Origin of the sequence: Streptomyces sp. NPDC049915, assembly GCF_040656475.1 — a bacterium.
Classification (GTDB): Bacteria; Actinomycetota; Actinomycetes; order Streptomycetales; family Streptomycetaceae; genus Streptomyces.
The window spans coordinates 1-54,621 of sequence record NZ_JBFAMH010000005.1 but is presented as its reverse complement, the minus strand read 5'-3'; the positions used below and the strand labels follow the sequence as shown (position 1 = coordinate 54,621).

At 73.5% G+C, this 54,621-nt stretch carries 54 protein-coding genes and 5 pseudogenes (1 of these 59 only partly in view); 32 read left to right on the top strand and 27 right to left on the bottom strand.

The window, feature by feature from the left end; translation table 11 throughout:
* From AB0J12_RS10040 to AB0J12_RS10030, 3 genes are all read left to right on the top strand, one after another.
* Positions 1-973, top strand: the 3' portion of a protein-coding gene (locus AB0J12_RS10040) for an alpha/beta fold hydrolase (RefSeq protein ID WP_363263777.1). 329 nt of this gene lie to the left of the window's left edge; only the last 973 of its 1,302 coding nucleotides appear in the window; its start codon lies off the left edge, out of view; the stop codon is at positions 971-973.
* 91 nt (positions 974-1,064) lie between these two features.
* Entirely contained in the window at positions 1,065-1,808 is a 744-nt protein-coding gene (locus AB0J12_RS10035; protein WP_363263776.1) for a PIG-L deacetylase family protein, read from the top strand.
* Between the two features lie 35 nt (positions 1,809-1,843).
* The gene (locus AB0J12_RS10030) at positions 1,844-2,746 is read left to right on the top strand and encodes a sigma-70 family RNA polymerase sigma factor (RefSeq protein ID WP_363263775.1); all 903 of its coding nucleotides are present in this window, start codon (positions 1,844-1,846) and stop codon (positions 2,744-2,746) included.
* Between the two features lie 6 nt (positions 2,747-2,752).
* Here AB0J12_RS10030 and AB0J12_RS10025 read toward each other — a convergent pair whose 3' ends face one another.
* Positions 2,753-4,288, bottom strand: a complete 1,536-nt coding sequence (locus AB0J12_RS10025; protein ID WP_363263774.1) for a cytochrome P450 — start codon at positions 4,286-4,288, stop codon at positions 2,753-2,755.
* Between the two features lie 108 nt (positions 4,289-4,396).
* On the opposite strand from AB0J12_RS10025, the gene AB0J12_RS10020 reads away from it, so the two are divergent.
* Entirely contained in the window at positions 4,397-5,005 is a 609-nt protein-coding gene (locus tag AB0J12_RS10020) for a TetR/AcrR family transcriptional regulator (RefSeq protein WP_363263773.1), read from the top strand.
* Between the two features lie 23 nt (positions 5,006-5,028).
* Positions 5,029-5,322, top strand: a pseudogene (locus tag AB0J12_RS10015) (DUF2470 domain-containing protein); the annotation flags it as partial.
* Here AB0J12_RS10015 and AB0J12_RS10010 read toward each other — a convergent pair.
* The 5 genes and pseudogenes from AB0J12_RS10010 to AB0J12_RS09990 all read right to left on the bottom strand — a co-directional run.
* Positions 5,290-6,501 (bottom strand): lactonase family protein, encoded by a 1,212-nt coding sequence (locus AB0J12_RS10010; RefSeq protein ID WP_363263772.1) that lies wholly within the window; start codon positions 6,499-6,501, stop codon positions 5,290-5,292. The pseudogene AB0J12_RS10015 and the gene AB0J12_RS10010 overlap by 33 nt on opposite strands.
* Positions 6,502-6,659: 158 nt before the next feature.
* Positions 6,660-7,709: a hypothetical protein gene (locus tag AB0J12_RS10005; RefSeq protein WP_363263771.1), complete on the bottom strand. Its 1,050-nt coding sequence runs from the start codon at positions 7,707-7,709 to the stop codon at positions 6,660-6,662.
* 51 nt (positions 7,710-7,760) lie between these two features.
* A complete protein-coding gene (locus tag AB0J12_RS10000) occupies positions 7,761-9,080 on the bottom strand; it encodes an FUSC family protein (protein WP_363263770.1) in 1,320 nt (439 codons plus the stop codon).
* A 220-nt stretch (positions 9,081-9,300) separates the two neighbouring features.
* On the bottom strand, positions 9,301-9,795 hold the full coding sequence (locus AB0J12_RS09995; protein WP_363263769.1) for an FBP domain-containing protein: 495 nt from the start codon (positions 9,793-9,795) through the stop codon (positions 9,301-9,303).
* 226 nt (positions 9,796-10,021) lie between these two features.
* A pseudogene (locus AB0J12_RS09990) lies at positions 10,022-10,582 on the bottom strand (LuxR C-terminal-related transcriptional regulator); the annotation flags it as partial.
* 303 nt (positions 10,583-10,885) lie between these two features.
* On the opposite strand from AB0J12_RS09990, the pseudogene AB0J12_RS09985 reads away from it, so the two are divergent.
* The 3 genes and pseudogenes from AB0J12_RS09985 to AB0J12_RS09975 form a co-directional block, all read left to right on the top strand.
* Positions 10,886-11,396, top strand: a pseudogene (locus AB0J12_RS09985) (reductase); the annotation flags it as partial.
* A 115-nt stretch (positions 11,397-11,511) separates the two neighbouring features.
* Entirely contained in the window at positions 11,512-12,801 is a 1,290-nt protein-coding gene (locus AB0J12_RS09980; RefSeq protein WP_363263768.1) for an ROK family transcriptional regulator, read from the top strand.
* Between the two features lie 104 nt (positions 12,802-12,905).
* A complete protein-coding gene (locus AB0J12_RS09975; RefSeq protein ID WP_363263767.1) occupies positions 12,906-13,166 on the top strand; it encodes a hypothetical protein in 261 nt (86 codons plus the stop codon).
* A gap of 126 nt (positions 13,167-13,292) precedes the next feature.
* Here the strand turns inward: AB0J12_RS09975 and AB0J12_RS09970 are convergent, their stop codons facing one another.
* Positions 13,293-14,321, bottom strand: coding sequence for an SDR family oxidoreductase (locus tag AB0J12_RS09970; RefSeq protein ID WP_363263766.1), 1,029 nt, complete (start codon positions 14,319-14,321; stop codon positions 13,293-13,295).
* Positions 14,322-14,482: 161 nt separating this feature from the next.
* On the opposite strand from AB0J12_RS09970, the gene AB0J12_RS09965 reads away from it, so the two are divergent.
* On the top strand, positions 14,483-15,316 hold the full coding sequence (locus tag AB0J12_RS09965) for an alpha/beta hydrolase (protein ID WP_363263765.1): 834 nt from the start codon (positions 14,483-14,485) through the stop codon (positions 15,314-15,316).
* Between the two features lie 6 nt (positions 15,317-15,322).
* Here AB0J12_RS09965 and AB0J12_RS09960 read toward each other — a convergent pair whose 3' ends face one another.
* The 4 genes from AB0J12_RS09960 to AB0J12_RS09945 form a co-directional block, all read right to left on the bottom strand.
* On the bottom strand, positions 15,323-16,282 hold the full coding sequence (locus tag AB0J12_RS09960) for an SDR family NAD(P)-dependent oxidoreductase (protein ID WP_363264163.1): 960 nt from the start codon (positions 16,280-16,282) through the stop codon (positions 15,323-15,325).
* Positions 16,283-16,598: 316 nt separating this feature from the next.
* Complete coding sequence (locus AB0J12_RS09955) at positions 16,599-17,780, bottom strand: aromatic acid exporter family protein (protein ID WP_363263764.1); 1,182 nt, start codon at positions 17,778-17,780, stop codon at positions 16,599-16,601.
* 31 nt (positions 17,781-17,811) lie between these two features.
* On the bottom strand, positions 17,812-18,468 hold the full coding sequence (locus tag AB0J12_RS09950) for an HAD family hydrolase (protein WP_363263763.1): 657 nt from the start codon (positions 18,466-18,468) through the stop codon (positions 17,812-17,814).
* 39 nt (positions 18,469-18,507) lie between these two features.
* A complete protein-coding gene (locus tag AB0J12_RS09945) occupies positions 18,508-19,548 on the bottom strand; it encodes a PHP domain-containing protein (RefSeq protein WP_363263762.1) in 1,041 nt (346 codons plus the stop codon).
* 143 nt (positions 19,549-19,691) lie between these two features.
* Between AB0J12_RS09945 and AB0J12_RS09940 the strand changes: the two genes are divergently transcribed.
* Together AB0J12_RS09940 and AB0J12_RS09935 are read left to right on the top strand one after the other, a co-directional pair.
* Entirely contained in the window at positions 19,692-20,501 is an 810-nt protein-coding gene (locus tag AB0J12_RS09940) for an SDR family oxidoreductase (RefSeq protein ID WP_363263761.1), read from the top strand.
* A gap of 63 nt (positions 20,502-20,564) precedes the next feature.
* The gene (locus AB0J12_RS09935) at positions 20,565-20,801 is read left to right on the top strand and encodes a hypothetical protein (RefSeq protein WP_363263760.1); all 237 of its coding nucleotides are present in this window, start codon (positions 20,565-20,567) and stop codon (positions 20,799-20,801) included.
* A 15-nt stretch (positions 20,802-20,816) separates the two neighbouring features.
* On the opposite strand, the gene AB0J12_RS09930 is transcribed toward AB0J12_RS09935, so the two are convergent.
* Positions 20,817-22,079, bottom strand: a complete 1,263-nt coding sequence (locus tag AB0J12_RS09930; RefSeq protein WP_363263759.1) for a family 16 glycosylhydrolase — start codon at positions 22,077-22,079, stop codon at positions 20,817-20,819.
* Between the two features lie 163 nt (positions 22,080-22,242).
* On the bottom strand, positions 22,243-22,680 hold the full coding sequence (locus AB0J12_RS09925) for a VanZ family protein (RefSeq protein ID WP_363264162.1): 438 nt from the start codon (positions 22,678-22,680) through the stop codon (positions 22,243-22,245).
* Between the two features lie 317 nt (positions 22,681-22,997).
* On the opposite strand from AB0J12_RS09925, the gene AB0J12_RS09920 reads away from it, so the two are divergent.
* The 6 genes from AB0J12_RS09920 to AB0J12_RS09895 all read left to right on the top strand — a co-directional run bounded on the left by AB0J12_RS09920 (position 22,998) and on the right by AB0J12_RS09895 (position 26,941).
* Positions 22,998-23,180: a hypothetical protein gene (locus AB0J12_RS09920; protein WP_363263758.1), complete on the top strand. Its 183-nt coding sequence runs from the start codon at positions 22,998-23,000 to the stop codon at positions 23,178-23,180.
* A complete protein-coding gene (locus AB0J12_RS09915) occupies positions 23,177-23,629 on the top strand; it encodes a monovalent cation/H+ antiporter complex subunit F (protein WP_363263757.1) in 453 nt (150 codons plus the stop codon). The genes AB0J12_RS09920 and AB0J12_RS09915 overlap by 4 nt, the downstream gene beginning before the upstream one ends.
* Positions 23,630-23,797: 168 nt before the next feature.
* A complete protein-coding gene (locus AB0J12_RS09910; RefSeq protein ID WP_363263756.1) occupies positions 23,798-24,067 on the top strand; it encodes a hydrogenase subunit MbhD domain-containing protein in 270 nt (89 codons plus the stop codon).
* Complete coding sequence (locus tag AB0J12_RS09905; RefSeq protein ID WP_363263755.1) at positions 24,064-24,825, top strand: MnhB domain-containing protein; 762 nt, start codon at positions 24,064-24,066, stop codon at positions 24,823-24,825. The genes AB0J12_RS09910 and AB0J12_RS09905 overlap by 4 nt, the downstream gene beginning before the upstream one ends.
* Before the next feature lie 5 nt (positions 24,826-24,830).
* A complete protein-coding gene (locus tag AB0J12_RS09900) occupies positions 24,831-25,181 on the top strand; it encodes a sodium:proton antiporter (RefSeq protein ID WP_363264161.1) in 351 nt (116 codons plus the stop codon).
* Positions 25,181-26,941, top strand: coding sequence for a proton-conducting transporter membrane subunit (locus tag AB0J12_RS09895; protein ID WP_363263754.1), 1,761 nt, complete (start codon positions 25,181-25,183; stop codon positions 26,939-26,941). Before AB0J12_RS09900 ends, AB0J12_RS09895 begins: the two co-directional genes overlap by 1 nt.
* Here the strand turns inward: AB0J12_RS09895 and AB0J12_RS09890 are convergent, their stop codons facing one another.
* From AB0J12_RS09890 to AB0J12_RS09875, 4 genes and pseudogenes are all read right to left on the bottom strand, one after another.
* On the bottom strand, positions 26,942-27,616 hold the full coding sequence (locus AB0J12_RS09890) for a DUF4230 domain-containing protein (RefSeq protein WP_363263753.1): 675 nt from the start codon (positions 27,614-27,616) through the stop codon (positions 26,942-26,944). It lies immediately after the preceding gene.
* A gap of 337 nt (positions 27,617-27,953) precedes the next feature.
* The gene (locus tag AB0J12_RS09885; protein WP_363263752.1) at positions 27,954-28,190 is read right to left on the bottom strand and encodes a hypothetical protein; all 237 of its coding nucleotides are present in this window, start codon (positions 28,188-28,190) and stop codon (positions 27,954-27,956) included.
* Between the two features lie 109 nt (positions 28,191-28,299).
* Positions 28,300-28,680 (bottom strand): anti-sigma factor antagonist, encoded by a 381-nt coding sequence (locus AB0J12_RS09880; protein WP_363263751.1) that lies wholly within the window; start codon positions 28,678-28,680, stop codon positions 28,300-28,302.
* Positions 28,681-28,838: 158 nt separating this feature from the next.
* Positions 28,839-29,294 (bottom strand): annotated as a pseudogene (locus AB0J12_RS09875) (zinc-binding dehydrogenase); the annotation flags it as partial.
* Here AB0J12_RS09875 and AB0J12_RS09870 point away from each other — a divergent pair.
* A pseudogene (locus AB0J12_RS09870) lies at positions 29,293-29,421 on the top strand (AraC family transcriptional regulator); the annotation flags it as partial. The pseudogenes AB0J12_RS09875 and AB0J12_RS09870 overlap by 2 nt on opposite strands.
* A 4-nt stretch (positions 29,422-29,425) precedes the next feature.
* Here AB0J12_RS09870 and AB0J12_RS09865 read toward each other — a convergent pair.
* Both AB0J12_RS09865 and AB0J12_RS09860 read right to left on the bottom strand, forming a co-directional pair.
* Entirely contained in the window at positions 29,426-31,057 is a 1,632-nt protein-coding gene (locus AB0J12_RS09865; RefSeq protein WP_363263750.1) for an amidohydrolase, read from the bottom strand.
* A gap of 256 nt (positions 31,058-31,313) precedes the next feature.
* A complete protein-coding gene (locus tag AB0J12_RS09860) occupies positions 31,314-31,940 on the bottom strand; it encodes a helix-turn-helix domain-containing protein (RefSeq protein WP_363263749.1) in 627 nt (208 codons plus the stop codon).
* A 69-nt stretch (positions 31,941-32,009) separates the two neighbouring features.
* On the opposite strand from AB0J12_RS09860, the gene AB0J12_RS09855 reads away from it, so the two are divergent.
* The 4 genes from AB0J12_RS09855 (at position 32,010) to AB0J12_RS09840 (ending at position 35,071) form a co-directional block, all read left to right on the top strand.
* A complete protein-coding gene (locus AB0J12_RS09855) occupies positions 32,010-32,903 on the top strand; it encodes an NADP-dependent oxidoreductase (protein ID WP_363263748.1) in 894 nt (297 codons plus the stop codon).
* A 101-nt stretch (positions 32,904-33,004) separates the two neighbouring features.
* Positions 33,005-33,721 (top strand): TetR/AcrR family transcriptional regulator, encoded by a 717-nt coding sequence (locus tag AB0J12_RS09850; protein WP_363263747.1) that lies wholly within the window; start codon positions 33,005-33,007, stop codon positions 33,719-33,721.
* A gap of 430 nt (positions 33,722-34,151) precedes the next feature.
* Positions 34,152-34,613 (top strand): pyridoxamine 5'-phosphate oxidase family protein, encoded by a 462-nt coding sequence (locus AB0J12_RS09845; protein ID WP_363263746.1) that lies wholly within the window; start codon positions 34,152-34,154, stop codon positions 34,611-34,613.
* Between the two features lie 65 nt (positions 34,614-34,678).
* Positions 34,679-35,071 (top strand): VOC family protein, encoded by a 393-nt coding sequence (locus AB0J12_RS09840; protein ID WP_363263745.1) that lies wholly within the window; start codon positions 34,679-34,681, stop codon positions 35,069-35,071.
* A gap of 49 nt (positions 35,072-35,120) precedes the next feature.
* Here AB0J12_RS09840 and AB0J12_RS09835 read toward each other — a convergent pair whose 3' ends face one another.
* Together AB0J12_RS09835 and AB0J12_RS09830 are read right to left on the bottom strand one after the other, a co-directional pair.
* Entirely contained in the window at positions 35,121-35,423 is a 303-nt protein-coding gene (locus AB0J12_RS09835; protein ID WP_363263744.1) for a DUF4235 domain-containing protein, read from the bottom strand.
* A gap of 40 nt (positions 35,424-35,463) precedes the next feature.
* Positions 35,464-36,483, bottom strand: a complete 1,020-nt coding sequence (locus tag AB0J12_RS09830; RefSeq protein WP_363263743.1) for a glutathione S-transferase C-terminal domain-containing protein — start codon at positions 36,481-36,483, stop codon at positions 35,464-35,466.
* 181 nt (positions 36,484-36,664) lie between these two features.
* Here AB0J12_RS09830 and AB0J12_RS09825 point away from each other — a divergent pair, with 181 nt between their 5' ends.
* Positions 36,665-37,582, top strand: coding sequence for a cation diffusion facilitator family transporter (locus AB0J12_RS09825; RefSeq protein ID WP_363264160.1), 918 nt, complete (start codon positions 36,665-36,667; stop codon positions 37,580-37,582).
* 86 nt (positions 37,583-37,668) lie between these two features.
* On the opposite strand, the gene AB0J12_RS09820 is transcribed toward AB0J12_RS09825, so the two are convergent.
* Entirely contained in the window at positions 37,669-38,112 is a 444-nt protein-coding gene (locus tag AB0J12_RS09820; RefSeq protein WP_363263742.1) for a nitroreductase family deazaflavin-dependent oxidoreductase, read from the bottom strand.
* Between the two features lie 224 nt (positions 38,113-38,336).
* On the opposite strand from AB0J12_RS09820, the gene AB0J12_RS09815 reads away from it, so the two are divergent.
* Both AB0J12_RS09815 and AB0J12_RS09810 read left to right on the top strand, forming a co-directional pair.
* Entirely contained in the window at positions 38,337-39,548 is a 1,212-nt protein-coding gene (locus tag AB0J12_RS09815; RefSeq protein WP_363263741.1) for a cytochrome P450, read from the top strand.
* Between the two features lie 14 nt (positions 39,549-39,562).
* The gene (locus AB0J12_RS09810; RefSeq protein WP_363263740.1) at positions 39,563-39,763 is read left to right on the top strand and encodes a ferredoxin; all 201 of its coding nucleotides are present in this window, start codon (positions 39,563-39,565) and stop codon (positions 39,761-39,763) included.
* Positions 39,764-39,832: 69 nt separating this feature from the next.
* On the opposite strand, the gene AB0J12_RS09805 is transcribed toward AB0J12_RS09810, so the two are convergent.
* Positions 39,833-40,384 carry a TetR/AcrR family transcriptional regulator gene (locus tag AB0J12_RS09805; protein WP_363264159.1) on the bottom strand — a complete coding sequence of 184 codons (552 nt, stop codon included), beginning with the start codon at positions 40,382-40,384 and terminating at the stop codon, positions 39,833-39,835.
* A 138-nt stretch (positions 40,385-40,522) separates the two neighbouring features.
* Here AB0J12_RS09805 and AB0J12_RS09800 point away from each other — a divergent pair, with 138 nt between their 5' ends.
* Entirely contained in the window at positions 40,523-40,981 is a 459-nt protein-coding gene (locus tag AB0J12_RS09800; RefSeq protein ID WP_363263739.1) for a nuclear transport factor 2 family protein, read from the top strand.
* 101 nt (positions 40,982-41,082) lie between these two features.
* The gene (locus AB0J12_RS09795) at positions 41,083-42,051 is read left to right on the top strand and encodes an aldo/keto reductase (protein ID WP_363263738.1); all 969 of its coding nucleotides are present in this window, start codon (positions 41,083-41,085) and stop codon (positions 42,049-42,051) included.
* Positions 42,052-42,075: 24 nt separating this feature from the next.
* On the opposite strand, the gene AB0J12_RS09790 is transcribed toward AB0J12_RS09795, so the two are convergent.
* On the bottom strand, positions 42,076-42,753 hold the full coding sequence (locus AB0J12_RS09790) for a DUF4232 domain-containing protein (RefSeq protein WP_363264158.1): 678 nt from the start codon (positions 42,751-42,753) through the stop codon (positions 42,076-42,078).
* Positions 42,754-42,803: 50 nt separating this feature from the next.
* On the bottom strand, positions 42,804-45,251 hold the full coding sequence (locus AB0J12_RS09785) for a SpoIIE family protein phosphatase (RefSeq protein ID WP_363263737.1): 2,448 nt from the start codon (positions 45,249-45,251) through the stop codon (positions 42,804-42,806).
* 269 nt (positions 45,252-45,520) lie between these two features.
* On the opposite strand from AB0J12_RS09785, the gene AB0J12_RS09780 reads away from it, so the two are divergent.
* The 4 genes from AB0J12_RS09780 to AB0J12_RS09765 all read left to right on the top strand — a co-directional run bounded on the left by AB0J12_RS09780 (position 45,521) and on the right by AB0J12_RS09765 (position 51,461).
* Entirely contained in the window at positions 45,521-48,619 is a 3,099-nt protein-coding gene (locus tag AB0J12_RS09780) for a glycoside hydrolase family 2 TIM barrel-domain containing protein (RefSeq protein ID WP_363263736.1), read from the top strand.
* A gap of 173 nt (positions 48,620-48,792) precedes the next feature.
* On the top strand, positions 48,793-49,038 hold the full coding sequence (locus tag AB0J12_RS09775) for a hypothetical protein (RefSeq protein ID WP_361629682.1): 246 nt from the start codon (positions 48,793-48,795) through the stop codon (positions 49,036-49,038).
* Between the two features lie 3 nt (positions 49,039-49,041).
* The gene (locus AB0J12_RS09770; protein ID WP_361629685.1) at positions 49,042-49,419 is read left to right on the top strand and encodes a toxin Doc; all 378 of its coding nucleotides are present in this window, start codon (positions 49,042-49,044) and stop codon (positions 49,417-49,419) included.
* A 407-nt stretch (positions 49,420-49,826) separates the two neighbouring features.
* The gene (locus AB0J12_RS09765) at positions 49,827-51,461 is read left to right on the top strand and encodes an RICIN domain-containing protein (protein ID WP_363263735.1); all 1,635 of its coding nucleotides are present in this window, start codon (positions 49,827-49,829) and stop codon (positions 51,459-51,461) included.
* A 19-nt stretch (positions 51,462-51,480) separates the two neighbouring features.
* On the opposite strand, the gene AB0J12_RS09760 is transcribed toward AB0J12_RS09765, so the two are convergent.
* Positions 51,481-52,455: an NAD(P)-dependent oxidoreductase gene (locus AB0J12_RS09760; RefSeq protein WP_363263734.1), complete on the bottom strand. Its 975-nt coding sequence runs from the start codon at positions 52,453-52,455 to the stop codon at positions 51,481-51,483.
* Complete coding sequence (locus AB0J12_RS09755; RefSeq protein ID WP_363263733.1) at positions 52,452-53,621, bottom strand: lactate 2-monooxygenase; 1,170 nt, start codon at positions 53,619-53,621, stop codon at positions 52,452-52,454. Before AB0J12_RS09755 ends, AB0J12_RS09760 begins: the two co-directional genes overlap by 4 nt.
* Before the next feature lie 379 nt (positions 53,622-54,000).
* Here AB0J12_RS09755 and AB0J12_RS09750 point away from each other — a divergent pair, with 379 nt between their 5' ends.
* Positions 54,001-54,423 (top strand): subtilase-type protease inhibitor, encoded by a 423-nt coding sequence (locus tag AB0J12_RS09750; protein WP_363263732.1) that lies wholly within the window; start codon positions 54,001-54,003, stop codon positions 54,421-54,423.
* Positions 54,424-54,621: the final 198 nt, after the last annotated feature.

Here is a 54,621-nt window from a genome sequence, read left to right as displayed (position 1 = left end):
CGACTACCTCACGCACTTCCGCGCCGACTCCATCGTGCGCGACTGCGAGGCGATCCGCCCGCAGGTCACCGGCGGTGCCCCCTGGACGGTGCTCGGTCAGAGCTTCGGCGGCTTCTGCACCGTCCACTACCTCTCCACCGCCCCCGAGGGCCTGGCCGCCGCGCTGATCACCGGCGGGCTGCCCGCCCTCGACGCCCACGCCGACGACGTCTACCGGGCCGCCTACCCGCGCATCGAACGCAAGGTCGCCGCGCACTACGCCCGCTACCCGCAGGACGTCGAGCGGGCCCGCCGTATCGCCGACCACCTGCTCGGCCAGGACGTGGTCCTGCCCGGCGGGTACCGGCTCACCGTCGAGGCCTTCCAGTCCCTCGGCATCCTCCTGGGCACCGGTGACGGCAGCCACCGCCTGCACTACCTGCTGGAGGACGCGTTCGTGCCCACGGTGGGCGGCCGGCAGCTGTCGGACGCCTTCCAGGAGGAGGTGCGGGGTCTGCTGTCGTACGCCGCGCACCCGCTGTACGCCCTCGTGCACGAGTCGATCTACGGACAGGACGCCCGCCCCACCGCCTGGGCCGCCGAACGGGTCCGCTCCGAGTTCCCGCAGTTCGACGCGGCCAAGACGCTCGCGGGCGACGGGCCGCTGCTGTTCACCGGCGAGACGGTCCATCCCTGGATGTTCGACTGCGACCCGGCGCTGCGCCCGCTGAAGGAGACCGCCGAACTGCTCGCGGCCCGCACCGACTGGAGGCCCCTGTACGACCGTGAGCGCCTGGCCGCGAACGAGGTACCGGTCGCCGCCGCCGTCTACCACGACGACATGTACGTCGACGCGGACCACTCCCTCGCCACCGCGCGGGCGATCCGCTCCCTGCGCACCTGGGTGACCGACGAGTTCGAGCACGACGGGGTGCGCGTGGGCGGCCCGCGGGTCCTGGACCGGCTGCTCGCCCTCGCCCGCGACGAGGTGTGAACGCCGGCCGTTCGCAGCTCGGCGCACGGTCATCTCCGTCAAGATCCACAAAGGACCGGTCATCGCCCTCCGCACGGGTTACTGTGCGCCCATGACCGAGCCGACGAACGCTCAACTGCAGCCCATGCCCGAGGACTGGCAGCGCGCCCTGGCCGTGGTGGCCCACCCGGACGACCTGGAGTACGGCTGCTCGGCGGCCGTCGCCGCCTGGACCGACGCCGGCCGCGAGGTCGCGTACGTGCTGGCGACCCGCGGCGAGGCCGGCATCGACACGCTGGAGCCCGCCGTGTGCGCCCCGCTGCGCGAACGGGAGCAGCGCACAAGCGCGGCGGCCGTCGGGGTGTCGAGCGTGGAGTTCCTCGACCACCGCGACGGAGTGATCGAGTACGGCCCGGCGCTGCGCCGGGACATCGGGGCCGCCGTCCGCCGCCACCGGCCCGAGCTGATCATCACCCTCAACCACCGGGACACCTGGGGCGGCGTCGCCTGGAACACTCCCGACCATGTGGCGGTCGGCCGGGCCACCCTCGACGCCGCCTCCGACGCGGGCAACCGCTGGATCTTCCCCGAACTGGCCGAGCAGGGCCTTGAGCCCTGGGACGGCGTGCGCTGGGTCGCGGTCGCCGGCTCGGCCTCGCCCACCCACGCCGTGGACGCCACGCCCGGCCTGGAGCGCGCGGTGCGCTCGCTGCTGGAACACCGCACGTACATCGAGGCGTTGACCGAGGAGGACCCGGAGACCTACGCGCGCGGATTCCTCACGGCGAACGCCCAGGCGGCGGCGGAACGCTTCGGCGGTCGTCCGGCCGTGGCCTTCGAACTGTTCAGCAGATGACACGGCAGCCGACGACACGCGGGGGAGACGCGCCCATGGACACCACCCAGGCACTGGCCGACCGCTTCGAGGAGCACCGCGGGCATCTGCGGGCCGTGGCCTACCGCATGCTCGGCTCGCTGGCCGAGGCGGAGGACGCGGTGCAGGAGACCTGGCTCAAGCTCAGCCGCACCGACTCCGACGCCATCGAGAACCTCGGCGGCTGGCTGACCACCGTGACCGGCCGGGTCTGCCTGGACCTGCTGCGCTCGGGCGCCGCACGCCGCGAGGAGCTGATCGACGACCGCGTCGACGCCTTCGTCCCGGACCTGGAACTGCGGCCGCTGTCCCGGCTCGACCCCGAGCAGGAGGTCCTGCACGCCGACTCGGTGGGCGTCGCCCTCCTCGTCGTCCTGGAGAACCTGGAGCCGGACGAGCGGCTGGCGTTCGTGCTGCACGACATGTTCGCCGTGCCGTTCGACGACATCGCGCCGATCGTGGACCGCACCTCGGCCGCCACCCGCCAGCTCGCCAGCCGCGCCCGCCGCCGGGTGCGCGGCGCCGAGCCGGCCGCGGAGCCCGACCTCGGCCGGCAGAAGCAGGTCCTGGACGCCTTCCTCGCCGCCTCGCGCGCCGGCGACTTCGAGGCGCTGGTCGGCGTGCTCCACCCGGACGTGACGCTGCGGGTGGACGCCGGGGCGCTCATGCGGGGTCTGGCCGCCTCCAAGGTGGTCCAGGGCGCCAAGACGGTGGCCGAACAGGCGCTCATGTTCTCCCGGTTCGCCGGCAGCGCGCGGCCGATGCTGGTCAACGGCACGGTGGGCCTGGTCAACGCCCCCGAGGGCGGGCCGAAGTCGGTCATGGCGCTCACCATCGCCGACGGCCGCATCACCGGCATGTACATCCTGGCCGACCCCGAGCGGCTGGAGCGCCTGGACTTCGACGGCCGCACCGGCTGACCGGGCTCAGCTCCCGGCCCCGTGCACGGGACAGCGGGGGGCGCGCGGCTCGTCCGCGCGCACGTCGGCGTCCGCTCGCGCGGCCGGCACCTCGGCGGGTGACCGGCGCTCCAGCCGCAGCCGCAGCCCCTCCGGCATCAAAGTGAGCCGTTCGGCCACCCGCAGCCGGTAGCCGGGGTCGGGCAGGAAGGAGTAGCGGCGCAGCAGCAGGCCGAGGACCAGCGTTGCCTCGTGCAGCGCGAACTGGCGGCCGATGCAGGCGCGCGCCCCGGTGCCGAACGGCTTGAAGACATGCGGGGGCCGGGCCCGTACGGCCGCGGCGTCGAAGCGGTCCGGGTCGAACCGCTCGGCGTCCGCGCCCCACACCTCGGGATCGCGGTGCAGCATCGGCGTCAGCACCAGCGCCCAGGCACCGCGCCGCATGGGGTGTTCCCCGGCCAGCACGGTGTCCTGCCGGGCCTCCCGGGCGAAGGCGGGTGCGGTCGGCCACAGCCGCAGCGACTCGTCGAGCACCCGGCGCACGTACCGCAGCTTCGCCACCTGCTCGTAGACGGGCACCTCCGTCCCGCCCCACACCCGCTCGACCTCGGCCCGGGCGCGGGCCGCGACCTCGGGGTGGCGGGCGAGGTAGTACAGGGCGAAGGAGAGTGCCCCGGAGGTGGTCTCGTGCCCGGCGACCAGGAACGTGATGACCTGCCGCCGTACGTTCAGCGCGGACAGCCGCTCCCCGGTCTCCGGGTGGGCGGTCCGCAGCATCCGGTCGAGCAGGTCACCGTCCCCGCCGCCCGCCGCCCGGCGGGCCCGCACGACCTCGTCGACGGTCCGGTTCAGGTACGCCATGTCGGCCGCGTTGCGCCGGCTCGCACCGCGCAGCAGCAGCGGGGCCGCGGGCGCGGGCACGGTGTTGAGCCGCTGCGCGTGGCTGAGGGTGCCGACCATGGCCGTCACGAAGGGGTGCAGCCGGGGCCGCTCGAAGGAGCCGAAGTCGTGGCCGAAGCCGGTGCGGGAGATGGTCTCCAGGGTCAGCTTGGTCATGTCGCCGGGGACGTCGACGCCGTGGCCGTCGGCGGCGGCCCGGTCCCAGTGCTCGGTCAGCCGCGCGGCGACGTCCAGCATCATCGGGTGGTAGGCCGCCATCGCCTCGCGGCTGAACCCCGGCGCCAGGACGTCGTGCGCGAGCTGCCAGTTGGGCTCGTCGTTGTACGCGGTGAACAGCGCGTCCCCGACGACCGGGCGCAGATTGGCGATGCCGAGCCCCACGTGCTTGGCGAAGCGCGACTCGTCGGAGAGGTCCGCGACGAGGGAGCCGCCCCACACGAGCACGAACTCCTTGCCGAAGGCCCGCCGCCGGAAGATCGGGCCGAGCCGGCGGCCGAGCCGCACCGAGTCCTGCACGGGGGTGGTCCGGTTCGCGCCGAGCACGTCACCGAGCAGGGGCAGCCGGTGCGGCGGATGCGGAATGCGGTGCAGCTCGGGCCAGCCCAGCTCGGCGCTGCGGAACCCCCTGGTGTGACGGCCGTGGTCCGCCCTGGCGTCGGCCATGCGCGATCTCCCTTGATCCTGCGGCATGTTGAGCAGTGTTGTACGCCGGTTCAATAACGTGTTTCAGTCTCGTCCCCTTGTTGAATCCACGTCAAGTACAGTGCGGGCATGGCCGCGAACCAGGGGGAGCGCACCCGCCGCCGGCTCAGCACCGCGGAGCGCCGGGAGCAGCTGCTCACGGTCGGCGCCCGGCTGTTCTCGGAGAGCCCCTACGACGACGTGTGGATCGAGCAGGTCGCGGAGATCGCCGGTGTCTCGCGCGGCCTGCTCTACCACTACTTTCCGACGAAACGGGACTTCTTCGCCGCGGTCGTGGAGCGGGAGAGCGAGCGCATGCTGCGCTTGACGGCCGCGGTGCCGGGCGTGCCGGTGCGCGAGCAGCTCACCGCCGGCCTCGACGCCTACCTGGAGCATGTGCGGGCCCACGCCCACGGCTACCGCGCCTTCCACCGTGCCGACGCGGCCGGCGACCGGACGGTGCGGCGCGTCTACCGGCGGGCCCTGGCCGTGCAGGAACGCCAGATCCTTGCCGCCCTGGCGGCCGACCCCGAGTTCGGCCCGCTCTTCGAGCAGCGCCCCGACGTCCGCCTCGCCGTGCGCGGCTGGCTGGCGTTCACGACCGCGGTCTGTCTGGAGTGGCTGCGCGGCTCGGACCTGAGCCGGGAACAGGTGCGGGACCTGTGCGCGCGGGCGCTGCTCGGAGTCCTCGCCGGCTGAACGCCGTCCGTGCCGGGGCCTTGGCACGGCTGCTCACCCACCTCGCCGACACCCACCCCGGCGCCGTCGAACGCCTCACGCGTCTGATCGACCCCGTGCACGGCGCCGTCCGGGTCCGTCCGCTCGCCGTCGACCGGCACGGGCTGACGCTGCGCATCGAACGCGCCCGCACCCACGGCGACGTACGCCTGCCCTTCCACACCCCCGCCGACGACGTCGCGCAGCTCACCGAGCGCATGCACCGCCTGCTGGCCCGGCCGAGCGGCCCCGGCTGCCAGCGCGCCCTACAGCGGCAGCGCGCAGACGGCGACCGGTGACGGGAAGGGGTCGCCGGCCAGGCTCAGGTCGCCGGTGCGGGCGTCCACGTGGAAGACGCTGACCGTGCCCGACTTCTGGTTCGCGGCGAACAGCAGCCGGCCGTCGGGGGAGAGGGCGATCTGCCGCGGGAAGTCACCCTCGACATCCGTCGTGCCCAGCAGCCTCAGCCGGGCGCCGGCCGCCTCCACCGCGTACCTGGCCACGCTGTTGTGGCCCCGGTTGGCGAGAAAGGCGAACCGGCCGTCGGAGGTGACGGCGAACTGCGCCGGGTAGTTGGTGCCGGACTCCGCCCCCGTGGACTGCGGCGCGCCCACGGTCAGCCGGCCGCTTTCCGGGTCGTAGCCGCACACCGTCACCGTGTTGCCGACCTCGCCGGCCAGGTAGGCGTGGCGGCCGCCCGGATGGAAGGTGAGGTGGCGCGGGCCGGTGCCGGGACGGGTGGCGGCCCGCGCGACCTCGGTGAGCTGTCCCGTACGCGGATCGAGGCGGTAGGTGTACACGGTGTCCGTGCCCAGGTCGACGGCGAGGACGTGACCGCCGTCGGGGCTCGTGACGACCTGGTGTGCGTGCGGCCCCTGCTGTCCGGGGCCCGGCGCCGGAGACGTGTGCGTGACCAGGTCCGCCCGCTCGCCGAGGGCGCCCGAGGCGTCGATCGGGTGGACCGCCACGCTTCCGGAGCCGTAGTTGGCGCTCAGCAGCCACCGCCCGCTCGGATGCACCGACAGATGGCAGGGCGCCGCCCCGCCGGTGCTCCGGCTGCCCAGCACGCGCCGGTCGGCGAGATGGACGGCGCTCACCGCGCCGTCCTCCCGCTCGTCGACCGCGTACAGCGTACGGCCGTCCGGATGCACCGCCAGATACGACGGGTCCGGTACGCCGGTCAGCGTGCCCTGCCCGGTGATCCGGCCGGTGCCGGCGTCGTAGACGGCCAGGCCGATGCCGCTGCCGCCGCCCGGCGCGGAGGTGTAGGTGCCGAGGTAGAGCGGGCGCGGCCCGGACGCCGACCGGTCGGCCCGCCGGGAGGGCCCGGCCGCCGTACGCGCGGCGGCGGGCCCGTCGGACTCCCGCTCGGCCGCGCACGCGGCGAGCGCCACGGAGGCGGCGGCGCCACCGAGTGCGCCCACCACACCGCGCCGGCTCCAGCCGGCCCCGCGCACCCCTTGCCCACCACTGCCCATGCCCGCACCTCGAGGAGTCGTCCGCCCGGCCGGTCGTGACAGCCACCCTCGCAAGACGGACCCGACACGCGCAACACCTGTTGCAGGGCGTGCGCCGCGACCGCCGGGCGTCATCGGTGCGACCACCCGGCTCGGGCCTCGGTGCCCCCTCGTGGCCGCTACCAGTCGCCGTCCGTCACCGGCTTGCCCGGGGCGTCCTTCAACGGGTGGATCTGGTGCGGGGCCGGGGCCTGCCACGGGTCGTGGTCGTCGCCGAGCCAGTCGCCGACCGGCAGAACGGATTGCAACGGGTCCGCGGGGGCCAGATCGTCGGCGTCGGCGTCGTAGTAGTCGTACCAGGGCAGGCCCGCCCGGGTGTACGCCGCCCGGTCGACGGGCGAGGGCGGCGGCGCCTCGCCCGTGATGCGGCGCCACTCCGGCGGGGTCACCAGGTGCACGAAGACCCGTCCGGCGGGCTCGGCCGCCCAGTCGGACAGCGGGCGGTCGTCGCGGTAGACCTCCTGGCGCATGGAGCCGCCCACGCCCAGGCCCATCGCCGCCGCGGCGCGCGGCGCGGCACCCGGGGCGGCGGGCGCGGCACCCGCCGCGGGCGCCATGGCGGGCGGGGCGCCCGGCGGCGGCCCGCCGTAGCTGCCGGTCGCGGTGGCGCGAGCCGCCTCCGCGAGACGCCGCTGCTCCTCCCGCCACCGCTGAAGCGCCGGCTCACCGAGCGGGAACGACTGCAGCTGTACGCCGCCCCACACCTCCTCGCCGGTGACCTGGCCCTCCACGGTCGCGCCGAGCCCGAGCGGCACCGCGACGAACTGCCGCACCGTGCCCTTGCCGGAGTTGATGCCGTCCAGCCAGGGCTGGCGGGGCAGGACGACGTAGTTCTGCGGGTCGCGCGACAACCGCCCGGTCCACGCCTTGCCGGAGACCGCGCACACCTTGCCCGCCCCGATCTGCAGGGCGGCCGGCTCGGTGCTGCCGGCGAACGACAGCCACATCGCCTCGCGCAGATACACCGGCAGGATCACACCCCCGCGCGCCCGCCATGCCTCCGGCACGGTGTCCGGGTAGTCGGCGACCCGGCGCACCGGGAACTCGCCGAGCCCCGGAGGCAGCGCATGGGTGCCCGACTCCGGCAGCCGCAGCGTACGGATGAACCGCACCGCCACACCGCCCGGCAGCCGCAGGGTGTTCCCGTCGATCCGCACGCCACCGCTCATCCGCACGCTCCCTCAAGTGGTGCCTTTTCGGACACCGCGCACGCGGTGCCGTCACGGAGAACGCCGGATCCCCGTCCCGCGGTTCCACCGCAGCCGCTCCGGAATCCGGGCGCGCAGCCGCCGGCCGCCCCGGCGCAGCCGGCGCGGCAGCCCGAGGCGCTCCCGCAGCCCCGCCACCCACGGCAGCCGTGCGCGCTGCTCACGGGTGTGCCGGTCCAGCTCCTCCAGCAGCCGGCGCGAGCGGTGCTCGGTGTCCAACTCGTCGAGCATGCGGTTGACCTCGGTCAGCACGGCGCCGCTCAGCTGCCAGTGCCGGGCGTCGTGCTGCACCTCCTCCAGCAGCAGCTGGGCCACCTTGTCCCGGGTGGCCGCGGCCTGCCGCAGCTGGGCCGTCAGCCGCTCCTCTGCCGACTCGGCGCTGTGGCTGGTGTGCGTGGTGACGAGCACCGCGAAGCTGACCACCGCGTCGGCGATCTCGGAGAGCAGCTCCTCGATCGCCGCGCCCGCGGCCTGCGGGAACAGCGGCTCCGGATCGCGCTCCTTGGCCAGGTCGGTCAGCGTGCGGGCGAGCACCCGCAGCACGACCGTGCAGATCTCCAGGGTGTCCAGGCCGGTGCGCAGCACCACCCGGTGCAGCAGTCCCTCGCGCACCCGCGGGTTGAACCGCAGGCTGTCCTCGGCCTGCCGCAGCGCCGCGTCCACCTCGGAGATGGCATGGTCCAGCCGGCGTGCCTCGTGCAGCCGGGCCGCCGCCAGCTCGTAGGAGGGGCGCCCGGCGGCCTGTTCGCCGACGCGCAGCATCATCTGGCGGATCCGCCGCGCCAGGTCGTCGATGGAGTCGCCCGCCTCGTCCACCCACACCGGCGGGGCGAGCAGCAGGTTGAACCCCATGCCGACCACGGCGCCGATCAGCGTCTCCAGGACCCGTGCCCACGCGGTCGCGCCGTGCGTGGTCACCCCGAGGATCAGCATGGCGCTGATCGCGACCTCCTGGACGTACTCCTCGACGCGCACCAGATGGCCGACGGCCAGCGCGGCCACGATCACCAGCGCCAGGCTCCACCAGGTCAGGCCCACCAGCAGGCTGAACGCGATGGCGACCAGCACACCGGCCACCACGGCGTTCACCCGGCGGATGCCGTTGGTGAGCGTGGCATACAGGGTGACCTGGACCACCAGCAGCGCTGTCAGCGGCGCGGTCAGCGGGGCGGGCTCGGGGCTCAGCCGGACCGCGACGACGTAGGCGACCGTCGCCGCGGCCGCCGACCGCAGTGCCTGAACGACCGAGGGGTCCCGCCGCCACTGCCACAGCCGCGCGAGCCACTGCCTCAGTCGCGCGAGGTCGGGCGTCCACTCACGTACATCTCGCATCCCTTGGCCTGTTCCCGTTCCCCTCCGACCTCGAACGCCCCATGGCCGAAACCGAACGACTACGGCCCTCCATGGCGCCCGGAGCGAACCTTCCCGGCGAGGGTTCGGGGCCCCGGGCGAGGCAGCGAGAGGCGGTGCGGGGCGCCTTCCCGCGCGCATCACGGCGACCCGGGCGACGCGCGAGACCCGTGGCAACCTGCGCGAACCGGTGGCCGGCCGGTCAGGCGCGGATCTTGTCCAGGAAGGCGAACAGGTTGGTCTTCGTCCGGGCGATCTGCTCCTCCACGGTCAGACTCTCCTCGAACCGGGTGCCGCTCTCCGGCACTTTCTTGCCACGGACGTACAGGGAGCAGGCGAGGTCGGTGCACATGTACAGGCCCACCGAGTTTCCCTCCCGCCCCGCCGCGCCCGTCTTGCGCGCGGTCATCAGCGACACGCCGCCGCGCGGATGCGCGGTCAGGCACAGGGCACACAGGCTGCGCTGCATCAGGGCGCGCCGGGCGGGCGTGAACCGGAACGCGACGCCGACCAGCTCTCCGTCCCGCTCGGCGACCAGATGGGCGCGGTCGGGCGCGCCCGGATCACGCCAGCCCAGGAAGTCGAGGTCGTCCCAGGGCCGCTGGTCGAGGTCCCGGGGCACCGCCAGACGCTTCGCCTCGCCCTTGGAGCAGTTGATGAACGAGTTGCGGATGTCCCGCTCGGTGAGTGATCTCATGCTGCTTCCCGGTATCGGAGATCCTAGGGGCCCTAGGTTTTCGCCTAGGTTAGGCAGGGGCGAGGAGAAGACGCCAATGGATTTCCGAGGCGAGCCGGTCCCCGCAGCGGGCGGTAGGTCTCACGGGACCTGAAGACGGTCCGGCACACGCTGGCCCACTTCGGCCCCGACGGCGCGGGCACCGCCTACTCTGCCGCCGGGACGGCCGGCGCCGGCGGCCACACCCCGGCGGCCACACCCCGGCGGCCAGCACGCCGGAGGCGTAGGCGCGGGCCACCAGTTCCGTGCGGTTCGCCGCGCCCCAGCGGGCCGACAGCCGCCGCAGGTGGTACGTCACGCCGTCCGGGGTCAGGCCCGTCTCCCGCGCCGCGCGGGCCGTGGTGGCGCCCTCCGCCGGCAGCGCGAGGATACGGGCCTCGACCGGCGTGGCCTGAGCCGGCGGCCGGTCCCGAGGCGTGCGTTCGCCGAGCGCCCGCACCATCACCAGCAGCGCGGGAGTGTCGTCGGCGGTGTCGCTCACCGGGTCGGCCGTCAGCTCCCTGAGCCGCTCGGCACCGCCCGGGGCCCTCCAGCGCACGGACACCTGGTAGCGGGAGCGGTGACGCCGCCGCAGCGCCTGCGCGATCCGCTCGACCTGCGCCTCCGCCAGCGGCCGGAACCAGCAGGTCATGGACCTGATGCGGGAGCACGGGCCGGTGCTGGTGCGGCGGTTGCACGGGCGGGACACCCTGTTCGTCGCCGACCTCGACCTCGTCACCGACCTCGCCGACGAGCGGCGCTTCGCCAAGCACGTGGGCCCCGCGCTTCAGAACGTGCGTGAGTTCACCGCCGACGACCTGTTCACCGCGTACAACGACGAACCCCACTGGCCCATCGATGCGCACCTACCACCCCGTCATGCTGAAGGTCGCGCGCCGGCTTCTCGCCGCCCGGGACCGCGCCGCCCGCGACGGACGGCCGGTCGACGTCGCCGACGACATGACGCGGATGCCCCTGGACACCATCGGACTGGCCGGTTTCGGCTACGACTTCGGCTCCTTCGAGCGCGACCGGCCGCACCCCTTCGTCGAGTCGATGGTCCGCTGCCGACGCGCGCGTGCAGCCGTGCCGGGAGGCCTTCCGTGTGGATCACTCCGCACCGGTCGTCCTGGTCGCCGCCGGCACCGGCCTCGCCCCCTTCCGCGGGGTGGTCGCCGACCGCGCGGCGGCCCTCGCGGTCGGCGCCGAACTGCCGCCCGCTGCTCTACTTCGGCTGCGACGCGCCGGAGGCCGACTTCCTGCACGCCGAGGAGCTGCACGCCGCCGAGGCCGCCGGCGCGCTCTCGCTGCGGCCCGCGTTCAGCGCGCCCCCGGGTGACGGCCCGATGTTCGTCCAGCACCGCATCGCCGCCGAGGCCGACGAGGTCGGCCGGCTGCTGGACGCAGGCGCCCGTGTGTACGTCTGCGGCGACGGCGCACGCATGGCGCCGGGCGTACGCGAGGCCTTCCGTGCGCTGTACCGGGGCCGCACCCGGGGAGCCGACGAGGCGGCGGCACAGCGGTGGCTGGACGAGATGACCGCCACCGGGCGCTATGTGGAGGACGTGTACGCGGCGGGGTGAGCGGCGCTTCTTCCGGGCGACCGCTTACTTTTCTCCATGAACTAAGGGATGGGGAAAGTGCGGTGCCGCCCCTTTCGGAGATAGGGTGCAGGTCGGCAGGGGCGGAAGGAGCCACATGGCGGGGCGGAACGGGCGCACGGTACGTGATCTGAGGCGGGCCAACCGTACGGCCGTACTCCAGCGCCTGTACTTCGACGGGCCGCTCAGCCGCTTCGAGCTCGGCCCGGCCACCGGACTGAGCTCCGGTTCCGTCAGCAACGTCGTCGCCGACCTGATCGCCGACGGCCTGCTGGAGGAGGCCGGCAGCGTCGACTCCGACGGCGGCCGCCCGCGCACGCTGCTGCGCGTCGCGCCCGGCAGCGGCCACATGATCGGCGTCGACGTCGGCGAGACGCGGGTGCGCGTGGAGCTGTTCGACCTCACCCTCACCGAGCTGGCCCGCGCCGAGCGGCCGCTGGAGCAGCGGGGATACGCCGTCGAGACGATCGTCGGCCACATCCGCGACGGCATCGCCGAGGTGCTCACCGCCTCCGGCACCGGCGCGCACGCGCTGCTCGGCGTCGGCATCGGCGTCCCCGGGATCGTGGAGCACACCCCCGAGCAGGGGGCCGTCGTGCACGGTCAGACCATCGGCTGGGACGCCGCCCCGCTGGAGGCGCTGCTGCGTGCGGGCTCCCCGCTGCCGGACACCGTGCCGTACTTCATCGACAACGGCGCGAAGACCCTCGGCCAGGCCGAGATGTGGTTCGGCGGCGGGCGCGGCGCCCGCAACGCCGTCGTCGTGCTGTTCGGCTCCGGCGTCGGCGCCTGCCTGGTCACCCCGGACGTGGAACACGGGCGGGCCGTGGAGTGGGGCCATCTGACTGTACGGGTGCGGGGGCGGCGCTGCCGCTGCGGCGCCCTGGGCTGCCTGGAGGCGTACGCCGGGGCCGAGTCGCTGCTCGCCCGCTGGGCGGAGGAGGGCGGCCGGCCCCCGAAGGGCAACGACGAGGAGGCGGCCCTGACCGCCATGCTCGCCGCCGCCTACCCGCCCGAGGGCACCGAGCCCGACCCCGTCGCGCTGGCCGTCCTGGAGGAGACCGCCGAGTACCTCGGCGCCGGCCTGTCCGACCTGATCAACCTCTTCCAGCCCGAGCGGATCCTCATCGGAGGCTGGGCCGGGCTCCAGCTCGGCGCCCGCTTCCTGCCCGCGGTGCGCCGCCACGCCACCGCCTACGCACTGCGGCACCCGGCCGAGAAGGTCTCCGTCGAACTGGGCCGGCTCGGCCCCGACGCGGTGACGGTCGGCGCGGCGATCCTCCCCCTGGCCGACTTCTTCGGCCGCGGTGGCCGCCGTCCCGAACCGGTCGCGCAGAGCCCGGAGCCGGCCTGGCGCACGGCGCTGGAGGACCGGGTGCCGCGCTGACCACGGCGCGCACGCAAGGGTGCGGCTTCCTTGATCACCAAGCGGGTTTCGGGGGTCCCCGGCACGGTACTCGCGGGGGCCGGACGAGCGGAAAGGAGCATGTCGTGGACGAGCATCGTGCCGAGGCGCCCGGAGAGAACGGCGACCCGGTCCCGCGTGACCTGCCCGACCAGCAGGCCGACGCCGGGGAGGACCCCTGGGAGGTTCCGACCCCGGCCGCCAGGCCCTCCGACCGAGGCGCCGAGGACGAGGGTGGGGCCGACGACGTGCCCGACACCGACGAGGCGGGCACGGGCCGCGAAGGCGCATCGCAGCCTCGCGGGGTCCACCAGGACGAGCCGCTCCCGGACGAGCCGTCGGGCTGAGGGCGCACTGCGGCTCCCGGACGCGCCGTCGCGCCGTCGGGCGGGGGCGGTCCCGGCCGTGGAGGTGAGCGTCGGGCCGGGGCCCGGCCGTCGAGGCGAGCCTGCCGACCGACGCCTCCGGCCCCCTCAGCCCACCTTCCGGCCCGCCATCGGGGCGGTCTTCGCGCCCGCGCCCTGCTGGAGCCCGTCCAGGAACTCCTGGATCACGTCCGTCGCCGAGCGTTCCGGGAGCCAGCCCAGTTCGACGCGGGCGCGCGTGCAGTCCATCAGGGGCAGCCGGAGGACCGCGTCGAAGAGGTGCGGGGAGGCCGGCAGCAGATGCAGCCCCCACGCGGCGGCGATCGCCGAGCGGGCCGCCGTGCGCGGCAGCCGCACCGGACGCGCGCCCAGCAGCTCACCCAGCACCCGCGCGTCGAGCGGGGGCTCGGCGGCCAGATTGAAGGCGCCGCGCACGTCGGAGGCGACGGCGAGCTGATAGGCGCGGGCCGCGTCGTCGGTGTGCAGGGCCTGCACCCTCAGCCCCGGGACGTCCGGCAGGAAGGGCAGCAGCTCGGGACGGGCCAGCGGTCCGGGCAGGAAGCGGCCACCGAAGATGCGGCGCTGCTCGCTCGCCGACTCCCGTTTGAACAGGAACGCCGGCCGCATCCGCACCACCCGTGTCTCGGTGTGCTCCCGCTCGAAGGTGTCGAGCGTCCGCTCCAGATAGGCCTTCTCCCGGCAGTACGCGGCGTCCGGCCAGCCGTGCGTGGGCCAGGACTCGTCGACCGCGTGGTCCTTCGGTCCCGGTGAGTACGCTCCGACGGAGGAGGCGTGCACCAGCGCGGGCACCCGCGCGGCAGCCACCGCCTCGAACACCCGGATGCTGCCGAGGACGTTCGTCCGCCAGGTGGTCGCCGGATCGTGCGTCGGCTGGAAGGCCCACGCCAGATGGATGACCGCGTCCGCGCCCGCGAAACGCTCGGCGAGGCCTGTCCGTTCCGAGGCCAGGTCGACGGCCGACCACTCGGTCTTCGGCGGTGACCAGTCCGGCACCCGGCGGGCCAGGCCCAGCACCGATCCGACCTGTGGATCCTCCGACAACAGCCGCACCACGCTGGTGCCGACATTGCCGGTGGCGCCCGTGACGACGATCCTGCTGCCCGAGGTGCTGCTCACCTTCGGCTCCCTTCTGCGCGGCGGCTGGACGGCCCGGGTACCCGTCGCCGGGCCGCACACGCAGCCGGGCGGCGGCCATGACCTCCGGGGTAATCGACCCGCGCCCGGGCCGCCGCCAGGATGAGGGACGTACTCGCCACCGGATCGCAGGAGGACGTCCCATGCCGTACTTCGCCAGCCCCGCAGACGGCACCCGGCTGCACTTCGTCGACTACGGCCCGGCCGACGGTCCCGTGATCGTCTTCGTCAACAGCGCCTACTTCGGTACGGAGATGTGGGAGGCGCAGATGATCCCGCTCGCCGAAGAGGGCTTCCGGTGCGTCGCCCTGGACCGGCGCGGGCACGGCCGCTCGGACGACGTGTGGGGCGGCTTCGACCTGGACAGCCTCGCCGACGACGTGCAGGGCCTGCTCGACCACCTCGATCTGCGCGGTGTCACCCTCGTCGCCCACTCCGTCGGGACCGTGGAGGCCGTGCGCTGCCTGACCCGGCACGGCTCCGCGCGGGTGGCCCGGCTCGCCCTCGTGGCCGGCGTGGCCCCCGGCCTGGTCCGCTGCGCCGACCACCCCGGCGGTCTGGAGCCGGGGACGATGCGGGCGCTGAACGACTCCGTGCGACGGGACCGCTCCGCGTTCTTCGCCGACGGCGCGGACTCCTTCTTCGCCCGCGACCTGCCGGGCAACGAGCTCTCCGACGCCTATGTGCAGTCCATGGTCCGCGCCTGCCACGTCTCCACACCCCGCGCCGGGATCGCGCTGCGCGAGCTGATCGCCGAACTGAACGTGGCGCCGGAGATCACCAAGCTGGACCTGCCGGTCCTGGTGATCCACGGCACCCACGACACCTCGGCACCCCTGGAGCTCACCGGCCGGCGCACGGCCGAGCTGGCGCCCGACGCCACGCTGAAGGTGTACGACAACGGCGGGCACGGCCTGTTCGCCACCCACGCCGGGCAGCTCACCGCGGACCTGCGGGAGTTCGCGACGGCCCGCTGAGCCGGGCTACGCCCCGAAGGCGTTCACGCCCGTCAGCCGGGCCGAGACCTCCCACAGGCGGGCCGCCTGCTCCGGGTCGGTGGCCCAGGCCTTGACGCCGGTGGTGCCGCCCTCGACGGCCGGCTCGGCGATGTCGCAGTCCTCCAGGTAGACGCCGCCCATGCCGTCCAGCTGGGGTGAGGTCGCCGCCCACACCTGGGTGGCCGCGCCCTGCTCGGGGGTCTTGAAGCCCTCCGGGTTGAGCAAGGTGCCGCTCTCGTCGATCCAGCCGCGCTCGATCATCTCCTCCTTGGGGATGTGCCGCTGGAGCGGGGTGTGGATGCCGCCGGGGTGCAGGGAGAAGGCCCGCACGCCCCGGTCCCGGCCGAGCCGGTCGAGGTGGACGGCGAACAGCACGTTCGCCGTCTTGGCCTGGCCGTAGGCCTGCCACTTGTCGTAGCCCTGTTGCCAGTGCAGGTCGTCCCAGCGGACGCCGGAGAAGTGGTGGGCGCGCGAGGAGACCGACACGACGCGGGCGCCGCCCCGCTCGATCGCCGGCCACAGCCGGTTGACCAGGGCGAAGTGCCCGAGGTGGTTGGTGGCGAACTGCGCCTCCCAGCCCGGCCCGACCCGGGTCTCGGGGCAGGCCATGATGCCGGCGTTGTCGATGACGTAGTCGAGGGTGCGGCCGGAGGCGAGGAACCTCTCGGCGAAGCCGCGCACGCTGTCCAGGTCGCCGAGATCGAGGTCGTCGACCTCCACGCCGTCGATGCCCGCCAGGTTCTCCTGGGCCGCTGCGGGGCGCCGGGCGGGCACCACGACCCGGGCGCCGGCCTTGGCGAGGGCCCGTGTGGTCTCCAGGCCGAGGCCGGAGTAGCCCCCGGTGACGAGGGCGAGCCTGCCGGTGAGATCGAGGCCGGCCAGGACGTCGTCGGCGGTGGACCGGGCGCCGAAACCGGAGCCGATCTTGTGCTGTGCGGTGATCACGCTGTCGCTCATGCCCGGCACGCTATGAATTGGAGCGCACTCGAAGTCAAGCGCCACTCCCGGACAGCAACTCCGACGCGAACTCCGGACAGGAAGAAGCCCCGACAGGACGGGGGATGCCGGTCGGGGCTGACTGTGGTGGGCACGGATGGCGGTCGCCTCTCGGCGAAAGGCTCCACAGGGCTTCAGCCGAACGATCGTCCCTGTGGGCAAAAGGTGAGGCCCGGGGACACTGTCCCATCCGCACCCACGGTTGGTTCAACGGGTGACTACCGGCCGGTGTTCCCCGGCTGACCGCCGTGCGGCGTGGCCTGCGTCACGTGCGGGAGTCGGCGGCGTTGTCCTCGGCGTCGTCGTCCTGGCCCGGTACGGCATCCGCCCAGATGTTCTCCGCCTCCAGCAGCAGCGTCCCCAGGACCGTCGCGACCGAGGCCCCGAGCCCCACGTGTTCCTGCAGGCTCTTCTGGAGCCGGCGCCGCAGCTCCTCCATCTCCTCCTCGCGCCGCGCGTCGCCCACCGGCGGGCCGGCCTGCGGATCGCCGAGCCGGTCCGCCTCGGCGCGGCAGGCGTCCCCGATCATTTCCAGCAGGCCCGCGTACAGCCGCAGCGCCTCGCCCTGGGGCGGCGCCGGGGTGCGCGCGTCGTCGGCGGCCACCGCGAGCGCGCGGGTCAGCGCCGTGACGTGCCCGGCGACCCGGCCGAACCGCTCGTCCTCCGACCGCGGCGGCACCCCCTGCGGCACCCGGTGCAGCGCACGCAGCGGGGCGGAGGTCAGGCGCAGGCTCTCCTCGCTCCAAGCACGGGCCGAGCCCAGCGCCCGGCACCGCCGCTGCAGGCGGTCGGCGGCACGGGACCACTCGTCGGTCACCGACGCGTCCCAGTCGCCCTCGCGCAGCCCCGACGCCACCAGGTGCAGCGTGTCGCCCGCCTCCCGGGCCAGCGCCGACAGGTTCTCCCGTACGTCCCGCAGATGCACCGGCGGCAGCACGAACGCGTTGACCGCGACCCCGATCACCGCGCCGAGGGCCGCCTGGCCGATGCGGTGGCCGACCGTGGACGGCGACACCGCGCCCGCGGTCAGCGTGAAGATGGCGGTCGTGGCCGCGTACACACCCTGGTCACCGAAGCGCGGCCAGTTCGCCAGCAGCATCAGCAGCGGCAGCGACAGCGCGAGCGCGCCGGTCGTGTCGTCGGTCACCGCCTGCGCCGCCGACGCGATCAGCGCGCCGGCGCAGATCGCGGCGAACTGCTGGGTGCCCCGGCGCAGCGAGCTGTAGACGGTCGCCTGCACCAGGACGACGGCCACCCACGGCGCCATCAGCGCCATCGGGTCGTTCAGCCACAGCCGCGCCACCACCCACGCCAGCAGCCCGGCCCCCGCAGCCTTCAGCGACTGCACCACCAGATCCCGCTCGCGGCCCGGGCCGCGTACGGCCGCACTCACCGCCCGGCCGACTGCGTGAACCTCACCCTGTACGGCGTCCGTCGCTCGTGTCATGCGCGACGGGTATCCCGCGGATGCGTATCGATCACCCAAGGGGGCTGTCGTCCAGGCGGGCGAGCAGATCGGCGGGGTCGGCGTAGACCGTCTGCGCGCCCGCCTCCTCCAGGTCGGCGCGCGGAATGCCGCCGCACAGCACACCCACACAGCGCACCCCGGCGCGGCGGCCGGCCTGCATGTCCCACACCGTGTCGCCTACGAACACCGCCCGCTCGGCGCTCACCCCGGCCAGCTCCAGCGCGTGTTCGACGGGCTCCGGGGCGGGCTTGCCCTCCTCGACGTCGTCGGAGCTGGCGGTCGCCGTGATCGCGTCGTCGGCGTCGATGGCACGGCGCAGGGCCTTCAGTTCGGGGCCGCTCGCGGAGGTGGCCAGCACCACGGCCCAGCCGTTGCCGTGCAGCCGCTTCAGTAGCGCCCCGGCCTCCGCGAGCGCGGGCAGCCGGTCGAAGTACTGGCCGTACAGCGCCGTGTGCGCGGCGCTGAGCTGTGCGTCCTGGTCCCGGTCGCGGTCCTCGCCCAGCAGGTGGGCGATCAGATCGGTGGAGCCGAGGCCGACCGCCCGGTGCACGGCGTGCATCGGCACCCGGTGGCCCGCCTGGCGCAGGGCCTCCCACCAGGTGACGACGTGCAGGTGGTTGGTGTCGACGAGGGTCCCGTCGACGTCGAAGACGGCGGCACGCTCCATGCGGTGATCCCTTCTCTCGCGGATCGCCCGGGTACCACGTCAGCGGCCCGCCACTCCGGACGGCACCCGGCCGGTGCGGGTCCAGGCGAGCAGGTCGCCGGCGGACCAGGTGGTGACGACCCGTTCGGCGGGCACCCCGCACTCCTCGGCGCGGGCGCATCCGTTGATCTGCCAGTCCAGCTGACCGGGCGCGTGCGCGTCGGTGTCGATCGAGAACAGCACACCCGCCTCCACCGCGCGGCGCAGCAGGCGACGGGGCGGATCGAGCCGCTCGGGGCGGCTGTTGATCTCCACGGCGGTGCCGGACTCGGCGCACGCGGCGAACACCTCGTCCGCGTCGAACTGCGACTCCGGGCGCCCCCGGCCCGTGACCAGGCGCCCGGTGCAGTGGCCCAGGATGTCGGCGTGCGGGTTGCGCACGGCCGCCACCATACGGCGGGTCATCGCGCGGGCGTCCATACGGAGCTTGGAGTGCACGGACACCACCACGACGTCCAGCTGCGCCAGCAGCTCGGGCTCCTGGTCGAGGGAGCCGTCGTCGAGGATGTCGCACTCGATGCCGGTGAGCAGCCGGAACGGCGCCCAGGTGCGGTTCAGCTCCGCCAACACGCCGAGCTGCTCGCGCAGCCGCTCGGGGGACAGGCCGCGGGCCACCGTCAGGCGCGGGGAGTGGTCGGTCAGGACGGCCCAGTCGTGGCCGAGCGCGGCGGCCGCGCGGCCCATCTCCTCGATCGGGCTGCCGCCGTCGGACCAGTCCGAGTGCAGATGGCAGTCACCGCGCAGCGACGCCCGCAGCGCCTGCCCGCCCCGCACGGCCGGCGCCTTGCCGGCCTCCTCCTCCAGCTTCCGCAGGTAGCCGGGCGTCTGCCCGCTCAGCGCCTCCTGCACCACCTGCGCGGTCTTCGGCCCGACGCCCTTGAGCGACTCCAGCGTGCCGCCCCGCACCCGCTCCCGCAGCTCCTCCTCCGGCAGCTCCCGCACCACCCGCGCCGCGGTACGGAAGGCCCGCACCCGGTACGTCGGTTCCTGGGCCCGCTCCAACAGGAACGCGATCCGCTCCAGAGCCGCCACGGGGTCCATCGCCACCTCCTGCCCCCAGGGTTCCCCACGGCGGCGGGGCACGCACGGCGACGTACCCGGGCCGGCGGACCCGCTGTTTGCCCGGGGCGGACCCGGGTACTGCGACGGCCCGACCGCGGTTCCCGTCCGACGAGGAGGCCTCCATGTCAGACACGAGCCCGAGCGGCGGCAAGGCCGCCGTGGTCACCGGTGCCGATTCGGGGATCGGGCGGGCCACCGCCGTACGGCTGGCCCGGGCGGGTATGGACGTGGGGATCACCTGGCACACCGACCTCGAGGGCGCCGAGGAGACCGCGCGGGAGGTTCGCGCGCACGGGCGGCGGGCCGAGGTGGAGCGGATGGACCTCACCCGGCTGCCCGACGCGGCCGAGGCCGTCGACGCGCTGTGCGAACGGCTCGGCCGCCTCGACGTCCTCGTCAACAACGCCGGTACGGGCACCATGACGCCGTTCCTCGACATCGGCCTGGCCACCGTGCGCGAGGTGCTGGACGTCGACCTCGTGGGCCCGTTCCTGTGCGGGCAGAAGGCCGCCCGGCACATGATCCGGCAGGGCGACGGGGGCCGCATCGTGAACGTGACGTCCGTGCACGAGCACCAGCCCCGCGTCGGCGCCGCCCCCTACTGCGCGGCCAAGGGCGGTCTCGGCCTGCTCACCCAGGTGATGGCGCTGGAGCTGGCCGAACACGGCATCACCGTCAACGCCGTCGCCCCCGGCGAGATCGCCACCCCCATGACCGGCCAGGAGGACACCGACGTGCGCACGCAGTCCCGGCCCGGTGTGCCCCTCGGCCGGCCCGGCGACGCCCGCGAGGTCGCCGCCGTCATCGCGTTCCTGGCCGGACCGGACGCCTCCTATGTCACCGGCGCGTCCTGGACCGTGGACGGCGGCATGCTGCGCATGGGACCCCAGGCCGGCTCGCACCTGGACAGCGATGCCTGGCGCCGGCCCTGAGGGGCCGGCTGTGCTCTGCGTACGATGACCCCTTCGTCCCGATTCCGCTCTACCCTCGATGACATGACCGAAGTCGCGAGCCCATACATCTCCCAGCCGCGCATCACGGTGCTCGGGGTTCAGCCGGGCACGCCGCCGTTCCGCATCGTGGAAATCGACGGTCAGGTCGTCGGTGAGGCGACGAGCATGATCGGCGTCCTGGAGGCGGCCGCCGCGTACGGGATCACGGTCCACGACCTGGACGACCCCGACGTCGTCCGCTGGGTGGGCGGGGGAAAGTTCACCTGGGTCCTGCACTGACCGCCGGGCGGCGGTTCAGCCCAGCGTCCACTTCTGGTTGGCGCCGCCCGTGCAGGTCCAGATCTGCAGCCGGGTCCCGTTGGCGGAGCTGCCCCCGGTGGCGTCCAGGCACTTGTTCGCCTGTGGGTTGACGATGTCGTGCGCGGCGGTGACGACCCACTGCTGGTTGGCGCCGCCCGAGCAGTCCCACAGCTGCACCGTCGAGCCGTCCGCCGTCCCGCGGTCGGTGACGTCCAGGCACTTGCCGAGCGCGCGCAGCGTGCCGTCCGCGCCGGCCGTCCACGTCTGTGCGGGGGTGCCGTTGCAGTCGTAGAGCTGGACGGGGGTGCCGTTGGCGGGGTTCGCCCCGGCGACGTCCACGCACTTGCCGGCGAGGCCCCGGATCGGCATCCCGATGGCCGTGTCGCCGGTCGTCACCGAGACGTGGTCGACCACCAGCTGCTGCGGGAAGGCGGTCGAGGCGTCGGGATCGCCGGGCCAGTAGCCGCCGACGGCCAGGTTCAGGATGAGGAAGAACGGCTTGTTGAACACCCACGTCTTCCCGCCCAGATCGGCGGGGGTGCGCCGCTGGTAGACGGTGCCGTCGACCGACCAGGTGATCGAGTCGGGGGCCCAGTCCACCGCGAAGGTGTGGAAGGCGTCGGCGAAGGCCTGACCGCCGGGCAGGATGTAGGGGGCGCCGATGCCGCCGGAGCCCGAGTAGCCGGGGCCGTGGATCGTGCCGTGCACGGTGGACGGCTCGTGGCCGACGTTCTCCATGACGTCGATCTCGCCCGAGTCCGGCCAGTTCACCGGCGTGCCGAGCATCCAGAACGCGGGCCACATGCCCTGCCCGCGCGGGATCTTCATCCGGGCCTCGACGTGCCCGTATTGCGCGGTGAACTTCCCGGCGGTGTTCAGCCGGGCCGAGGTGTACTGGCACGTGCCGTACCAGCACTGGTAACCGGCCGGGTTCTCCCGCCGTGCCGTGATGACCAGATGGCCCTGCCCGTCGAGGGCGGCGTTCTTCGTGCCGGACGTGTAGTACTGCCGCTCGTGGTTGTTGACGTTGTCGCCGGTCTCCAGCTGCCACTTCGAGGCGTCCACCGGCGCGCCGGCGGGCCCGTCGAAGGTGTCGGAGAACACCGTGGCGGCGGTCGTGGCGGAGGTGCCGGAGAACGCCGTGGCGGCGGTCGCGGCGGAGGTCCGCGCGCCGGCCGGGACCACCGTGGCGGACGCGGCGAGCAGGGTGGAGGCGGCGGCGAGGAGGCATCTGCGGAGCAGGCGTGGGCGGACCACGGCTCTCCCTTCCGTCCGGCGGCCCGTGTGCGCGGGCGGGCCGGACCGAGGTGGGGGGTGGGGGAGTGGTGCGTGTCGCCTCTTGATTTAAGGAATGAACTAAGGGGTCGTCAATACCCTGGTACAGACTTGGGGTTGCCCGGCCTGCCGGCCACCGCCGACGTCAGCCGTCGCGTCGCCCGTGCCGGGCCCGCGCGTGCACCGCCCGCCCCATGCGCCGGCCCAGCAGCAGGTAACCGACCAGCGCCCCGGTGGTGTTGAGGATGACGTCGTCGATGTCGAAGGCGCGCCCGGTGATCATCGCCCCCTGCGCCAGTTCCACCAGCAGCATCACGATCGCCGTGAGCAGCAGCACCCGCAGCAGGCGCCGGGCGCGCGGCGCCACCAGCGGCACCAGCACTCCGAACGGCACGCCGAGCAGCAGATTGCCGCCGATCTGCTTCGCGGCGTCGCGCAGTGACGGCTGGTCCAGATACGCCTTCAAGGAGCGCCCGGGGTGCAGATTGGTGTGCGTGAACGCCTCCGAGGCCGGGGAGGGCCGCAGCGTCAGCCGGGCCAGCACCACGGCGAACGCCACCATCAGGACGAACGCACACGCCATCACCAGCAGCCGCACGACCAGCCGCAGCGGCCCCTGACGGTCCTTCGGCTGCTCCGGCGCACGGGGCTTCCGCTTGGCGAACGACAGCCGGGCCACGGTGGATTGCCTCCAAGTTCCCTGCATGGCACGGCGGTTACCCGCGATCCGCCCGGCCACTCCGCCATCTCGCCCCCGATCGCGCGGCCGCCGGCCGGTTTCCGTTCCTGCGCTCGGGGCACTCCGCGTGCAGACCGCGCGTGCCGCCGCCCGGCGCGGCACGCGCGGTGCTTGGATGCCCGCAGGACTCCGGGCGACGGCGGTGACGAGGAGGTGACGCGTTGCACAGGCGTACCGCACTGCGCGCCGCGGGTGAACTCCTCGCCTGGTGGGCCGCGCTCGCCGTGCTGTGGCTGATGCTGATCAGCACCGTCCACCCGCTGGAGCTCGCGGTGGGCGGCGGCGCCGCGGCGGTCGGTGCGATCGCCGCGCGGGCCGCCCGGCGGGCGGTGACCGAACGGTGAACGGCTGGCTCCTCGCGGCGGCCGTCGTCCTCGCCGGCGGGGCGGGCGCGGCCCTGTGGGGCGTGGCCACCGGCCCGTTGCGCCGCCGCGCCGTCGCCCAGAACCTGTCCACCGCCCTGGTCTGCCCCGGCCTGCTGCTGCTCTCCCAGGGCTACCAGCGCACCTCCTACGTCGACCTCGCCCTGCTGCTCGCGCTGCTCGGCCCGGTCGGCACCCTCGTCTTCGCCCGGCTGCTCGCCGACGAACTGGCCGACGACCCGCCGCGCGCCCAGGGCGCGACCTGGGCGGCCGCGGGCGTCGGCGCGGTGACCGTGCTGGCCCTGTGCGCGGCGACCGGCCCCGGCCGGGCGACGGTGAAGCTTCTGGTGATCGGCGCGCTGCTGATCGCCGGCAACCTGGTCGCCTCCCGCGCCCTGTCCGGCGGCATCACGGGGGTGCGCGGTGGCTGACGCGTACCGCCTGCGGCGGCCTGTGCGGGTTGGGTTGCGGCTGGTCGCGCAGTTCCCCGTGCCCCTTGGCCGGCTGCGGCGGCCTCCGGTGCGGGCGAACCAGGCGGCGGACCGCAGCGGTCACCCCGCCCGGGCGGGGACCGCCACGCACGGGGAGGCGATGCCGCGGTGACCGACGCCGTCATCGTCGTCGCGCTGCTGCTCGTGGCCGCGGCCGCGACCGCCGCCGTGGCCACCCGCGACCCGGTGCGCCAGTCACTGGTGCTGTCCGTGCTCGGCCTGGTGCTCGCGGTGCTGTTCACCGTCCTCCAGGCGCCCGACGTCGGCCTCTCCCAGCTCGCCGTGGGCGCCGCGGTCACCCCGCTGTTGCTGCTGCTGACGGTCCGCAAGGTCCGCCGCCGCGCCAAGGACACCGACGGCAAGGGGAGCACCCGGTGAGCCGGCGGGCCCGGCTGTGGCTCGTGGCGGTCGGCGGCGCCGGTCTCGCCGCGCTGCTCATCGCCGCCTGCCTCGACCTCCCCTCGTTCGGCGGCCGGCGCCACCCCTACGGCAACCGGGCCGTGCACGCCGCCCTCAGCCGGCACACCGCCAACACGATCGCGTCGGTCAACTTCGACCTGCGCGCCTACGACACCCTCGGCGAGATGAGCATCCTGTTCGCCTCCGTGCTCGGCTGCGTGGTCCTGCTGCGCCAGGCCCGCGACGAACACCGCGCCGCCCCGCAGCCCGCGGACGTGGCCCGCCCGGTGCGCCGCTACGCGCTCGTCGTACTGCCCGTCGCCGTGCTGACCGGCCTCTATGTGATCGCGCACGGGCAGCTCAGCCCGGGCGGCGGCTTCCAGGGCGGTGTCGTCACCGCGACCGCCCTGCACCTGCTCTACCTCGGCGCCGACTACCGCGCCCTCGAACGCATCCGCCCGATCGGCCTGTACGAGGCCGGCGACGCGCTCGCCGCCTGCGCCTACCTCGTCACGGGCGTCGCCTGCGTCCTCGCCGGTGCCGCCTTCCTGGCCAACACACTGCTGCCGTACGGCACCTTCAACACGCTCTCCTCCGGCGGGCTCGTCCCGCTGCTGAACGCGGCCATCGGCATGGAGGTCGCCTGCGCGGTCGTCGTCCTGCTCGCCCGCTTCCTGGACCAGGCCGTGGAGATCGTGGAGGAGCCGGAGAACCGGCAAGGGAAGGAGAACGGGTGAGAGACATGCTGCACGTCCTGCCGTACCTCGTCGCCGCCTGGGTGTTCCTGGCCGGCGCCTACGGCCTCGCCACCAGCCGCAACCTCATCCACGCCGTGGGCTGTCTGTCCGTCTGCCAGGCCGCCACCTACGTCCTGCTGCTGGCCGTCGGTTACCGCGACGGCGCCACCGCGCCCGTGTTCTCCGACATCGAGCCCGGTTCCCGGCCCGTCGTCGACCCGGTGGTGCAGGCTCTCGCACTGACCGACGTCGTCGTCGGCGCCACGGTCACCGCCCTGCTTCTCGCCCTCGTTGTGCAGATCGCCAAGCGGCACGGCACGGTCGACCCCGACGAGCTGTCCGAGCTGCGCGGCTGATGCACCATCTGATCCCGCTGCTCGTGGCTCTGCCGATGCTGGGGGCGGGGCTGCTCGTCGCCGCCGGCCGCCGGCTGCCCCGGCTCGCCGCCGAGACCGTCGGCTGCCTGGTCTCCGCCGGCACCTGCGCCCTCGCGCTGGTGCTGCTGCTGAACTCCTCGCCGCCCATGGTGGAGTGGGTCGGCGGCTGGCTGCCCGTCAACGGCCAGAGCGTCGGCATCGTCGTCGTCGGGGACGGGCCCGGCCTCGGCCTCGCCGCGCTCGCCTCCCTGCTCACGCTCGCCGCCCTGGCGTACTCCTGGCGCTACTTCGACGAACCGCCGGGCCGGCACGCCGGATCCTTCCCCGCCCTGATACTGGTCTTCCAGGCGGGGATGTGCGGCTTCGCGATCGCCGGGGACCTGTTCAACGCGTTCGTGTTCTTCGAGCTGATGAGCGTCGTCGCCTACGCCCTGACCGGCTACCGCATCGACGAACCCAGCGCCGTGCAGGGCGCGCTGACCTTCGCCGTCGTCACCTCGCTCGGCGCGTACGCGATGCTGATGGGCCTCGGCCTGCTGTACGGGCGTACCGGGGAGCTGGCCATGACCGCGATCGGGCGCGGCCTCGACGCCCACGGCAAGCCGGACGCGCTGGTCCTGACCGCGTTCGTGCTCGTGCTGACCGGGCTGATGGTCAAGGCGGCCGCGGTGCCGCTGCACTTCTGGCTGCCCGACGCGCACGCCGTGGCGCCGACCCCGGTGTGCATGCTGCTGTCCGGCGTCATGGTCGAACTCGGCGTGTACGGCGTGTGGCGGGTGTACTCCACCGTCTTCTCCGGACCCGGCGGCGTGCCCGCGGCCGACGCCGGGCACGCGCTGGTCGTGCCGGGCGCCCTCAGTGCCGTGGTCGGCGCGGTGATGTGCTGGTACCAGCGGCACATCAAACGGCTGCTCGCCTACTCCACCGTCGCCCACACCGGCCTGTTCCTGCTGGGCATCGGACAGCTCACGCCCGAGGCCGACGACGGGGTGGCGATCTACCTCCTCGGTCACGCCGGGGTGAAGGCGGCGCTGTTCGCCTGCGCCGGCATCCTCCTCGACCGGTACGGCTGCCTCGACGAGCATGTGCTGCACGGCCGGGCCCGCCGGATGCGCGCGGTCGCGGTGATGTTCGCCGTCGGCGGCCTCGCCCTGGCCGGGCTGCCCCCGTTCGGCATCGGCCTCGGCAAGGCGGTCGGCGAGGAGGCCGTGGGCGGCCCGCTCACCGTGCTGTACGTCGTCGTGTCCGCCGTCACCGCGGGCGCGGTGCTGCGGGTGACGGCACGCGTCTTCCTCGGCCTCGGCCCCAAGCCGCCGGACAGCGGCGAGTACGAGACGACCGGCGCCGACGAGGAGCCCGAGACCGAACGCCGGCTCACCCGGGTCCCCGACACCATGCGGGCGGTCCCGGCGCTGCTGCTGGCGGGCTCGCTCGCCGTCGGCGTGGTACCCGGCTTCGCCACCTCCGTCGCCGACGCCGTGAACGAGGCCGGCTCCGGCGGGCTGCGCAGCGACGTGCACTGGACCCTGCCCGGGGTGCTGCTGGGCCTGCTGTCCACGCTGCTCGCCGTCGCCCTGGCCGCCGTCGCCGTCACCCGCCCGACGCTGCTGGCCGCACCTCGCTGGGCGCTGCCGTTGCGCCGCCTGCAGTCCGGGCACATCGGCGACTACGTGGCGTGGGTGCTGGTGGGCACGACCCTGCTCGGGGCGCTCGCCCTGCCCGGGGTGCTCGGCGGCTGATCAGGTGCCGCCATAGGACACGTGCACCTCCTTGAAGCCGAGCGAGCGCAGCAGCCCCTGGAGCATGGCGGTGGTGTTGGCCTCGGCCCGCGTGGTCAGCCCGCTGCCGCGCGCGGCCTCCCCGATGTGCCGGGCGGCCAGTTTCTGCACGGCCTGCTCGCTGTTGGGGTTGTCCGAGAACAGGTCGCCGAGACGGTCGAGCAGGCCGCGCTGCTTGGAGACGGCGTAGGAGTGGTCGGGATCGAGCGCGGGCCGGCCCAGCTGTGCGTGCGGCAGCCGCAGCGTCGCCGTCGTGCGGTCCGCGTCCACGCGCACGTCCCGCTCACCGAGCTTGCCGAGGTCGACGTAGGCGTCGACGGTGCCCGCGCCGACGTACAGGGTGCGGGTGCCGCGGATCGCGTCCGGCAGGAACCGGGCGTCCTTCTCCAGATCGACGACCACCTGGAAGGTGCCGGAGGCGGCGTCGTAACGGCTGATGTCCGTCACGGACTTGAGCAGGGCGGGGCCGGAGCGGTCGCGGGTCTCGGTGCCGAACAGGTCCCGCAGGCCCGGCAGTACGCTCAGCCGCAGCCCCGCGAAGAACACGGCGAGCACCAGCACCACGGATAGCAGCACCTTCGCCCAGCCGGGCAGACGGCGCGACGGACGGGCGGGTGCCGCGGGGTCATCGGTCATGACGACGGCCCTCCTTCCTGAAGTCCGCATGCCCGCCAAGGCCGGTTCCAGACCGCCGGGTTGTGCCGCAGCGGCGGGCCGGTCCCCGATAGGGCGCCGGTGATCAGCCCGCCTTGACGCCGTGTTTCGATGCTGCCGCTGCGCGCCGAGGCCGGTCGTACCCCGGACGGCGAGGCGCCGATGCACCTGGCGAGGTGCGGCCCTCGGGCCCCCGGCGGCGGGGGTGCCCGCCGTGTCCGCCGTGCCCGTCCGGTGCCGTCTCAGGCGGTGCGGGTCGGTGACCCCGCCGCTTCCCGGACGGCCTCGCCGATCCGCGAGGCTTCACCGACCGCCACCGTCACCAGCCGGTCGGGTGCGAACGCTTCCCGCAAGGCCGCCGATGCCTCCTCCACGGTGACGGCCGCGGCCCGCCGGAACGCGCGCCCGGCAGCGTGGCCGGCGCGCGCCCGTCGAGCACCAGCACGGCGATCTCGTCCGCGACGGCGGAGGCCGTGAGACAGCGCAGCGGCGCGGCGTCCGCGATCTGCGCCACCGCCGCCGATCGCTCCCGCACGCTGATCGCGTGCTCGGCCACCTCCGGCAGGATGCGCCGGCCGTCCGGGACGATGCTGTTGACTCCAGTACGGAACCGTCGTGCTCGCGGACCTCGCCGTCGTGTCCCAGGACCGACTGACCCCGGCGCTCTACAGATGGCCGGATGTCGCCCCGGGCCGGCCCAGGGCCGCGTCCCGGGTCGGCTGAGGGGGCAGCAGCCGGGCGAGCCCGGTCAGCCGTAGTACCCGCAGCGTCCGGGCGTGCGTACACACGAGGTGGATCCGGCCGTTCTGCTCCAGCACGCGCCGCCGGGCCCGGTACAGCAGGCGCAGCCCGGAACAGTCGAAGAACTCCACCGCGCTCAGGTCGATCACGACGCGGGGCGCGGGCCCGGCGGTGGCCCGGTCGAGGTGCGGGGCGATCTCGGCCGCGGCGGCGATGTCGATCTCGCCGCGGAATTCCAGCACCGTGTGGCCCCCATCGGCGCGGACACGCAGATGACGCGTGGGCGGCGCAGGGTCCTGCTGCACGACGGCATCGCCTCCAACCCGCTGCGTGGACGGAAACCCCAACGAGGGCCCCCGTCCTGCAAGTTACCCTCGGCCGACAGTATTTGAGCATGTTCGATTGACATATGTCGTCGAATTGCGGCCGAGTTTGATCGGAAGGGTGGCCGGAGTCCTACGGATCAGTCCATCACCAGCACGAGCTTGCCCGTGGTGCGCCCGGTGTCGCCCAGCCGGTGTGCCTCGGCGGCCTCGGCGAGCAGGAAGGCGCCCGCGATCTCGGCACGCAGCTTCCCGGCCTCCACCAACTCGGCGATCCGCCGCATGCCGCTGTGCGAGGCGTCGACCAGCATCCGCACCGCGCGCACCCCGAGCCGCTCGGCCTGTGCCGGGAAGTCGTCGGAGCCCACCGGCAGGATCGACACCACGATGCCGCCCGGTCGCAGCACCCGCAGGGACTTCACCGAGGTCTCGCCGCCGAGCGTGTCCAGCACCACGTCGACGTCCTTGACCGCCTCGGTGACGTCCTGCTCCCGGTAGTCGACGCACTCGTCCACGCCGAGGGACCGCAGGAAGCCGTGCTTGCCGGCGCTCGCCGTGCCGATGACGTACGCGCCGCGCTCCTTGGCGATCTGTAACCTGCCGGTGGACCAGATCGCCGGGGAGGTGGGCTTCGCCACCGGCGCCTCCCTGCGCCAGCACCTGCGCACGGCCATCGGCGTCACCCCGCAGGCCTGCCGGCGCACGTTCCGGGCGGCCCGCTGACCGCTCACGCGTCGGCTGCCGCGTACACCCGCTCCCCTCCCGCGTACGTCAGCGCCACCTTCGTCTCGCCGAGCGTCCGGGCCGGGACGGCGAACGGGTCCCGGTCGAGCACCACCAGGTCGGCGAGGGCGCCCGCGCGCACCTCGCCCGTGTCGTCCAGGTGGTTCACGTATGCCGAACCGGCGGTGTACGCGGTGAGGGCGGCGGACAGGGCGAGCCGTTCGCCCGGCAGGAACACCGGGCCGTCGCCACCCGGTTCGACGCGGTTGACGGCGACGTGCAGGCCCTGCAGCGGGTCGGGACTGCTCACCGGCCAGTCGCTGCCCGCGGCCAATCGCGCGCCCGAGCGCAGCAGGGATTCGAACGGGTACTGCCAGGCGGCCCGTTCGGGCCCGAGGAACGGGATCGTCAGCTCGTCCATCTGCGGCTCGTGCGCCGCCCACAGCGGCTGGATGTTCGCCACCGCGCCCAGCCGCGCGAACCGCGGCACGTCCTCGGGGTGGACCACCTGCAGGTGCGCCAGATGCGGTCGGGTGTCGCGCGGCCCGTTCGCGGCCCGCGCCGCCTCGATCGCGTCCAGCGCGTCGCGTACGGCCCGGTCGCCGAGCGCGTGGAAGTGGCACTGGAAGCCGAGCGCGTCCAGCTCGGTGACGTACTTCGGCAGCTGCCCGGCGTCCACGAAGCTCTTGCCGCGGTTGCCGGTGGCGCAGCCGCACCCGTCCAGATACGGCTCCAGCAGCGCCGCCGTGCCGTTCTCCGCGACGCCGTCCAGCATCAGTTTCACGCTGCCCGCCCGGAACCGCCCGTGGCTCAGATCCTCCCGCTTCTCGACCAGTTCCGGGATCTGCTCGGCCCCGCGCTCCCGGTCCCACCACAGCGCGCCCCGCACCCGCGCGGTGAGCGAGCCGTCCCGGGCGGCGGCGAGGTACACCTCGGACGGGTCGGGCATCCCGAGGAAGTTCCCGACGAGCGCGTCCTGCCAGGCGGTGATGCCGAGTGCGTGCAGGGTGCGCTGTGCGTGCAGCAGGGCCGCCCTCAGGTCGGCGGGCGTGGCCGCCGGGGTGAGCCGCCCGACCAGCTGCATCGCCCCTTCCTGCAGCGTCCCGCTCGGCTCGCCGGAGGCGTCCCGTTCGATCCGCCCGTCGGCCGGGTCGGGCGTGTCCCGGGTGATACCGGCGAGGGCGAGGGCGCGGCTGTTCACCCAGGCGCCGTGGTGGTCCCGGTTGGGCAGATACACCGGCCGGTCCGGCACCACGGCGTCCAGCAGCTCCTTGGTCGGCGCACCGCCCGGATACGCCTCCATCGACCAGCCGCCGCCCGTGATCCACTCCCGCTCCGGATGCGCGGCGGCATACGCCCGTACGGCCGCCATGCTCTCCTCGGCCGTCCTGGTGCCGGTCAGATCACACTGCGTCAGCTCCAGGCCGGCCGGCACCGGATGCACGTGCGCGTCCTGGAAGCCGGGCAGCAGCAGCCGCCCGGCGAGGTCGACGACCTCGGTGCGCGGCCCGGCCAGCTCGCGCAGTTCGTCAGCGCCCACCGCGGTGATCCGGTGACCGGTGACGGCCACGGCGGTGGCGGTACGGGCGGCGGGCGTGAACACGGGGCCGTTGAGGAAGAGCAGGTCGGCGTGCATGAGTTCCTTTCGCTTCCCACCACGGACCCGACGGGCCCCGGTGAGCGGACATGAAACTGCCGACGGGCTTCACAGGTCAACGGTGTTGACATAAGGCCCCCGGCTCCCGGACGCACCGCGCTTCCGGCGGGCCTCAGGACGCAAGAAGGGCCTGGGGCAGCGATGTGCCTTCTCCATCGAGAAGGAAGAGCGGATGTTCACCACTTCGGGATTCGAATCGGTCCCTGGGGCCGCAGCGTTCGATCGGTCGGCAGGTCTACTCCTGCAGGCCGGCGCCATCGCCGGCCACCTGGTGGGCGGAGTTCGCGGACGGGGAGGTGACCTCCCAGGCCGCCTCGATCATCCGGAAGATCTCGTCCACCGCGGTCCTCGGATCGGCCGCTTCGCGGGCCAGCGCATAGGCGTCGATCACGAACCTCGCGATCGCCCGGCACGCCGTTGTGGTCCGGGACAGGTCGGGGTCGGCGGCGATGGCCGTTGCCAGCGACTCCGCGTGGCGCAGCCTCATCGACTCCTCGTACTTCCGCAGGGCGGGTGATGCGTCGATCATGCGCCAGATCGGGGCGGCACTGTCCCCCGTGCAGTGGCGCACCAGGGCCTGGACCTCGCGGCGCAGGGCGGGGATGAGCGGCTCGTGCAGCGCCCGGTCGGTGACCGCCCGCGTGAGGCGTTGCTCGAAGTCCTCGTCCTGCTCGAACACCAGGGCCTCTTTCGAGGCGAAGTGAGAGAAGAGCGTGGTCACGGCCACGTCGGCCTCGGCAGCCACGTCACGAATGCCTACCGCGTCGTACCCGCGTTCCAGGAAGAGCCGCAGGGCGGCGTCAGCGATCTTCTGGCGGGTCGCGGCCTTCTTGCGCTCACGGCGTCCGGTCGGCACGGTCATGCACTCAAGCTATCAGGTGCAAATCCATAACCGATTCAAAACACTACCCGTTAGGGTTACGGTCGCCGTATGAAGAAGGTGAGCTTCGCCGAGTTCGGCGGTCCGGACGTCCTGCAACTCATAGACGCCGAGGAGCCCCACGCGGGCCCCGGCCGGATACGCATCGCTGTGCGGGCGGCGGGCGTGAACCCCGTCGACTGGAGAATCCGTGAGGGCCAGGTTCTGGGGGCCCATCCGACCGCGTTGCCCTCTGGCGTCGGGCTGGACGCCTCTGGGGTGGTGGACGAGGTCGGTGAGGGCGTCGAAGGGGTCGAGGTCGGCGACCGCGTGTTCGGCGAAGGTTCCAGCACGTATGCCGAGTTCGCCGTGCTGTCGGCCTGGGCCCGTATGCCCGAGGGGCTGACGTTCGAAGAGGCGGCCGGGTACCCCTCCGTGGTGGAGACCGCGCTGCGCGTCCTCCGCGAGGTCGGTGTGCAGTCCGGGCAGACGCTGCTGGTCAGTGGTGCGTCCGGGGGAGTCGGATCGGCGGTGCTGCAGATCGCCCGTGACCGCGGCATCAGGGTGATCGGCACGGCGGGGGCCGCGAACCAGGACTATCTGCGGAGCTTGGGTGCCGTCGCCACGACGTACGGCGAGGGCTGGGTCGGTCGGGTGCGGGAGCTCGGCCAGGTCGACGCCGCTCTCGACCTGGCCGGCTCGGGCGTGATCCGCGAGCTCGTCGAGCTGACCGGGGATGCGCAGAAGGTGATCTCCATCGCCGATCTCGGTGCGCCGGAGTTCGGTGTCCGATTCTCCGGCGTGGCCGGGAGCGTGCCGGAAGCGCTCGCCGAGGCCGTCGGCCTCATCGCGCGCGGAAAACTCCACATCCCGGTCGAGAAGTCGTACACGCTCGCCGAGGCCGCGGCGGCGCACATCGACAGCCGGGCCGGTCACACGCGCGGGCGCCGGGTTCTGGTCGTATGAAGCCGGCTGTGCGGCGCGCTCCAGCGGAAAGTGAGGGCGGCGCCGGCCAGGATCTCGCTGGTTCATCACCCCGCAGGCACCATGCACCCAGGAGGCGTCCCATGACCGACCGTGTCGTCCCGCCCGGTGCCCGCCGCCGTCGGCGGCCCACCAAGGCGGGCGTGGTCCTGTCCGAGGAGCTGATCGTCGCCACGGCGCTGCGGCTGATCGAGGAGCACGGCGCCGAGGCGCTCTCGGTCCGCCGGCTGGGCCGCGCCCTGGGCGCCGACCCCAGCTCCCTGTACCGCTACTTCCGGCACACCGACGACCTGATGCTCGCCGTCGCCGACGAGCTCATCGGCCGCAGTATGCGCACCTGGCGGCCCACCGGTGACTGGCGGGCCGACCTGCGCGACCTCGGCCTGCGGATGCACGCCGGGGCGCTCGCCCACCCGCGGGCGGCCGTGCTCAGCGCCCACCGCGTCACCGGGCGCGGGCACGAGATCGCCGCGGTGGAGGCCATCCTCGGGGTGCTGCGCGGTGCCGGCTTCCCGGACGCGGACGCCGTACGCATCTACCACGCCTTCGTCGACCAGGCCCTCGCCTTCGGGGCCCTCGATGCCGCGGGGGCCGCCCTGCCGCCCGCCGCCCGGGAGGCGGAGACCGCGGTGTGGCGGGCCACCTACGCCCGCCTGCCGGCGGCCACCCACCCGCACATCGCCGCCACCGCCGGCCACCTGATCACCACCATGCGCCGCAGCTCCTACCCGGCAGCCCTCGACCTGCTGCTGACAGCGGCGACGACCCGGCTGGCGGAGGCACGGGAAGGGAAGGTGTGACGGCACGCCCAGCCGCGTCCGATTGGAAGACACCGAGGAACCGAGGCCGACCGAACGGACACCCTCCGGCACGAGTCGCCTGCGGCGTGCGGCTGCGGCAGTGAACCGGCATGTGACCGCACCCCCTCTGCGCGAGGTGGGGCAACGACTGCCGGGGAGGCGGGCGGCGTTGGGCGGACGCCCTCCGGCCCTCGCCGTGGCCGACGTAGCTCGGGCGCCCAGCCGGCGCGGGGAGGTGACGGCGCGCGTTCACCCCAGGCCGCCCTCCGCGCGGGCCGCCCTCCGCGCGGGCCGCCCTCCGCGGCGGTCCCCGCCCCGCCCCGGCCGCCGGCCCCGCCGCAGCCGTCCGGTGGACATCCGCCCGCCCTCGCCGCGCCGAAGGGACGGCGTTTCAAGGGTGCGGGCGGGAGGTGATTGCCACACTGGTGGCATGACCACCGCTCCCCGCACCGCGCAGCAGCGCAAACGTGACACTCTGCACCGGCTCGAACGCGACGTCGACGCCTGGGTTGCGACCGCCGCCGAGGACGGCGCGGCCCCCTACCTGGTCCCGCTGTCGTTCGTGTGGGACGGCGCCACCCTGCTGCTCGCCACCCCCGCCGCGAGCCGCACCGGGCGCAACCTCGCCGCCACCGGCACCGCCCGCCTCGGCATCGGCCCCACCCGGGACGTCGTCCTCGTCGAGGGCAGTGCCACGGCCGTCGAGCCGCACGACCTGCCGGAGGAGGACGCCGAGATCTTCGCCGCCAAGACCGGCTTCGACCCGCGTGAACTCGACACGCCCTACCTGTACTTCCGGGTGCTGCCGCGCCGCGTCCAGGCCTGGCGCGAGGCCGACGAGCTCGAGGGCCGGGACCTGATGCGCGACGGCCGCTGGCTGGTGACGGACTGAAACCGGGGTATCCGCAGGATCGAGGGGGCGGACCTGGCCGCCCCGCGCGAACCCGCGGAGGAGACATGGCCCTGTTCACGGCCGGCGTCGTGGTGCTCGACTGTGCCGAACCGGAGAAACTCGCCGAGTTCTACACGGCGTTGCTGGATGGCGAACAGGTGGAGGCGACCGCCAACCGAGTGGAGATCCGCGCCGCGGAGGGCACCCGGCTCGCCTTCCGCCGCGACATGAACGCGACGCCGCCGAGCTGGCCGCGCCCCGAGAACTCCCTCCAGGTGCACCTCGACTTCCTGGTCGAGGACCTCGACGAGGCCGAGCGCCGGATCGTCGGTCTGGGCGGGCGGCCCCTGGACACCAAGGACGCGTCAGGCCCGTACGAGGAGCGCGGTTACGCCGACCCGGCCGGCCACTCCTTCACCCTGCGCCGCGTCGCCCCCACCGCGCCGAAGCTCGGCTGAGCGGCGGGGGCGGAGCGGCCCGGCCCGGTTCCGGCGGGGGCGGGACCGGTCAGTCCCGGCCGCCCTTGTCCTGCACCGGCCAGACACCGGTCGAGCGCTCGATGGCCTTGGCGCCCGTACGGTCCACGGCGCTGCGCACGGCGGCGAAGATCGCACCCTGCACCGCGGCGGCCAGCAGGATCTCGCCCCAGCCGCGGTCCGGGTCCAGCGCGTCGGGCGCGTTGTCCTCGTGCCGGATCAGCTTCCACGTCTTCTGGAACGCGAGTCCGGCCAGCGCACCACCCGCCCAGCCGAGCAGGAAGCCGACGGGCTTGTAGGCGAGGGGGAGCGTCTTCTTCTTCGTCTTGGCCACAGGGTCTCCTTGGGTATGGGTGTCGTGAGGGACTGCGGGATCAGGGACGGCCGCGCGCCGGCACCTCCTCCGCGGGGCACACCGGTCCCGGCGCGGTCCCGTCCCCGAAGGGCCGCCCGCTCAGCCGCTCACGGTGATGGGGCGTCAGCCAGCCCGCCGCATCGGGGCCGAGGGGCACGATGCCGGCCGGATTGATGCCGGTGTGCACCTGGTAGTAGTGCCGCTTGATGTGGTCGAAATCCACGGTGTCGCCGAAACCGGGCGTCTGGAACAGGTCCCGGGCGTAAGCCCACAGCACCTCGTTCTCGGCCAGCTTCCACCGGTTGCACTTGAAGTGGCCGTGGTAGACCGCGTCGAAACGCACCAGCGTGGTGAACAGCCGGATGTCGGCCTCGGTGATCGTGTCCCCGACCAGATAGCGCTGCCGCTCCAGCCGGGCCGCGAGCTTCTCCAGCCGCTGGAAGACACCGGTGCAGGCGGCCTCGTACTCCTCCTGCCCGGTGGCGAAGCCCGCCCGGTACACGCCATTGTTGACGTCCTCGTACACCTCCGCCATCACCGAGTCGATCTCGTCCCGCAGCCCTTCCGGGTACAGATCGGGCGCCCCGGGGCGGTGCAGCGCCCGCCACTCGGTCGCCAGGTCCAGCGTGATCTGCTGGTAGTCGTTGGTGACGAGCCGTCCGCTCGGGACGTCCACGATCGCCGGTACGCTCACCCCGCCCGGGTATCCGCTCTCGCGCCGGTCGTAGGCCTCGCTGAGGTAGCGGATGCCCAGCACCGGGTCGCGGCCGTCCGGATCGAGGGTGAAGCGCCAGCTGCGGTCGTCCTGGATCGGGTCGGCGATCGCCATCGACAGCGCGTCCTCCAGACCGAGCAGCCGCCGCGAGATCACCGCCCGGCTCGCCCAGGGGCAGGCCCGGCTGACCACCAGACGGTACCGCCCGGCCTCCACCGGCCAGCCGTCCCGGCCGTCGGCGGTGATCCGGTCCGCGAAATGGCTCTTCGACCGGCGGAAGGCCTTCCTCCCGTACGCGCTGTTGCCGTCGCCGTCCCGCCCCATGATCCGCTCCTCACTCCTGCCGGGGGTGTGATCCTGCCCTTCTGCCTTCCCCGGGTTCCCCGAAACACCTCACCGGCACGGTGTGATCCCCCACGGCCGGGGCAACCGCCTCTCCGTGAGCGGTACACCCACGCAACGTGACACGGCACGCACGGACGACCGCAGGACGCGGGTCACCGTCCTGGTGGCGCTGGCGGCCAACCTCCTCATCGCGGTCGCCAAGGCGGTCGGCGGCCTCCTCGCGGGCTCGCCCGCCCTGCTGTCGGAGGCGGCGCACTCCGTCGCCGACAGCCTCAACGAGGTCTTCCTGCTGACCGCGCTGCGCCGCAGCCGCCGCCCCGCCGACCGGCGCCACCCCTTCGGCTACGGCAAGGAACGCTTCTTCTGGTCGCTGCTCGCCGCCGTCGGGATCTTCGTGATGGGCGGCTGCTTCTCCGTCTTCCAGGGCGTGGAGGCCCTGCGCGACGGCGCCGAGGAGAGCTTCGGCGGATACGTCGCCGGGCTGGCCGTCCTCGGCGTGGCGCTGCTCGCCGAGGGCGCCTCGCTGCTGCGGGCCCTGCACCAGGTACGCCGGCAGGGCGGGGTGGCGGCGGGCCTGCGCGACCCGGCGCTGCGCACGGTCGTCGCCGAGGACGGCACCGCGGTGCTCGGCGTCACCCTGGCCCTGGCCGGGATGGCGCTGCACATGGCCACCGGGCAGGTCGTCTACGAGGCCGCAGCCTCCTTCGCCATCGGCGCGCTGCTGGTGTGCGTGGCCTACCACCTCGGCCGCGAGGCCCGCGACCAGCTGATCGGGGAGGCCGCCGACCCCGAGGCGAGCGAGCGGATCCGGCGGCTGCTCGCCGGGCAGCCGGAGATCGACAGCGTGGAGGCGCTGTTCAGCATGAAGACAGGGCTCGACTCCGCGCTCGTGGCCGCGCGGATCGATCTGGTGCCGGGGCTGGACAGCGAGCGGGTGGAGGAGGTCGCGGTGCGCATCAAGCGGTCCATCGCCGAAGCGGTGCCCGAGGCGGCGCAGATCTTCCTCGACATCACCGACAGCGCCGCCCGCGAGTCACATGAAAGCCCCGCCGCGACGGGGGAACGCGGCGGGGCCTGACACTCACGTGCCCGCCCCGCGCCCGACCATGCGCACCCACGCGGATTTTCTCCCCGGAGTGCGGCACGCCGGTCCGGCGGACGGTCTCATCCGGTCGGTTCGAGGACGAACACCGGGATCTCGCGGGACGTCCGCGTCTGGTAGTCGGCGTACGGCGGGTACGCGGCGACCGCCCGCTCCCACCACTCGGCCTTCTCCGCGCCGGTGACCTCACGGGCGGTCATGTCCCACTTGCGCGGACCGTCCTGGAGCTCGACCTGAGGGTGCGCCTTGAGGTTGTGGTACCAGACCGGGTGCTTCGGCGCGCCGCCCTGAGACGCGACCAGGGCGTAGCGTCCCTCGTGCTCGACGCGCATCAGCGGCGTCTTGCGGATCCTGCCGCTCTTCACGCCGCGGCTGGTGAGGACGACCACCGGCAGGCCCGTGTCCCGCAGCGTCGTCCCCTGAGTGCCGCCAGAGCTCTCGTACAGCTCCACCTGCTCGCGCACCCACTGCGTCGGGCTGGGCTCGTACTCGCCCTCCAGAGGCATGGCATCGGTCCTTTCGTCGCGTCGTACGGCATCGCTGCTCGCGTCGGTGTGCAACACCGGCACGCGGGCGTTCATTTCCGGTGACCGGGTCCGACGTACCGGAGTGAAGGCTTCCGGCCAGTTTCCCCGCTTCGCCGATGTGGCCGAACTTCGCGTCGCCGCATAGATGCCCGAGGCATCTAATGAAGATCGGAACGAGGCACTCATCGTCTGCGAGGTCATCCATGACGGACTTGACGCATCAGCCGGCACCCGTCGCCTTCCCGCAGGACCGCACCTGCCCCTACCACCCGCCCACCGCCTACGACCCGCTGCGCGCCGGCCCTCCGCTGGCCCGCGTCACCCTCTACGACGGACGTCCCGCATGGCTGGTCACCGGGCACGCCGTGGCCCGTGACCTCCTCGCCGACCCGCGTCTGTCGACCGACCGCACCCGGCCGGGCTTCCCCGCGCCCACCCCCCGCTTCGAGGCGGGCCGCCACCGCCGCGCGGCGCTGCTGGGCGTGGACGACCCCGAGCACCACGCCCAACGGCGCATGCTGGTGCCCCGCTTCACCCTCAAGCGGGCGAACGCGTTACGGCCGGACATCCAGCGGATCGTCGACGGCCTGCTGGACGCCATGATCGCGCAGGGGCCGCCCGCGGAGCTGGTCGGTGCGTTCGCGCTGCCCGTGCCCTCGATGGTGATCTGCGCGCTGCTCGGCGTGCCGTACGCCGACCACGAGTTCTTCGAGGAGCAGTCGCGGCGGCTGCTGCGCGGTCCGGGCGTCGAGGACGTCCTCGCGGCGCGCGACCGGCTCGAGACGTACCTCGGCGATCTGATCGACCGCAAGGCCAAGGACGCGAAGCCCGGCGAGGGCGTCCTCGACGAGCTGGTCCACCAGCGGCTGCGCACCGGCGAGGTGAGCCGGGCCGACGTGGTCGCGCTGGCGATCATCCTGCTGGTCGCGGGCCACGAGACGACCGCCAACATGATCTCCCTGGGCACCTACACCCTGCTGCAGCACCCCGACCGACTGGCCGAATTGCGTGCCGACCCCGGGCTGTTGCCCGCCGTGGTGGAGGAACTGCTGCGGTTGCTGTCCATCGCCGACGGGCTGCTGCGCCTCGCCGTCGAGGACATCGAGGTGGCCGGGACGACGATCCGGGCGGGCGAGGGCGTGCTGTTCTCGACATCGGTCATCAACCGCGACGAGACGGTCTACGCCGACGCCGACAGCCTGGACTTCGGCCGTTCCGCCCGCCATCACGTGGCCTTCGGCTTCGGCATCCACCAGTGCCTGGGCCAGAACCTCGCCCGCGCCGAGCTGGAGATCGCCCTGGGCACCCTCTTCGAGCGGCTGCCCGGCCTGCGGCTCGCGGTCCCCGCAGGGGAGATCCCCTTCAAGCCCGGCGACACCATCCAGGGGATGCTGGAACTCCCCGTGACCTGGTAAGAGGCTGACGCACCATGCACATCCACATCGACAGGGACCTCTGTATCGGCGCCGGCCAGTGCGCCCTCGCCGCGCCGAACGTCTTCACCCAGGACGACGACGGCTTCAGCACCCTCGTCCCCGGCCACGACGGGCCGACCCCCGACCCGATGACGCGCGAGGCGGCCCGCGCCTGCCCGGTGGGCGCGATCACGGTCGGGGAACCGGCGAACTGAGCCCCGGCCGAAGCCCGTCCGGGACGGCCGCCCGCCGGGTGCGCACGCGATCCGGAGGGGCCGTACGACCTACGTGGTCCCGACGAGTGCCTGTGCCGCCGCGCGGGCCTCGTCGGCCGGTTCGGTGCGGCCGGTGACGCCGGCCGTGACCATGGCACCCTCGGCCAGCAGGAACAGCTGCCCGGCCAGCTCCGGCGCCAGCCCGGCATCGGCGACGAGCCCCGCGAGGTACTCCCTGAACGCGCGCTTGTGCGCCCGCACCTGACCCGCCACCGCCCGAGACGTGGCACCCAGCTCGCCGTACGCGTTGATCCACGCGCAGCCGCGAAAGCACTCCTCGCCGAACCAGCCGCGCAGCCAGTCGAACACGGCCAGGATGCGCTCGCGCGGATCCTCCTGGCGCTCCACGTGCGTGGCGAGCCGCCCGCGCCAGCGCGTGTCGCGCCGCTCCAGATACGCCTCCACCAGCTGCTCCTTCGCCGGGAAGAGCTGGTAGAGCCGCTTCAGGGAGACACCCGAGGCGGCGCGGATGTCGTCCATCCCGACCGACTTCACACCCCGCCGGTAGAACAGCTCCTCCGCGGCGTCCAGGACCCGCAGGCGGGCGCTCGCGCTGTCCAAGGGCACGGGCATCACTCCTCGACGATTCCCCGACACGGCGGAGAACAGCGGACGTTGACCTGAGAACGATCGTTCTCTACCTTAGCCGACCAGGTGGAGAACGATCGTTCTCCCCGCCGTTCCGCCGAGGAGGACACCATGGCCGACCGCCCGCCCCTTCCCCCGTTCACCCGGGAGACCGCGGCCCGGAAGGTGCAGGCCGCCGAGGACGCCTGGAACACGCGGGACCCGCACAAGGTCGCGCTCGCCTACTCCGAGGACTCCGTCTGGCGCAACCGCGACACCTTCGTCACCGGACGCGCCGAGATCATCGGCTTCCTCACCGCCAAGTGGGCGCGCGAGCTGGAGTACGCCCTGCGCAAGGACCTGTGGGCCTTCGACGGCAACCGCATCGCCGTCCGCTTCCAGTACGAGTGCCACGACACCGACGGCCGGTGGTGGCGGTCCTACGGCAACGAGCTGTGGGAGTTCGACGAGCACGGCCTGATGACCCGGCGCGAGGCGAGCATCAACGACGTGCCGATCGAGGAGCACGAGCGCCGCATCCACGGCCCGCGCCCGCTGGGCGAGCGGGGCCGCACCTTCCCCCTCAGGTGACCGGCGGGTCCGCGGACGCGGTCGCTGCCGGGCGATCTTCGAGTGCGCACGAAGTCATAGGCTCGGACCGTCAGCCGCCGACGAAGGCAGGAGCAGCAACAATGCAGTACGTGAAGCTGGGTTCCACAGGTCTGGACGTCTCCCGGATCTGCCTGGGCTGCATGACCTACGGTGTTCCGGACCGTGGCGCGCACGAGTGGACCCTGGACGAGGAGGCCTCCCGGCCGCTGATCCGTCAGGCTCTGGACGCCGGGATCACCTTCTTCGACACCGCCAACGTCTACTCCGACGGCACCAGCGAGGAGATCGTCGGCCGCGCGCTGAAGGAATTCGCCCGCCGCGACGACATCGTGCTGGCCACCAAGGTGCACGGCCGGATGCGCCCCGGCCCCAACGGCGGCGGACTGTCCCGCAAGGCGATCATGACCGAGATCGACCACAGCCTCACCCGTCTCGGCACCGACTACGTCGACCTCTACCAGATCCACCGCTGGGACCCGCACACGCCGATCGAGGAGACGATGGAGGCCCTGCACGACCTCGTCAAGGCGGGCAAGGTGCGCTACATCGGAGCGAGTTCGATGTACGCCTGGCAGTTCTCCAAGGCCCAGTACACGGCCGAGCTGCACGGCTGGACGAAGTTCGTGTCGATGCAGAACCACTACAACCTCCTCTACCGCGAGGAGGAGCGCGAGATGCTGCCGCTCTGCGCCGACCAGGGCGTGGGCGTCCTGCCCTGGAGCCCGCTCGCCCGCGGCCGGCTGACCCGCGACTGGGGCACCGTCACCGGCCGCAGCACCACCGACAACTTCGGCAGCACCCTCTACCAGGAGGGCGACCGCGCCGTCGTCGAGACCGTCACCCGCATCGCCGACGAGCGCGGGGTCCCGCGCGCCCAGGTCGCCCTGGCCTGGCTGCTCCACCAGGACACGGTGACCGCGCCGATCATCGGAGCCTCCAAGCCGCAGCACCTCCAGGACGCGGTGGCCGCCGCGGACCTCACGCTGACGGAGAAGGAGATCGAGGAACTGAAGCAGCCGTACGTGCCGCACCCGGTCGCCGGCCACTGAACCACCGGACGCCGGCGGGACGGCTCAGGCGCCGGTGCCCGGGCTGAACGGTGTCAGCGACACCGTGGACGCGTTGCCGCCGACCGGCACCGGGCCGCCCTGCCACGGCACCCTCAGCGGCTTGCGCTCGTCGGGCGGCGTGACGAGCAGCGCGGCCGGAGTCGCCGTACGGGCCTCGCTGACCTCGGGGTTGGAGAAGGTCAGCCCGGCCCAGGCGCTGCGGCCCGGCGCCAGCGTCACCTTCGTCTGGGCCGGCCCGTCCTCGCGCCGCGGGTCGGGCCCGAGCTGCCGGCCGGAGGCGTCCACGAAGGCGGCGCCGGGGTAGCCGTACACCGTGCAGGTGCGGGCCGAGGTGTTCGTCAGCACGACGGGGAAGTTCTCCTGCCCGGCGCCCGGGTTGTTGCGCCCGACCGTGGCCCGCAGGTCGCCGGTGCGGCAGCGCGACGACGACGCGGGCCGCGCGGACGCCGTGGCCGGCGCGGTGGGCCGCACGGTCCCCGCGGCGGGCGTCCCGGTGGGCTCGGCGGCCCCCGGACGGGTCGTCCCGGTGGGTTCGGCGGAGTCGGTGGCGGTCGTCGCCGGCAGCTGCTGCGCGGTGCTCGCGGCCGTGCCGCCGCCGTCACCGCCGCCGCAGGCGGTCAGTGCGCCCAGCGCGGTGAGCGCGCTCACGAGCAGGACGGGAAATCGCGTGTACGGGGCCATGGTGGACGTCTGCCCCGCTCGCCCGGCCGCGATGCCGGGACCGCGCGGCTTCACTCCGCCGATCCCTCTGCCAGTCCGTCTGCCAGCCCCTCTGCCAGTCCCGCCGGCAGACCCTCTGCCAATCCCTCCTCCAGCAGCCCCAACTCCGCCCAGATGGTCTTGCCTTCGGTGGTGTGCCGGCTGCCCCAGCGCTGGGTGAGCTGCGCGACCAGCAGCAGCCCGCGCCCGCCCTCGTCCCAGGTCTTCGCCCGGCGCAGATGGGGGGCGCTGTGGTTGGTGTCGGACACCTCGCAGATGAGCGTGGTGTCGTCGTGGATCAGCCGCAGCCGGATCGGCGGCGCCCCGTAGCGGATGGCGTTGGTGACCAGCTCGCTCACCACCAGCTCGGCCGTGAACGTCGTGTCGCTCAGCGACCAGGCGGCGAGCTGGTCGACGACCTGTTTGCGGATCGGCGCGACCAGCGACGGGTCGGCGGGGATGTCCCAGGTCGCCACCTGCGCGGAGGGCAGCCCCTGGGTGCGGGCCAGCAGCAGGGCGACGTCGTCGGCGGCGCCGCCCGGCGGCAGCAGCGTGTGCAGGATGTGGTCGCAGGCCTCGTCGAGGGAGGCCGCGTCGGCCTCCAGCGCGTCGCACAGCATCCGGTGGCCGGCGTCGCCGTCCCGCTCCCGCGACTCGATCAGCCCGTCCGTGTAGAAGGCCAGCACGCTGCCCTCGACGAGGTCCAGTTCGGTGCACTCGAACGGCAGCCCGCCCACGCCGAGCGGGGGACCGGACGGCAGGTTCACCCGGCGCGCGGGGCCGTCCGGCGGGAGCAGCACCGGCGGCGGATGCCCGGCCCGGGCCATCGTGCAGCGTCGCGACACCGGGTCGTACACCGCGTACAGACAGGTCGCTCCGACCTCGCCGGGGCTGCCCTCGCCGCCGGCCTCCTCCGACAGCCGCAGCACGAGATCGTCGAGGTGGGTGAGCAGTTCGTCCGGTGGCAGGTCGATGTCGGCCAGTGTGCGTACGGCGGTGCGCAGCCGGCCCATGGTCGCCGAGGCCTGCACCCCGTGCCCCACGACGTCCCCGACGACCAGGGCCACGCGCAGCCCGGACAGCGGGATCACGTCGAACCAGTCGCCGCCCACCCCCGAGCGGGCCGCGGGGAGATAGCGGGAGGCCGCAGAGACGGCGGCGCTGCGCGGCAGGGAGCGCGGCAGCAGGCTGCGCTGCAGGGCCAGGGCGGTCTCCCGCTCGCGCGAGTAGCGGCGGGCGTTGTCGATGCAGACGGCCGCGCGGGCGGTGATCTCCTCCGCCAGCAGCGCGTCGTCCTCGGTGTACGGGTCGGGGTGGCGGAACCGGTGGAAGAGGGCGACGCCGAGCGTGGAGCCGCGGGCCTGGAGCGGAACCGCCATCGTGGAGTGCACACCGTACTGCTGGAAGAGGCGGTGGCGGCGCTCGTCCCAGGACAGCCACCGTTCCAGGTCCCCGGGTGCCGAGACCACGATCGCCTGGCCCGCCAGCAGCGCCGCGGCCTGTGGGGAGGGCGCCGGGTACTCCTCCGCGTCGCCCGGCATGGTCACCGCCCCGGGGCTGCCGGGGTTCACCGAGTGGTGGGCGGCCCGGCGCAGCACGACCGGCGGGACCAGCCGGACCGGCGGCTCCCCGCCGTACTGGTCCGGGTCGAGCAGGTCGACGCTGACGAAGTCGGCGAGCAGGGGCACGCACACGGTCGCCAGTTCCTGCGCGGTGCGCGAGACGTCGAGGGTGGTGCCGATGCGGACGCTGGCCTCGTTGACCAGTTGCAGCCGCTCACGGGACAGGTACTGGTCGGAGAGGTCGTGGGCGGTCACGCACACCCCGCGCACCCGGCCCTCGGCGTCGGTGACCGGGGCCATCCGGGCGAGCCAGGCGCGCGGACGGTCCCCGCCCCCGGCGCGCAGCCGTGTCTGGGCGTCGAGCGACCGGCCCGTGGTGAGCACCTGTGCTAGACGGCGTTCGAGGTCGTCGCTCTGCGGGATCCCGCCGATCTCGGCGAGTCTCAGTCCGCGCACCTGCTCCTCGGGCAGCCCGACGAGCTCCACCATGGCGTCGTTCATCCGGTGCAGCCGCAGCCGCTCGTCGAAGAGGGCGAGTGCGCAGGGGGACTGCACGAGCGCCGCCGCGTCCAGCGGATCGTCGGGGGAGCGGGGGCCGGAGGCGTCCAGGGGCGTGACCACCAGCCAGTGGCCCGGCTCGCCGTCGTGGGGCCGGAGGTGATGGGCGAGCACCCACACCTCGACCGTACGGCCGTCCCGGTGGCGCAAAGTCACCGTTCCGTGGTCGCGTGGTGGCGCCGGACGGGGCGACACGCCGTCCGGGTCCGCGAGCAGACGCGTGGCGGGCCGGCCCACCACGTCCGCGGCGGTCCAGCCGAGCAGACGCTGCGCACCGGCGTTCCACCCGGTCAGCGTGCCGTCGTCGGAGATGACAGCCCGGGCCGTCGCGGCGTCGTCGAACGGGTAGTCCGGGCTCATCCTCGCACTCCATTGCGCACACTCACAGTGAACGGTGTGTCACTCGGTTCCAGAGTAGTGCGTCTCCGTCGCACGCGGTCGGGAACCCCCGGTCTTCCCAGGATTCGGCCCTTCGACGTCAAGACCGAAATCGGTCGATCTGGCGCGCCGTGGCGCCCGGAAGAAAGCGCTGACCCGACTCTTGACGCGCAACCGAGGCGCGTCGTCAGAATCTGTGCGATCACGTTTCTTTGTGTGTACTTCTGGGCCCTCATGAAAGGGGAGCCGCTGTGTCGGTCACTAGGAGATCGGTCCTGATCGCCTCCGCGGGCGTGCCCGCTACCGGGGCGTTGCTGGGAGTGGGGACGATCCCGGCCGCGGCGGCGGACCCGCACGCCATGGGCCGCAGCACGGTCCCGCTGCGTGACGGCTGGCGTTTCGCGCTGGTCAACCCCGGTGGGATCACCGACCCGACCGGCGCCTACGCGAACGCGGCGGACCCCGGATACGACGACACCGGCTGGCGTCAGGTGGCCGTACCCCACGACTGGAGCATCGAGCAGACGCCCACCACGCAGTACGGCACCACCAGCGGGACCGGCTTCCTGCCCGGCGGCCTCGGCTGGTACCGCCTGTCGTTCACCCTGCCGCCGGCGTACGCGGGCAAGCGGATCACGGTCGAGTCCGACGGCGTCTACATGGACTCGCACGTCTACTGCAACGGCACGGAGGTGGGCCGCCACCCCTACGGCTACACCGGCTTCGCCTTCGACCTCACCGGTCATGTGCACACCGACGGGCGTACCGCGAACGTCCTCGCGGTCAAGGTGCAGAACCAACTGCCGAGCAGCCGCTGGTACTCCGGCAGCGGCATCTACCGAGAGGCCCGCCTGGTCGTCACCGAGCCGGTGCACGTGGCCCGCTGGGGCACGTACGTCACCACGCCGGACGTCACCGCCGAGCGTGCCCTGGTGCGGGTGCGCACCGACGTGGTGAACGACTCCGGCGCCGCAGCGCAGGTGGAGGTGGTCTCCCGGATCACCGACCCGCACGGCCGTACCGTCGCCCGCACGTCGTCGACCGTGCACGTCACCGACGAGCGCACGGAGACCCATGAACTGACCGTCCCGCAGCCGCTGTTGTGGGACTTCGCCACCCCGGAGCACCGCTACGCGCTGCACACCGAGCTGCGGGTCGAAGGCCGCACCACCGACACGTACCGCACCGGCTTCGGTGTCCGCACCTTCCGCTTCGACCCCGACGAGGGCTTCCACCTCAACGGCGTGCACGCCAAGATCAAGGGCGTCGACCTCCATCACGACCTCGGCGCGCTTGGCGTGGCCGTGCACGTCGACGCCGTCCGCCGCCAGATGACGATCATGAAGTCGATGGGCGTCAACGCTCTGCGCACCTCGCACAACCCGCCCGCGCCCGAGATGATCCAGGTCTGCGAGGAGCTGGGCATCGTGATGATGGTGGAGGCGTTCGACTGCTGGCGCACCGGCAAGAACCGGTACGACTACGGCCGCTTCTTCGACGAGTGGTGCGAAAAGGACGCCGGTGAGATGGTGCGCGCGGCCCGCAACTCGCCCGCCGTGGTGCTGTGGTCCATCGGCAACGAGATCCCCGACTCCACCTCCACCGCCGGCCTCGCCATGGCCGACCGGATCATCGCCGCGATCCGGGCCGCCGACGACACCCGCCCCCTGGTCATCGGCTCCGACAAGTACCGCCGCCTGCCCGCCAAGGGCTCCGCCGCCGACCTGATGCTGGCCAAGCTCGACGGGCTCGGCCTCAACTACAACTCCGCCCAGTCGGTGGACGCCCTGCACGCGGCCTACCCGCATCTGTTCCTCTTCGAGTCCGAGTCGTCCTCGGAGACGTCAACGCGCGGCGCGTACCAGGAGCCCGAGCACCTCAACACCGGCGAGAACCACACCCCCGGCCGCCGGGCGACCTCGTCCTACGACAACAACCTCGCCTCCTGGACCATGAGCGGCGAGTACGGCCACAAGAAGGACCGGGACCGCAGGTGGTTCGCGGGCCAGTTCCTGTGGTCCGGCATCGACTACATCGGCGAGCCCACGCCGTACGACGTCTTCCCGGTGAAGGCGTCCTTCTTCGGCGCGGTCGACACGGCCGGCTTCCCCAAGGACATGTACCACCTCTTCAGGAGCCAGTGGACGAGCGAGCCGATGGTCCATCTGCTCCCGATGAGCTGGAACCACGAGGAGGGCGAGACGGTCGAGGTGTGGGCGTACGCCAACGTCGACACCGTCGAGCTGTTCCTGAACGGCGAGTCCCTGGGCGTGCGCACCTTCGACCGGAAGAAGACCGTCGACGGCCGGGAGTACCTGGAGACCACCGAGCCCACCGGAGACGACAAGACCTTCACCGGCGGCCCCTACCCGGGCAGCTACACCAGCCCCAACGGCAGCGCGGGCAAGCTGCACCTGATCTGGAAAGTGCCTTTCAGGCCGGGCGAGCTGAAGGCGGTCGCCCGCCGGGACGGCCGGGCGGTCGCGACCGACGTGCTGCGCACCGCGGGCGCGCCCCACGCCGTCCGGCTGACCCCCGACCGCAAGGCCCTGACGGCGGACGGCCGTTCACTGCTCTTCGTCACCGCCGAGATCGTCGACGCGCACGGCGTTGTCGTGCCCGACGCCGAGCACCTGATCTCCTTCGACGTCACCGGCGGCTCACTCGCCGGGCTGGACAACGGGCGACAGGAGAGCGCCGAGCGCTACCACGCGAGCACCCGCACCGCCTTCCACGGCAAGGCGCTCGCCATCGTCCGCGCGGGCACGAAGCCCGGCGCCCTGAAGGTGACCGCCCGCGCCGAGGGGCTGCGCTCCGACACGGCGAGCGTGCGCATCCGACCGGGCCGCTCGGCCTCCACCACCGCGCCCGCCGCGTTCGCACCGGACTTCCCGCCGCCGCCCGCCTACCCGTACGCGGACGCGAGCTACTCCGGCCGCCCCGACACGCTCCCGGCCGCCATGCTTGACGGCAACCCGGCCACCGGCTGGTCCAACGGCTTCACCAAGGCGGCCACCGGCCTGCTGCCCGCGTTCGACGGGGCCCGCTCGAGGGACTGGGTGTCGCTGGACTGGGGCCGCACCCGGACCGTCGACCGCGTCGAGGTCTCCTTCACCGCCGACGCCACACACAGCCTGCCGTCCGCGCTCGCGGTCGACGTCTGGGACGGGCAGCGGTGGCAGCCCGTCACCGGGGCGAACACCGACTGGGCCACCGCGTCCGACGCCCCCACCGTCGTCACCTTCCTCGCGGTCCGCGCCTCCCGCCTCCGCCTGACCCTGACCAGCAGCCACCCGGGCGAGCCCCGAGGGGCGGTGCGGATCAGCCGTCTGGCGGTACCGGGGGCGTGACGGAGGGGTTCGACAACGCCGGGGCGTGCGGTGACGCGGGCCCCGGCCCGCACCCGTACGGCCCGGGTGCGCGCCTCGCCGCGCACCCGGGCCGCGCTGTGATCGGTACCTCCCTATTACCTTCCTGACCTGCGGGTATTTACGCGTGAGTACCCGAGCGGTACCGTGAGGGCATGCCAGCTCTGAATGTGGAGTTCAGCGAGCGCGAGCTAGAGGACCTGCGGCAGATCGCCAAGGAACGCGGGACGTCGATGAAGGCGCTCGTGCGGGAGGCGGCCGCCGCCGACATCGCGCGGCACCGGGCGCTGAAGGAGGGCGCGGAGGCCTTCAGGCGGTTCTTCACGGCCCATGCCGAGGAGTTCGCCGTCGCCTTCCCCGACGACGAGCCACCGGTGAGCGGCGAGGGGCGGGTCGCCTGAGCGATGGCCTCCGTCGTGCACATCGACGTCCCCTGGCTGCTGCAGCGGCATGAAGAGGTCCTGCCGGAGCAGCCCACCATCAACGACTTCTCCGCGCTCGTCGCCGCCGTCGCCCGGCACCGGGTCGACCCGCCACGGCTCGGCGTGAACTCCGACCCCGCCTGGCGGGCCGCGGCCCTGCTCCACACCCTCGCCGTGCTCAAGCCGCTGCCCTCGGCCAACGCCCGCTTCGCCTGTTCGACGGCGGTGGCCTACATGTTCGTCAGCGGTGTCGGCATCGACCCGCCCTACGGCGCCCTGGTCGACCTCGCCCGCGATCTGATGTCCGGCAAGGCGGACGTGTACCGCGCCGCCGACCGGCTGCGCTCCTGGCAGATCTGAACACGTCCCCTCCGGGCCGCCGGCCGAGGGCGGGAGGATCAAGGCCGGCGGCCGTTTCGCGCGGGAGAGCCGCCGTCCCGCGCGGGGCCTTCGAGGTAAGGCCGTGTCCAGTGGACTACAGCGCGTGGCGGGCCGGGAGCGTGCGTGCCGCACGGGCGTGTGCGCGCGTTTCACACGGGGCGCGGAAATTCCCGAAAACGCTTGCCACAAGGGGGGATTGGGATGCGGCATTCTGACTTTCTGTCAATGGCGCGGACGCCCTCCGGGCGGGTTGTTGGGTGCAAGTCGGGTATGCAAGGCTGAGCGCTTCCCCGCGCGCCGGAAAAGGCAGGCCGTACCGCGTGTTGCCTTGACGGCGCGCGGAGATCCTGTGTTGCTCCCAGCGCGTGGGAAGGAATCCGCTCACCGTGCCCACCCCCCACCCCCCTCGTCCGCCCTTTCCGCTCTCCGGCGGCTTTGTGGAGGAATCCGAAGAGGAGCTCGCCGCCCGGGCCCGCGGCGGCCCCGACGACGACGTCGCCCAGGCCACGGCCCTGCTGATGGCACGGCACTGGCAGCCGGTGCACGACTACGCCGTCATCTGCCTGGCCTCGTCCGCGCAGGTCGCGGCGATGGTCACGGCGGCCGCCTTCCATCAGGTGCTCGACCGGCTCACGCTGGGGGAGTCCGCTGCCGCGCTGCGCCCGCGGCTGCTGCTGGCCGTCCGGGGCACGGTGCGGCAATGGGCCGGCGCCGAGCGGATAACCGGGGCTCTGCCGCAGCTGCGCAAACCGGCCGGCGGGCGCGGTATGCGGGTCGCCAAGTACATGACAGCAGAAAACCGCCGGCTGACCGAGCGGGCATTCCACGCCCTTCCCGCCGAGGCCCAGTGCCTGCTGTGGCACATCGACGTCGAGGCCGAGCCGGTAACCGTTCCCGCGACCCTGCTCGGCATGAGCGAGGAAGCCGCGGCGGCCGCTTACGAGGACGCCCGGGAAAAACTCCGCGAGGGCTGCGTGCGCGCCCATCGGGAACTCGCGCCGACCCCGGACTGCCGCCATCACAACCGTCTTCTCGACATTCCCCTGCGCCGCGGCGGCGGGCTGCTGCCCGAGGTGCGCCGGCATCTCGCCCAGTGCCGCCACTGCCGCGCGGCCGCCGATCAACTGGAGCAGTTCGAGGGCGCGTTGGGCACCCTGCTCGCCGAGGCCGTACTCGGCTGGGGCGCCGGCCGCTACCACGACTCCCGCCCCGGCCGCCGCGGCCGGGCCGGCGGCCACCCCCGGGGTTCCGCACGCCACCGAGGCGGCCGCCCCGGCCGCGGGCTGCGGCCGCGCCGCCCTCTGCCCGGTGCCCGGTCCACGCGCACGCTGCTCACCGGGGCGGGCCTCGCCTCCGGCGTGCTGCTGACGATGCTCCTGCTGACCGGGGTGTGGTCCGACGACGGCCACGGCACCGGCCCGGCCGCCTCCGCCGCCGCCACGGGCGCACCGGGTACGACCACCCCCGGTGCGCCGGGTACGACCGCCTCGCTGCCGCCCGCCGTCTCCACCGCGCCGCCCGGAGCCGCCGAGCTGCCCACGGCGCCCCGGCGCACCAGGCTGCGCAACGTCGCCGCCGGGCTGTGCCTCGACATCAGCGGCCGGGCCGCGGTGGGCGCCCAGGTCCAGCTCGCGGTGTGCTCCCCGGCCCGGACCCAGCAGTGGTCGTACGAGGACGACGGGCTGCTGCGCAGCGCGGCCGCGCCCCAGCTGTGCCTGGACTCGCACGCGGACGCCGGGGTCGTCATCCTCGGTCCGTGCGCACCGCGCGGCGACCGGCGGGCCGACGACGTGCGCTACGACCTGACGGCGCGGGGCGAACTGCTGCCCCGCTGGGACGAGTCGCTCGCCCTGGCCTCGGTGTCCGAGGGCCCGGGCGCCGACATCGTCGTCAACGTCCGCGACGGTTCCGACGCCCGTCGCTGGAGCACGGACGACCCGTCGGTGGCCCCCGGCTCGCGGTCGGTGGTCGGCGCGGGCGCCCGGCAGGCCCGCCCGGCGGATCCGCGGGACCACATCTGACGACGACTCCCGGGGGCGGCTACGTCACCACGTCCCGCGGTGGTTCGCCCGCCAGGAAGGCCGTCGCGTTGCGGACCGCGGCGACGCCGATGCGGACGACCGTCTCGCGGGTGACGCCGCCGACGTGAGGGGAGAGCACCACGTTCGGCGCCTTCAAAAGGCGCAGGGACGGCGTCGGGGGCTCGGGCTCGAAGACGTCGAGGCCCGCTCCGGCGAGCGCGCCCTTCTCCAGGGCGTCGGCGAGGGCGTCCTGGTCGATCAGGGCGCCCCGCGCGGTGTTGACCACGAACGCCGTGGGCTTCAGCAGCGCGAGCCGGCGCGCGTCGAGCAGGTGCCGGGTCTCCTCGGTGAGCGGCGCGTGCAGGGTGACGTAGTCGCAGGCGGCGAGGAGTTCGTCGAGGGGGACGTGCCGGGCGGCGAGGCGGGCCTCCGTCTCCGGGGGCACCCGGCGCCGGGCCGTGTACAGCACGGTCATGTCGAACGCGGCGGCCCGGCGCGCCACCTGCTGCCCGATCCCGCCGAGGCCGACGATGCCGAGCGTCTTGCCCGACAGCTCCGTGATCGACCGCGTGAGCCGGGGCAGTGCCCAGTCGCCCTGTGTCAACGCGGTGTGCGCGGGGACGAGTCGCTTGGCGAGGGCCAGCATGAGGGCGAACGTCTGCTCGGCGACGTTCTGCGCCTCCGCGCCCGTGGAGCCGATCGTGCACACGGTGACGCCGCGGGCGCGCGCCGCCGTCACGTCCACGTAGTCGTAGCCGTGGCTCGCGCACTGCACCAGCTGCAGCTGTTCGGCGGCGGCGAGGTGACCGGCGGTGACCGGGGCCAGCGCCGTGACGACGGCATGCGCGGCGCGCAGGGCCGCCGGGTCCTCGTCGGTGCTCTCCACGACGGTGACGTGCGTGTCGCCGGGGAAGACGGAGGCGAGTCCGGCGCCCGCGGCCCGGCCGCCGACGTGCGGCGGGACGACCGCGAGCACGTTGCGGCGGGCGCTCACGCGATCTCCTCGGCGAGGTCCTCGGCGCCGACCGTGCCGGGTCCGGCGTGCCCCGACAGGGCGAGGGTGAGGTCGAGTTCGGCGAGCAGACAGCGGATCACGTGTTCCACGCCCGCCTGCCCGTCCAGGCCGAGACCGTAGACGTACGGCCGTCCCAGCAGCACCGCCCGCGCGCCGAGCGCGAGCGCCTTGAAGACGTCGTCGCCGGTGCGCACCCCGCTGTCGAACAGCACCTCGAGCCGGTCGCCGACCGCCTCCACCACCCGGGGCAGGGCGTCCGCGGCGGCGATGGCGCCGGCCACCTGGCGACCGCCGTGGTTGGACACCACCACACCGTCCATCCCGGCGTTCGCCGCGCGGCGCGCGTCGTCCGGGTGCAGGACCCCCTTGAGCACGATCGGGCCGTCCCAGTTCTCGCGCAGGAACTCCAGGTCCGGCCATGTCTTGCCCGGGTCGGCGAACATGCCGACGAAGTGCATCACGGCAGCGTTCGGGTCCTCCTCCACCGGCTTGGCCAGGCCCGCGCGGAAGGCCGGGTCGGAGAAGTAGTTGGCCGTGCCCACGCCGTGCAGGAACGGCAGATACGCCTGGTCGAGGTCGCGCGGCCGCCAAGACAGCAACGGGGTGTCGAGCGTGACCACGAGCACGCTGAACCCGTTCGCCTTCGCCCGGTCCAGGAAACTGAGGGCCACCTCAGGGTCCTTGGGCCAGTACAGCTGGAACCACCGCTCGGCGTCCCCCATCGCCTCCGCGACCTGCTCCATCGGCGTGCTGGAGGCGGAGGAGAGGATGTACGGCACCCCCTGCGCGGCGGCGGCCCGGGCGGCGGCCGGCTCCGCGTCCGGGTGCATGATCGACAGCACGCCGACCGGGGCCAGCGCGAGCGGCGCCGGCAGCGGGCGGCCCAGCACGTGAACCGACAGGTCACGCTCGCGTACGTCACGCAGCATCCGCGGCACGATCCTGCGGCGCTCCAGGGCGGCCCGGTTGGCGCGGGCGGTGCTGCCGTCGCCGGCGCTGCCGGCCACATAGCCGACGGGACCGGGGCCGAGCCGCTGTTCGATCAGTTCCTCCAGCCGGGTCAGGTCGGTGGGCAGGCGGGGCACCGCGCCCGTCATCCCGTTCAGGTAGATCTCGTACTGGAAGTCCGCCCAGTGCTTGGCCATACCGGATCCGCCTCTCGTCACAAGGACCGTGGTGCCCAGACCATACCGACCGGTAGGGCGGTCACGGCAGGCGCAAGGTGAACGGAATGAGTCGTTCCGGGGCTCTCCGAGCGCTGAAGCGGAATGTTTCCGGACGATTAACTGACGCAGTGAATCGCGCCATTTGACCGGTTCTCCTGATCGAAAGCGCTTGGAACCGTCATTGGAACGTTCGAATTACGTCACTTCACGCCACTGATTCAATACGCAAGGTTACTTAAACCCATGGGGTCGATGTGAGTTTCGGCAGCGGACTCGGCAGAGTGGCGCTCGCCGTCGCGGCCTCCGACAGAGGACACGGCCGGCACCACCCCCGAATCGAAGCGGAAGGATGCACACAATGCGGAACCCCGCGCGCTGGGCAGCGGCTCTTACCCTGACGGCCACCGCCGTCTGCGGCCCCCTGGCCGGCGCCGCCCACGCCGTCCCGGCCTCGCTCTACGCGCCCTCGGCGCTCGTCCTGACCCTCGGCCACGGAGACAGCGCCGCGAGCGCCACCCCGGCCCGTGCGGTCACCCTCTCCTGCGCGCCCACGGCCTCCGGCACCCACCCGGACCCCGCCGCGGCCTGCGCCGAACTCCGCCTGGCCGGCGGCGACCTCGACGCGCTGAACGCCGGCGCCGAACCGCTGTGCACCAAGCAGTACGACCCGGTCGTCGTCACCGTCGACGGCGTCTGGCAGGGCAAGCGCGTCTCCTACGAACGGACCTTCGCCAACGAGTGCGTGAAGACCGCCCACGGGCCGACCGTCTTCGCGTTCTAGGACCGGGATCACACGGACCCCGTGAAACGCCGCGCGAGGCTCGCAGGTGGGGAGTGCGAGCCCCTGTTGCGGGGCGGCGTGTGATCTCGCACCGGGGGTCGGCCAGGCGGAGTGGGGCCGCCGGCCGACCCCCGGCATCATGCTGGTGCGAGCAGAGCCGGGCGGCCCGGCCCGCCCGACGGGGGGGCGCGCGGGAGC

What these genes read in the sequence shown, in the direction of transcription:
- AB0J12_RS10035 (WP_363263776.1), top strand. Translation starts at nt 1,065, where the DNA reads ATGACCGAGCCGACGAACGCTCAACTGCAGCCCATGCCCGAGGACTGG.
- AB0J12_RS10030 (WP_363263775.1), top strand. Translation starts at nt 1,844, where the DNA reads ATGGACACCACCCAGGCACTGGCCGACCGCTTCGAGGAGCACCGCGGG.
- AB0J12_RS10025 (WP_363263774.1), bottom strand. Translation starts at nt 4,288, where the DNA reads ATGGCCGACGCCAGGGCGGACCACGGCCGTCACACCAGGGGGTTCCGC.
- AB0J12_RS10020 (WP_363263773.1), top strand. Translation starts at nt 4,397, where the DNA reads ATGGCCGCGAACCAGGGGGAGCGCACCCGCCGCCGGCTCAGCACCGCG.
- AB0J12_RS10010 (WP_363263772.1), bottom strand. Translation starts at nt 6,501, where the DNA reads ATGGGCAGTGGTGGGCAAGGGGTGCGCGGGGCCGGCTGGAGCCGGCGC.
- AB0J12_RS10005 (WP_363263771.1), bottom strand. Translation starts at nt 7,709, where the DNA reads ATGAGCGGTGGCGTGCGGATCGACGGGAACACCCTGCGGCTGCCGGGC.
- AB0J12_RS10000 (WP_363263770.1), bottom strand. Translation starts at nt 9,080, where the DNA reads ATGCGAGATGTACGTGAGTGGACGCCCGACCTCGCGCGACTGAGGCAG.
- AB0J12_RS09995 (WP_363263769.1), bottom strand. Translation starts at nt 9,795, where the DNA reads ATGAGATCACTCACCGAGCGGGACATCCGCAACTCGTTCATCAACTGC.
- AB0J12_RS09980 (WP_363263768.1), top strand. Translation starts at nt 11,512, where the DNA reads ATGGCGGGGCGGAACGGGCGCACGGTACGTGATCTGAGGCGGGCCAAC.
- AB0J12_RS09965 (WP_363263765.1), top strand. Translation starts at nt 14,483, where the DNA reads ATGCCGTACTTCGCCAGCCCCGCAGACGGCACCCGGCTGCACTTCGTC.
- AB0J12_RS09955 (WP_363263764.1), bottom strand. Translation starts at nt 17,780, where the DNA reads ATGACACGAGCGACGGACGCCGTACAGGGTGAGGTTCACGCAGTCGGC.
- AB0J12_RS09950 (WP_363263763.1), bottom strand. Translation starts at nt 18,468, where the DNA reads ATGGAGCGTGCCGCCGTCTTCGACGTCGACGGGACCCTCGTCGACACC.
- AB0J12_RS09945 (WP_363263762.1), bottom strand. Translation starts at nt 19,548, where the DNA reads ATGGACCCCGTGGCGGCTCTGGAGCGGATCGCGTTCCTGTTGGAGCGG.
- AB0J12_RS09940 (WP_363263761.1), top strand. Translation starts at nt 19,692, where the DNA reads ATGTCAGACACGAGCCCGAGCGGCGGCAAGGCCGCCGTGGTCACCGGT.
- AB0J12_RS09935 (WP_363263760.1), top strand. Translation starts at nt 20,565, where the DNA reads ATGACCGAAGTCGCGAGCCCATACATCTCCCAGCCGCGCATCACGGTG.
- AB0J12_RS09925 (WP_363264162.1), bottom strand. Translation starts at nt 22,680, where the DNA reads ATGGCGTGTGCGTTCGTCCTGATGGTGGCGTTCGCCGTGGTGCTGGCC.
- AB0J12_RS09900 (WP_363264161.1), top strand. Translation starts at nt 24,831, where the DNA reads ATGCTGCACGTCCTGCCGTACCTCGTCGCCGCCTGGGTGTTCCTGGCC.
- AB0J12_RS09895 (WP_363263754.1), top strand. Translation starts at nt 25,181, where the DNA reads ATGCACCATCTGATCCCGCTGCTCGTGGCTCTGCCGATGCTGGGGGCG.
- AB0J12_RS09890 (WP_363263753.1), bottom strand. Translation starts at nt 27,616, where the DNA reads ATGACCGATGACCCCGCGGCACCCGCCCGTCCGTCGCGCCGTCTGCCC.
- AB0J12_RS09865 (WP_363263750.1), bottom strand. Translation starts at nt 31,057, where the DNA reads ATGCACGCCGACCTGCTCTTCCTCAACGGCCCCGTGTTCACGCCCGCC.
- AB0J12_RS09860 (WP_363263749.1), bottom strand. Translation starts at nt 31,940, where the DNA reads ATGACCGTGCCGACCGGACGCCGTGAGCGCAAGAAGGCCGCGACCCGC.
- AB0J12_RS09855 (WP_363263748.1), top strand. Translation starts at nt 32,010, where the DNA reads ATGAAGAAGGTGAGCTTCGCCGAGTTCGGCGGTCCGGACGTCCTGCAA.
- AB0J12_RS09850 (WP_363263747.1), top strand. Translation starts at nt 33,005, where the DNA reads ATGACCGACCGTGTCGTCCCGCCCGGTGCCCGCCGCCGTCGGCGGCCC.
- AB0J12_RS09845 (WP_363263746.1), top strand. Translation starts at nt 34,152, where the DNA reads ATGACCACCGCTCCCCGCACCGCGCAGCAGCGCAAACGTGACACTCTG.
- AB0J12_RS09840 (WP_363263745.1), top strand. Translation starts at nt 34,679, where the DNA reads ATGGCCCTGTTCACGGCCGGCGTCGTGGTGCTCGACTGTGCCGAACCG.
- AB0J12_RS09830 (WP_363263743.1), bottom strand. Translation starts at nt 36,483, where the DNA reads ATGGGGCGGGACGGCGACGGCAACAGCGCGTACGGGAGGAAGGCCTTC.
- AB0J12_RS09820 (WP_363263742.1), bottom strand. Translation starts at nt 38,112, where the DNA reads ATGCCTCTGGAGGGCGAGTACGAGCCCAGCCCGACGCAGTGGGTGCGC.
- AB0J12_RS09815 (WP_363263741.1), top strand. Translation starts at nt 38,337, where the DNA reads ATGACGGACTTGACGCATCAGCCGGCACCCGTCGCCTTCCCGCAGGAC.
- AB0J12_RS09810 (WP_363263740.1), top strand. Translation starts at nt 39,563, where the DNA reads ATGCACATCCACATCGACAGGGACCTCTGTATCGGCGCCGGCCAGTGC.
- AB0J12_RS09800 (WP_363263739.1), top strand. Translation starts at nt 40,523, where the DNA reads ATGGCCGACCGCCCGCCCCTTCCCCCGTTCACCCGGGAGACCGCGGCC.
- AB0J12_RS09795 (WP_363263738.1), top strand. Translation starts at nt 41,083, where the DNA reads ATGCAGTACGTGAAGCTGGGTTCCACAGGTCTGGACGTCTCCCGGATC.
- AB0J12_RS09790 (WP_363264158.1), bottom strand. Translation starts at nt 42,753, where the DNA reads ATGGCCCCGTACACGCGATTTCCCGTCCTGCTCGTGAGCGCGCTCACC.
- AB0J12_RS09785 (WP_363263737.1), bottom strand. Translation starts at nt 45,251, where the DNA reads ATGAGCCCGGACTACCCGTTCGACGACGCCGCGACGGCCCGGGCTGTC.
- AB0J12_RS09775 (WP_361629682.1), top strand. Translation starts at nt 48,793, where the DNA reads ATGCCAGCTCTGAATGTGGAGTTCAGCGAGCGCGAGCTAGAGGACCTG.
- AB0J12_RS09770 (WP_361629685.1), top strand. Translation starts at nt 49,042, where the DNA reads ATGGCCTCCGTCGTGCACATCGACGTCCCCTGGCTGCTGCAGCGGCAT.
- AB0J12_RS09755 (WP_363263733.1), bottom strand. Translation starts at nt 53,621, where the DNA reads ATGGCCAAGCACTGGGCGGACTTCCAGTACGAGATCTACCTGAACGGG.
- AB0J12_RS09750 (WP_363263732.1), top strand. Translation starts at nt 54,001, where the DNA reads ATGCGGAACCCCGCGCGCTGGGCAGCGGCTCTTACCCTGACGGCCACC.